Here is a 57671-nt window from a genome sequence, read left to right as displayed (position 1 = left end):
AAGGCTGGGAACCGCAAGTCAGCATCGCCGTCGACAGCCTGTTTCCGGTCGAGTTGTTGGTGCAGGTGCTGCGCGACTTCGAGCCGTGGGCCAGGCACACCCGCGTCAACCTGGAGGAGACCGTGCTGTCCGGTTCCGAGGACGCGCTGCTGGAGCAGCGGGTCGACATCGCCATCGCCAGCCGCATCCCCTCCGGCTTCCTCGGCGACGCGCTGATGGATATCGAGTTCGTCGCCGTGGCCCATCCCTGCCATCCGCTGCACGCGCTGGGCCGCGAGCTGGAGGTGGACGACCTGAGCCGCAATCTGCACATCGTCGTGCGCGATTCCGGCACGCTGAATCCGCGCGATCACGGCTGGCTTAATAGCAACCAGCGCTGGAGCGTGACCAGTCCGCATACGCGGCTGGAAATGATTTGCAACGGTATCGGGTTCGGCTGGCTGGCCGAGCATAAAATCCAAAAGCAATTAGAAGAGGGCTTGTTGAAACCCTTGCCGCTGCGCGTCGGACAACGCCGCAAACTCGGCCTGTCCTTAATCGTCGCTAATCCCGAGGTGGCCGGTCCCGCCACCTGCCGGCTCGCCAACCTGATACGCAAGGTGGTCAAGGAAGGCGTGCAGATACGGCCTTTATGCGAATGAGCCCTGAGCTCATCTTATTCTAATAGTTATTCCGCCGAGCAAACCTCTGATTCGCTTCAAACAGTTGTGGAAAATATTCGCTTTTATCGCTATATTGGAATTTGTTAGCGGATATCTGGAGTATTCCTCCAAAGTTATGGTAAATTGCGGCTATCAATTCTCACACATTGTCACTTGTGGTTTTTAAATCCAACCCAACCATAAAGAAGGAAATACGATGACGACTTACCAGGAATACAAAGCAAAGATCGCCGAACTGGAAAACCTCGCCGAAACCGCCCGCAAAAATGAAATTTCGCAGGCCAAGGAAAAAGTCACGGCCATCATGCGTGAATACGGGCTGACCGTGGCCGATCTGGGCGGCGCTGCCAAGGTAAAAACCGTTAAAACCCGCGCTCCGGTGCCGACCAAGTACCGTGACGAAGCCACCGGCCAGACCTGGACCGGCCGTGGCCGCGCGCCGAAATGGCTCGAAGGCAAGGACAAGAACGATTATCTGATTAAGTAATTTTTCTGCAAAGCCGGTCGACTCGGGTTTATATTCTATAAACCGGGTGCCGGCTTTTATCTTTTCGGGACGCTATCCATGATGCGACGCCGTGCCGCAGTCTTATTCTCCGCCTTAATCTCCATATTCTCATCCGCCGCACAGGCCGCCGCGCCGCTGCATTCCACGCTCTTAAGTCCGGCCCGCGTCTGGACCGGCGAAGGGCAGCCGCACGCCGATTGGTCGGTGCTTATCGCCGACGGCAAGATCGCGGCGGTGGGCCCGGCCGATAAAATGAATATCCCGGCCGGCGCCGAGCGTATCAGTCTGCCGGACGCCACGCTGATCCCGGGATTAATGGATCTGCACTCGCATGTGCTGCTGCATCCTTATAACGAAACCTCGTGGGACGACCAGGTGTTAAAGGAGTCGGTTGAATACCGCACCTTGCTGGCCGGCCGCCACGCGGCGGCGACTTTACAGGCCGGATTCACCACCTTGCGCGATCTGGGCACCGAAGGCGCGCTGTATGCCGATGTCGCGATTAAAAAAGCGATTAACGACGGCGTGATTGCCGGCCCGCGTTTATTCATCGCCACCCGCGCCATCGTCGCCACCGGCACCTACGGACCGTCGCCGCGCGCCTACCGCGCCGACGTCGACCTGCCCAAAGGCGCGCAGGAAGCCAGCGGCATCGACGAAGTGGTGCGGGCGGTGCGCGAGCAGGGCGCGCGCGGCGCCGACTGGATCAAGGTTTACGCCGACTACCGCACCGGCGCCGACGGATCCGCCCACGCCACCTTCAGCCAGCCCGAGCTCGATGCGCTGGTGCAGGCGGCGCACGAATCGGGCCGCAAGGTCGCGGCCCACGCCAGCACCGACGAGGGCATGCGCCGCGCCACGCTGGCCGGCGTCGACAGCATCGAGCACGGCTACGGCGGCAGCGAGGCCACCTTCCGCCTGATGGCGGAACGCAAGGTCGCCTACTTTCCGACCCTCACCGCGCCCGAAGCGACCAGCGAATACTTCCAGAAATACCAGCGCGGCGACGCCGCCACGCCCTCCATGCAGGCCGCCGCGCGCGCCTTCCAGCTGGCGCGCAAGCTGGGTGTCGTCATCGGCAACGGCAGCGATGTCGGCGTGTTCGCGCACGGCAGCAACGAACGCGAACTGGAGTGGATGGTCAAGCTGGGCATGACGCCGCTGGAAGCCTTGCGCGCGGCCACCGTGGTCAACGCCGGCGTGCTCGGCCAGGACGCCGCGCTGGGCCGCATCCGCGAGGGCTACCTGGCCGATCTGGTGGCGGTGCGCGGCGATCCGACCCGCGACATCGCCGCGCTGCGCAACATCGGCCTGGTGATGAAGGGCGGAGTGATCTATCGCCGCCACAATCATGAGCCGGACTGAGCAATTTCATGCCATTATGTTGGAATGGCATCAATTCCTCTTTTTCCGCTGAATACGATACTTTTCCCCGACGGGCATTTGCCGCTGCAAGTGTTCGAAGTGCGTTATCTCGACCTGATCAAGCGCTGCATCGCGCGTGGCGAGGAGTTCGGCGTGGTGTCGCTGCTGGACGGCAGCGAAGTGCGCCTGCCGGAAAAGCACGAGACCTTGTCGGCCGCCGGCACCATGGCGCGCATCATCGACTGGACCGCGCCGCTACCGGGGCTGTTGCAGATCTCGTGCATCGGCACCACCCGCTTCCAGGTGCGCTCGGCCGAGCAGCTGAAGCACGGGCTGTGGATGGCCGAGGTGGAGGAGGTGGCCGAAGACATGGTGGTGCCGATCCCGACCGAGCAGCAGGACGTGGCCAACGCGCTCGGCGCACTGATCCGCTCCTTGCAGAAGAAACAGATCTCGACCGCCAACATGCCGCTGGCGCCGCCGTATCGTCTTGACGAGGCGGGCTGGGTCGCGAACCGCTGGTGCGAGCTGTTGCGGCTGGACCTGGAGGAAAAGCAGCGCCTGCTGCTCCAGGAGAATCCGGTGCTGCGGTTGGAACTGATCCAGGATGTGCTGAGCGACAACGGCCTGCTCGATTGAGCCGCTGGCCCCATCGCCGCGCACGCGGCTGGACCTGTGAGCGCCGCGCCGCCGCTGCTACACTCGGCCTCACCTCAACCCACCGATCCGCGCCATGTACCAGCCGAACAACTTCGCCGAAGACCGTCTCGACCTCCAGCACGGCCTGATGCGCGCCCATCCGCTGGCGACGCTGATCGTCGCCGGCGCCGAAGGCGTCAGCGCCGACCTGATCCCGTTCATGCTGTACCCCGACGAAGGTCCGGACGGCCTCGGCCTGCTGCGCGCCCACGTCGCCCGCGCCAATCCGCTGTGGCGCAAGCTGGAAGCGTCGCCGGCCTGCCTGGTGCTGTTCCAGGGGCCCGAGGCCTACATCAGCCCGGGCTGGTACGAAACCAAGCGCACCACGCACAAGGTGGTGCCGACCTGGAACTATACGATGGTGCAGGCGCGCGGCATGGCGCGCGTGGTCGACGATGCCGCCTGGCTGCGCCGCCAGCTGGACGACCTGACCTTGGCGCAGGAAGGCGGTTTGCCCGCGCCCTGGAAACCGGCCGACGCGCCGGCCGACTTCCTGGCCGCGACCATGAAGGGCATCATCGGCATCGAAATTCCGATCGACAGCTTGGTAGGGAAGTGGAAGGTCAGCCAGAACCGCAGCGTCGAGGACCAGCGCGGCGTGGTGGCGGGCTTGCGCTCGCGGGACGAAGCGGCGATGGCCGGGCTGGTGGCCGGCCGCATCACGGGCGATTAGCCGCCGTGCGCCTCGTGCGCGTCGTCCAGCGCGTGGATGCGCACCGACCACATCACGCCGGCGGCCAGCAGCACCATCGCCGCGATCTCCAGCCCGCGCGGCAGCTGGTGCCGGTAGATGAAGCCGTACAGCAGCGCGAACAGGGTCTCGAATAAAATCAGCTGGCCGGACAAGGTCAGCGGCACCTTGCGGCTGGCGACGTTCCATAGATGGTTGCCGATCACCGACGCGCCCAAGGCCAGCACCGCGTTGACGATCCAGAACACCGTCCAGTCGCGCCCGCTGGCCACGGCGCCGGCGCCGGTGACGTCGGCATGGAACACGGCCAGCGCCGCCAGCGCGATCACCAGCGCGATCAGCCCGCTCGACACGCCGTACAAGGCCGACCACTCGCCGCTGCTGAAGTGCGGATTGCGCTTCAGGTAGCGTGCGTTGTCGACCGAGTACCAGGTCCAGCACAGCAGCGCGCCGGTGGCGCAGGCGACGCCGAGCAGTTTCTGCGCCAGCGGCATGCCGTGGCCGGTGTCATGCGTGAAGACGTCGATATTGATGCAGGCGATGCCGGCCGCGACCAACAAAAGCGGCAGCGTCAGTTGCCTGAGCGGCACCGCGCCGTGATCCTTGTGGCCCATCAGCGTGACCGTGATCGGCAGCACGCCGATGATCAGCGAGGTGGCCGAGACGCCGGCCAACTGCACGCCCAGCGCGAGCAGCATGTAGTAGACGATGTTGCCCGACAGCGCATGCTTGATCATCGCGATCACGTCGTCGCGGTCGAGGCGGCGCAGCAGCGCGGGCAGGCGCGGCAGCATCAGGCCGGCGGCGATCAGGCCGTAGCAGATGTAGCGGCCGCAAGCCATCTCCAGCGGCGTGAACGCAGTCAGGAAGGCCGGCACGATGAACACCATGCCCCACATCGCTCCCGCCAGCAAACCGCATAAGACGCCGTGCCACATGGTTCAGATCCTCAGTAGAGAGTGCAGAGCCACCAGACGGCGGCCAGGTTGGCGGCGACGCTGCACCAGTAGGCGATCTGGAACGGCGTCTTGCTGGTCTTGTGGCGCAGCAGGCGTTGCGCCAGCAAGCCGCCGGGCCAGCCGCACGCCAGTCCGAGCAGCAGCAAGGTGCGCTCGGAAATGCGCTGGCGCCGGTGGATCGCGGCCGACTTGTCGACCGCATAGGTGATGAAGCACGCCACGCTGGCGACGCCGTAGAACGACGCCAGCCACAGCAACGTCAGCTGCTGTGGCGGAATCAGAAGTAGCTCAGGCCGAGCGCGGCCTTGACTTCGTCGGTGGTCCTGGCCGCCACTTCGCGCGCGCGCGAGGTGCCTTCCTTCAGCATCTGCATGATGTAGCCCTTGTCCTGCGCCAGTTCCTCGCGGCGGGCGCGGATCGGCGCCAGCATTTCCTGCAACACCAGTTCCAGCCGCTTCTTGACGATGGAATCGCCCAGGCCGCCGCGCACGTAGTGGGCCTTCATTTCTTCCAGCTTGTCCTTTTCGGGATCGAAGGCGTCCAGGTAGATGAAGGCGACGTTGCCCTCCAGATGGCCCGGGTCTTCGACGCGCAGGTGCAGCGGATCGGTGTAGACTTTTTTGACGGCGGCGGTGATCTCGGCGGCGGTGGCGCCGAGGTTGATGGTGTTGCCCAGCGACTTGCTCATCTTGGCTTTGCCGTCGGTGCCCGGCAGACGGCCGATTTCCGGCACCAGCGCCTTGCACTCGACCAGGATGTCTTTTTGCGCCAGGCGGTTGAAGCGGCGCACGATTTCGTTGGTCTGCTCGATCATCGGGATCTGGTCTTCGCCGACCGGCACGATGGCGGCCTTGAAGGCGGAGATGTCGGCCGCCTGCGAGGCGGGATAGGTCAGGAAGCCGGCCGGGATGTCGCGCTCGAAGCCGCGCAGCGCGATCTCGGTCTTGACGGTCGGGTTGCGTTCCAGGCGGGCCACGGTGACCAGGTTCAGATAGTAGAAGGTCAGCTCGGCCAGTTCCGGGATCTGCGACTGGATCAGGATGGTCGACTTGGTCGGGTCGATGCCGACCGCCAGGTAGTCCAGCGCCACTTCGACCACGTTGCGGTGGACCTTGTTGGTGTCGTCCATATTGTCGGTCAGCGCCTGGGCGTCGGCCAGCATGATGAACTGTTTGTAGTCGTGCTGGTAGGCCACGCGGTTGCGCAGGCTGCCGACGAAGTGGCCGAGGTGCAGCGGACCGGTCGGGCGGTCGCCGGTCAGGATGGTGGAACCTTTGGTCGGGACGGCGATGGTGGCCTTGACTTCGGCGGAGACTTCGGACTGTTCGGGCAAGCTCATCAGGGGTTCCTTTACGTTGCCCCGGTCCGGCGCGACGAATATAAAAAACGCCACCAGACAAGGGCGGCGTTGATAAAAATATCACATCACTATGGGTAGACAGTGGCCGCGCGCTAGGAGCGGCGCCAAATCAGGCAGGCGTGAAGTGTCATGGCAAATTTCATGCGCGTATGGTTGCAGTTCGAGGCCGGTCTGTCAAGGTTTTGAGCGGCCTCAAGGGAGAGGACAATTAAATCGGAACAAAGTTCACGCACGGCGGGTCTAACTGTCAATTCAACAGGAGACGGCCATGTCCGACAATTTCGACTCACTCACATTCTCGAACGATTTGATGCAAGGCGGATTCCCAAGGGAGCAGGCCGAGGCGCTGGCTTCCGCCATGGTCCGTCTGATTGATAGCCACCTCGTCACCAGAGCCTATCTCGACCAACGCTTGGCCGCCCTCAAAGTGGAGATATTTCAGGGAATGTTTGCTGCGATGGTGGTTCAGGCGGGTCTCATCGTGGGATTGATTAAGCTGCTTTAGCGCGGGCGCACGCTGCCGCTCAGGACGTCCGGTCGGAAGTAGCGCAGGTAGCCTTCCATGATCTGGTTCGACTTGCCCACTTTTTCCAGCATCTCGCGCAGCGCGGCCTGGTCTTCCGGCTTGAGCGCATTCGATATGTAGATGCCGCTGGCCACCCACGGCAATTCCGGTATCGGCTCCGTGCGCAGCTTGTCCTGTATGCCATCCACGCGCGGATCGCGCCGGATCGCCCCGGCCATCAAGGTCGGCCCCATGATGGTCACGTCGGCCGACCCCGCATGCAGCAGCCGCGCCACCGCCACCACATCCACCTCGGTGAACAAGCGTCCCTGCTTGCCCAGTTCATTGATCAGCGCCATATACGGCTCGCCGTAGTCGAAGCCGCGCACCACCGCCACCCGCAAGTCGCGCCGTTCCAGCAGGTCCTGTCCGCTGGTGATCGGCGCCCGGCTGCCGGCGATGGAAATCAGCATCGCCCGATGGTTGATCATCGGCACATAGGTGCCGAACTGGTCGCGCTCCGGCGTGCGCGACGCCGGCGCCAGGAGATCGGCCTGGCCGGCCTTGAACATCGCCACCTGGCGCGCGCGCGGCACCGCCGTGAAGACGAAACGGCAGCCGCTTTTGGCCGTCAGGCTGCGCAGCATGTCCGGATAAATGCCCTTGACGCGGTCGCCCTCGACGATGAAGCTGGCGCCGTTGGCCGACACCGGCACCGCGATGGGGCGCGAGCACAGGCCCGCCTGGGCCGTGCCGCCGAGGACCAGCCCGAACACGGCCAGCGCCGCCATGACATGACGCCGCATCACGATTTCTCCGCCGTCAGATGATGGCTGTTGAAGTAGCGCCTGGCCACGAAGATCGCCGCCACCTGCATCGCCGCGCACAGGAAGAAGGTGCTGCCGATGCGCCAGTCGTTGGCGGGCAGGTGGCTGACCTCGCCCAGGATCGCCGAGCCCAGCAGCGGCATGAAGATCACGCCGATGCTGCTGATCGATTGCAGCGATCCCATCAGCTCACCCTGTTCGTTCGGCGGCGACGACTTGGAAATAATCCCCTGCAACGCCGGTCCGATGGCGAACGACAGCACATTGCACATGATCAGCACATACATCATCCATCCGTGCGTGGCCAGACCGTACAGCAGATAGGTGACGCCGCCCGACACCAGTCCCAGCATCGACAGCCGCACCTCGCCGAAGCGCTTGATCAGCCAGCCCAGCAAGCCGGCCTGCACCACCGCCGCCGTCAGGCCGACGCAGAACAGCGCCGCGCCGTTCTGCCCCGGCGTCCAGTTGAAGCGGAAGCTGGTGTACAGCACCCAGGTGGTTTGCAACATCATCTGCGCGCAGGTGACCAGCGCGAAGGTGACGATCAGGCCGCGGATATCGGTGCGGCGGCCAAGCTTGATCAGCGCCGTGAACGGATTGATCTTGGCGATGCTGAACGGCTTGCGCCCCGACGCCGGCAGCGATTCCGGCACGCAGAAGTAACCGTAGGCGAAATTGGCGGCCGACAGCGCGCCGGCCACGTAAAACGGCAGGTGCAGGTCGACGCTGCCCAGCAGCCCGCCCAGCATCGGACCGCAGATGAAGCCCAGGCCGAAGGCGGCGCCGACCTTGCCGAAGCTCTTGGCGCGGTTGTCCGGAGTCGAGATGTCGGACGCATAGGCCGACGCCACCGACATGCTGGCCGACGACATGCCGCCGATCACGCGGCCGATGAACAGGCAGGCCAGGTTCGGCGCCCAGGCCGTGGTCAGGAAATTGACGCACATGCCGGCCATCGAATACAGCAGCACCGGGCGGCGCCCGACGCGGTCGCTGATCGCGCCCAGCATCGGCATGAAGATGAATTGCATCAGCCCGAACACCGCGCTCATGATGCCGTACCAGTAGGCCTGGTTCTCGCGCGAGCCGGTGAACTCGCCGACCAGCACCGGCAGCACCGGCACGATCAGGCCGATGCCCAGCATGTCGATGAAGACGCAGATCAGGACGAAGTTCAGGTTGCCGGTGGATGCGACGGGTAGGGCGGGGGCCGCGGATGCGGCGGAATCGGGTGTACTCATGAGAACTCAAAAAGGTGGATCAGGGCGCGGCCGTGCTGGCGGCCCATTCGGCGATGAAGCTGTCGCGGAACGCGGTCAGCTCATGCAGCCGCGACTCGGCGATGCGGCGCCCGGCGGCGGTCTGCATCTTGCCGGGCAGGGTGGCCAGCTTGGTGTCGATATGGTCGAGCGCGTAGGCCTTGTCGTCGAGGTCGCGGTGCAGCGCCATCGGATCGTCGTCGTGCGCCAGCGCGCTGCCCATGCGGCCGGCGATGTAGAACAGCCGCGCCAGGCCGACCGCGCCGAGCGCGTCGAGGCGGTCGGCGTCCTGCACGATCTTCGCTTCGATGGTTTCGGGCCGGATGGCGGCGGAAAAACTGTGGCTCTCGATGGCGTGCGCGACGGCGGCCAGCTTGTTCGGCGGAAAATCGAGCTCCGCCAGCTGGCGGCTGGCCAGCAGCGCCGCCTTGCGCGAGGCCAGGTGGCGTTCCGGATCGTTCTTGGGCAGGTTGACCAAGTCGTGCAGGTAGCAGCCCGCCAGCACGACCAGCGCGTCGGCCTCGGGATAGTCGTCCAGCAGCAGCGTGGCGTTGCGCCAGACGCGGTGCAGATGGTTGGTATCGTGCGCGCCGTCGTCTCCGAGGGCGGCGCTGGCCAGGGCGATCAATCGCGGGTGCCAGCTGCTCAACAAACTATTCATCATTCTCCCGTGATGTTCCGACTATGCTTGCTAAATCATACAGCGTACGGTCCCGCTTGTGCAGGGGAACTTATGGCCTAGTCCCGCCGCTTATTGTGCAATATGCATGACATTAAAAACAAGCTGATTATTGCATTAAGTTTATTTGTTGCCGCATCGCATTTAGTTGCTGCACTCCATCTTTACTTAAGGTAACATTACGGACAGTCACTTTAGCAATGAAAGAAAACCATGTCTAGTAATGTGAGCGAACTGCACGCAACCTCCCCAGCCGGCGAGTACCTCGCCTTCACCCTGGGCCAGGAAGAATACGGCATCGATATTCAAAAAGTCAGCGAAATCCGCAGCTACGAAACCCCGACCCGGATCGCCAACGCGCCGGAGTTCGTCAAGGGCGTCGTCAACCTGCGCGGCATCATCGTGCCGATCGTCGACATGCGCATCAAGTTCAACCTGGGCACGCCGTCGTACGACCAGTTCACCGTGGTCATCATCCTCAACATCGGCCACCGCGTGGTCGGCATGGTGGTGGACCGCGTCTCGGACGTGACCACGTTGTTGCCGGAACAGATCAAGCCGGCACCGGAAATCGGCTCGGCATTGAATACCGACCACATTGTCGGCCTGGGCACGCTGGATGAGCGTATGCTGATCCTGATCGATATCGACAAGCTGATGTCCAGCGCCGATATGGGCCTGATCGAAAACACCGCGCTGGCGGCGTAAACGTCCGACCGCGCCGGGCGCGACCCGATGCTGCTCCCCGTATTTTTTGTTTTTGCTTCCAAAGGAAAAGAATGAACATGTTGGCGAATATCAGTATCGGCAAGCGCCTGGCCCTGGGTTTCACCATCATCCTGGCGTTCGCCATGCTGATCACCGGGATCAGCGTCTGGCGCCTGCAGGGCGTGGCCACGGCCACGCGCGACATGATGCAGGTGCCGCTGGCCAAGGAGCGCATGATCTCCGACTGGTACGGCAAGGTCGATAGCGGTATCCGCCGCACCACCGCCATCGCGCGCAGCAGCGACGCCACGCTGGGCGCCTTCTTCGCCGAGGAATCCAAGGCTTCCTCCGCCATCTCTTCCGAGCTGCAGAAAAAAGTCGAAGCGCTGATCGCTCCCGACGACGTCGAGGAAAAGGCGCTGTTCACCCGCATCGGCGAGCAGCGCAAGGTGTACCTGTCGTCGCGCGACCAGGTGGCCAAGCTGAAGGCGGCGGGCGAACTGGAACAGGCCGAGAAAATTTTCGAGACCGTTTTCCGTCCCGGCACGGCCAGCTATCAAGCGCTGATGGTCGACCTGCTCAAGCTGCAGCGTACCCGCATCGACGCCACCGCCGCGCATATCGACGAAGTCGCCGCCAGCAGCCGTAATCTGTTGTACGTACTGGCCGGGTTGGTGCTGGCGTTCGGCGCGACATGTGCGTGGATGCTCACCACCGGCATCACCGGTCCGCTGCGCGAAGCGGTCAGTGCCGCCCGCCGCGTCGCCGGCGGCGACCTGACCGGCCATATCGACGACAGCGCCAAGGACGAAACCGGCCAGCTGCTGTCGGCGCTGAAGGACATGAACGCCAGCCTGCTCGGCATCGTCACCGAAGTCCGCAGCGGCACCGACCACATCACCACCTCGTCGAGCGAAATCGCGGCGGGCAACCAGGACCTGTCGCGCCGCACCGAGCAGCAAGCCGGCGCGCTGGAGGAAACCGCATCGTCGATGGAGGAATTGACGTCGGCCGTGCGCCACAACGCCGACAACGCGCGCCAGGCCAACCAGCTGGCGGCATCGGCGGCGCAGGTCGCGGTCAAGGGCGGTGAAGTGGTGGCGCAGGTGGTCGGCACCATGGATTCGATCAACCAGTCTTCGCGCAAGATCGTCGATATTATTTCGGTCATCGACGGTATCGCCTTCCAGACCAATATCCTGGCGTTGAACGCGGCGGTGGAAGCGGCGCGCGCCGGTGAACAGGGTCGCGGCTTCGCGGTCGTGGCGTCGGAAGTGCGCAACCTGGCGCAGCGTTCCGCGTCGGCGGCGAAAGAGATCAAGCAGCTGATCGGCGATTCGGTGGACAAGGTCAACCAGGGCAGCAAGCTGGTGGCCGACGCCGGCACCACGATGGACGAAATCGTCAGCAGCGTGCACCGCGTCAGCGACATCATCACCGAGATCACCGCCGCCAGCAGCGAGCAGAGCGCCGGCATCAACGAAGTCAATCAGGCCATCGGCTCGATGGACGCGGTGACGCAGCAGAATGCGGCCTTGGTGGAGCAGGCGGCCGCCGCCGCCGAGTCGATGCAGCAGCAGGCTGCGGCGCTGGCGCAGGCGGTCAGTGTGTTCAAGGTGGACGATACGTTGCGCTTGACGCAGTCGCGCGCTCCGGCGCGTCCCGCCATCGCGGCGCGGCCCAAGCTGCGCCTGGCCAGCCGGGCCTAAGATTGATCGATCGCCTGTTGCGACAGGCGGTCCGCGTCGCCGTTGCGGTGACGCGGCACCCAGCGCAGGCTGACCTGGCCCAGCGCCGCCATCAACGCCACCGTCCGCGCGCGATGCGCCTCCAGTCCCTTCGCGCCGCGACCGGCGGCGATCGCCTGCACGCTCAGGTTGACATCGTTGACCACCACCTGGCTGTCGCCATACACCACTAGTCCTGTTGCGCCATTCTGCGCCGCCGATTCCAGCAACGCGGCGAGGGCGAGGTATTCCGCCTCGCTGCTGTTGCCGTGACCGGCGCGGCGGCTGATCTCGATGCGTTCGCCGGCCGGTCCGCACAGCAGCGCGCCGATGCCGATCTGTCCCGGGTTCGGCGTCGCGGAACCGTCGAACCAGCCGCGCCACGCGGTGGCGTCGGGTTGCATGCGCGCCTTGCGCAAGGCCAGTTGCTGCGCTTTCTCTTCGGTTTTCGCCACGCGCCTGGCGTGATCGCCCAGGCGCAGTTGCTCGCGTTCCGCCAGCAGCAGCGGCAAGCCTTGGGTGCCCGCCGCTTGCGTCAGCACCTGACGCAGCGCCTCGCCCTCGGTGACGCCGTTGCGCGTCGCCAGACGACGAGCGGCCACGCGCTCGCCTTTGTAGGCGGCCGTGGCCAATACTTCAAACCCGGTTTCGCTCATCGATGCGCGGCTCAGTCGCGGCGGCGGTTGTCGGGATGACGGTCGGCGCGGTTCGGTACGCCGTCGCCATCGCGGTCACGGTCGTAGCGGTTCGGCACGCCGTCATGGTCCTTGTCGCCGTAGCCGCGGTGATCGCCCCGGTTGTCGTGACGGTCGTAGCGGTTCGGGACGCCGTCATGATCGCGGTCGCCGTTCGGCCCACGGTCCCAGCGCGCTTCCTGGCGGTACCAGCGGCCGTCACGCTGCTCCCAGCGCGGCTGCATGTAGACGTAGCCAGGGCGGGCGGTGACCCAGGTGCCGCCGATCCAGTGGTGGCGGTTGCCGCGCCAATCCCAATAGCCCGGCGCCCAGACGTAGCCGTGGCGCGGCGCGGGTACGCGTTCATAGCGTGGCGGCGGCGGGGCGTCGCGGATAACCACGCTGACGCCGACTTGCGCGGATGCGATGGCTGGGGCGAAAGCTGCGGCGCTCAGTGCGAGCATGGCGGCGGCGTAAAGAGTGTGCGTGCGCTTGATCATGATGGTGTCCTCCGTGTTTATCTGCGTCTTGTTGCAACGCTTGGATGAACTATATCAAGCAGGGTAAAGGCTTGCTTTGAATGATGCAACTTTTTACATATGACACAAACATGTTCGGCGCTGTGTACGCAGGCGAACAGACGGTGTGCGGGAGGAGGGGAGGTCGAACGGGGTGAAGCGAGGCTTCGCCTGTTACGCGGCGGTGGTGACGGGCGTACAGGCGAAGGCGTTACGGGTGCTCAAATTTTGCTCACGGATGGAGTGGAGGCCATCGCGCTGCGCTCGGCGTTCAGCGATTGTTGTTTCTCTTCGGCGGTCATGCGTTTGGCGCTGACCACGACGACATGCATGTTCTGCGCGGCGGCCGGTGCGGTCATCGCGGCTGCGGCGGTGATTGGCGCGGCGGTGTCGGCGGCGGAGTGATCCAGCGCGTAGTTGGCGGCGCAGGCCAGGCCCAGGGTGATGACAAACAGGGCTTCGAAGTTTTTCAGGACGTTCATTTTGCTTCCTTTCGGTGGTTGAAGTGTGTTTCGATGTGCTCACTTTATGCAAAGCCCCGTCAAGCCGCCATCGGATTGCGACGAGCCGCGTTTTTGAGCACCCGAAATGCAAATCGGCGCGACGAAGCCGCTGATGAGCGGGGGCTTTTCCTTGCCCCTCTGCTAAGCGGAGTCATACATCGATACCAGCGCGAGGGGCATATGCCGCGATTCATCACTACGATTCTGCAAGCTTGGGCCGACCGCCGGCGCGCCCGCCGCCGCCAGGCCAACCTGCGCGCCGGCGCGCGTGGCAAGCCCGTGATGTCGCTGGTGCCAACCCGCCGAGACGCCGGCGCCGGCCGACGCAGCTCTACCGTCGATGCCGCCGACGGCCGCGGCGCTACCGTCAATGCCGCCGGCGGCCGCAGCGCTACCGTCAATGCCGCCGACGGCCGCAGCTCTACCGTCGATGCCGCCGACGGCAGCGGTCCCGCCATCGCCGCCGCGAGCGCCCGGCCGGGCGGAGCCGGGGCAGGGGCCGATCACGCCGTGCGCGCTGGCGCGGGACGTTTATCCCGCCGTGGCATCTGGATCGCCGTCGCGGGCGTCGCGTTCACGTTGGGCGGCGGCGCGCTGATCGCCGGCCACGCCAGGCATCTGGCCGCCGCCAGCGTCAGCACGCCGCAGGACGCCGCCAACATCCGCGCCGCCAACGCCTACCAATCCGTCCTGCCGGGCATCGCCTTCACGGTGCCGACGCAAGCCGGCATCCACGCCAGCCTGCACTCCGGCGGCGCGTTGCTGATCGCCGCTGGCATGCAAGCCTCGCCACCGGTGCGGGTCGACCTGTGCAGCCAGATGCGCAGCCCAACCGACACCAGGCTGCTGCCGCTGCGGATCGGCTACCGCTTCAACGACGTCAAGCGCTGGGTAGCGCGCAATCAGGAATCGAACGTGCAGACCGCGCTGCGCAATGTGCTGCTGGTGGCAGACCGCAGCGCCGGCGCCGACGCCATGCCGGAGGTGCAGATCGAAGGCACGGCGCGCGCCGACTTCAACGACCCGATGAGCGAACCGCTGCAACTGAGCTGGCGCAGCGCGCAAGCCGACGTACGCTGGCTGAGCGACGCCAGCTTCGGCCAGATCGAGCAGGGCGCGAGCGGCCAGGTCGCGATGCGCCAGCAGGGTTGGCTGTTGTGGGGCGCCGCCTCCGCGCTGCGCATCGAACGCCGCGCCAACGTCATGTGCCCGCAAGGCGGCGAATTGGTGGTGCAAATGTACCGCGCGGCCGCGCCGACGACCATCGCCAACGCGGCCGCTCTCGGCGCCACGCTCCCCGCCGCCACCGTAGCCACCTCCGGCCCTGCGTCCGCGACGCTCGCCCCCAACGCCACTGTCGCCGCCCCCGCTTCCGGAGCCGCGACCGCCGCCACGACTGTCGCCGCCCTCGCTTCCGGAGCCGCGACCGCTACCGCCGCCTACGCCCGGGTCGCGCCCGACGGCTTTGGACCGGCTGCCTCGTCTCCCGCGCTGGTGACGGCATTCCCGGCGCGTGGCCGCGCCGTCGCGACCTATCTGACGCCTGGCCAGTACCAGGTGCCGGCCGCCGCGCCGAGCGCGCTGGAGGACCAATCGCTGTTCCAGGATCTGCAAGCCAAGGGCCTGGTGCGCCTGAACGCCGCCGGCGCCATCGAACTCGCACCGCGCGACCTGCCGCAATGGCAAGCCGCCGGCGCCTCGGAGCGGATCGCGGAGCTGGACGGCTGGAAGCAGGTCAAATCCGGTCCCGCCACGCAGAAGCTGTTCAAGCGCTTGTACTACCAAGCCGACGGCGCCTACGTCCGCCAGCAGATCGACATCTACAACAGCGAACGCCGGCTGCTGGCCTGGCGCGTCAAAGCGCCCGCCGGGCTGGTGCTGGACTGGAGCGCCACGACCGGCGGCACCGCACCGCCGGCGCCGGCCATCGCCGACCGCGCCGCCCCGTCGGCCGCCGCAATCACGCCGCAGCGGCCCGCCTTTTCCAGCCGTGCCGCGTCTTCGGCCGCAGGCGATGCGCCGGTGATGGTAGCGACCACCAGCCAGATGCCGGTCGCCGCCTCGCGGCTGTTCGCATCGCTGCCGCAGGGCTGGCAGCCATGGACGCGCGTAGCGCGCTGGCCGCAAGCGAGCGACGACCAAAGCAGCCGACCCGTCGTGCACCTGAACCTGGCCCTGCCACGCCCCGCCGCCGGCGGTGAAGTGATGCAAATGATGGTGGCCGGCCGCGTAGGCAGCGGCATCGTCGGCGCCAGCGCGCAGTTCGCCCCAGCCTGCACCGGCCGCGCCTGCGCCACCGCCGCCGAGGTCCAACAACTAACGCTCACACTGCAAGCCGGCACGCGCAGCGTGCAACTCGACGTGCAGCCACTGGACTTCAACGCACCCGAAGACCAAAAATACCGCCACCTGCGCCTCGCCGCCGGCCGCCTGGCCTGGCACCCGCTGGCACTGACCGATAGCTCAACCAGCCCGCCGCGCACCGCCGCCAATGCCTCCACATCGACGCCAGTGCAACTGACCGACCGCAACGGCACCATCCTCTGGTCCGACGGCGCCCCCAGCGACTCCGCCATCGAAGCCGGCCTCGCGCCACTGCTCGGCATCAGCCCCGATCACAGCAACAGCATCGCCGGCATGCTGACCCGCCTGCCCGCATCCGGCAAAGCCACCACCGCCAAGCTCACACTGGACCTGCCACTGCAAGCACTAGGCCAACGCGTACTGGAATGCGTCGGCATGCGCCATGGCCGCTGGACCGACGGCAAATGCAGCGGCGGCCAAACCGCACCGGACGGCCGCCACGCCGGCCTGGTGATCCTGGACACCGAAACCGGCGACATCCTGGCCGCAGCCGGCGCCGGCACGGGAGAAGTCAACAGCGCCAACTGGGCCGAAGTACGCGACTTCGACCGCACCAGTCCCGCCCGCAGCCCGCTGCGCCTGCCCGCCCTGCAGCACGACGGAGGCGCCCACCAAAGCCCCGGCTCGACCTTCAAGGTGGTCAGCGCCCTCGGATTGGAGATGGCCGCCCAAAGCGATCCCCAGATCGACGCACTGCTAGGCGGCATGCCGCTGCCCGCCATCAACCGCATGGCGCAGCAACGCGGCTTCGGCTTCCAGACCGACGCCGCCAGCTACCCGATGAACCCGCGCCTGGCCCACATCACCAACTACCGCGAGCAAAGCCTGGACCGCCGCGCGCAGGAAGGCCGGCTCGGGCTGGCGCAAGCGCTGACCTACAGCCTCAATACCTGGTTCGCCTGGTCCAGCGAATTGAGCGACCATAGCCTGTTCGGCCGCGCCGACGGCGGCGCCCCGGACCTGCAAGCGCTGGACGCCGACGCCCTCGATGCCGTGCGGCCCATCGTCGCCGCCGCGCACCGCCTCGGCTTCGAACAGGCGCTGCGCCTGGACGGCGGCCTGCTGCCGGCCGATTACAACTGGCGCAGCTGGGACGCGCTGCAAGCCACGCCGGCCCACATGGACCCGATCCACACCCGCCACGAACTGCGCCAGATGGCGATCGGCCTGCGCATGCAAGTGACGCCGTTGCAAATGGCCCTGGCCTCGGCGGCGGTCGGGCAGGGCAAGGTGGTGGCGCCGCGCATGCTGCTCACGCTGGATCACGACGACAGCGTCGTGCCGGCCATGAAACCGGTCGGCATCCGCCTCGACCGCATCAGGGCCGGCATGAAAGGCGTGGTCGATGTCGGCACCGGCGCCGGCGCGTTCGGCGGCGCGGCGCTGGCGAGCGTGCGTCCCGGCTTGTACGGCAAGACCGGCACCGCGCCCAGCGGCGAGGACACGGCCACCGTCTGGTTCACCGGCTGGCTGGAGGCCGGCAGCCTGCCCGGCCAGACGCACCGGCTGGCGATGGCGGTCTTCGTCAGCCACTCGGCCACCACCGGCGGCGAACATGCGGCGCCGGTGGTGGCGGCGATGCTGTCCACGCTGGCGTCGCAGAACCGCGAACAGAAGGGGAAATAGGCTTGTAAACGGGATAATGGAATCGTTCGATTTATGGCATTATTTTGTAGTATCGCCATGCTGCGGTTTATTTTCGTTTTCATCACTTACAGGACTTTATGCGCTTGCCAGGAACCCGGTATCAGGAGCACGGCTGGGAACAAGTGCGCAAGCTGCTGGGACTCTGCTCGCTGCAGGCGTTCCGGCGGATTGAGATGCACCAGGTGCTCGACCCCGGGCAGCACGCGCCGCTGCTCGACAGTTATACCGATGCGGTAGCGGCGGCGCTGCGCGCGAACGCGCGCTCGGCGCGCGCCGAGGCGGAGGGCAACAGCTACGGCGAGAGTGTCTACGAGCTGTCGCTTGGCCTGCTGTTCGAATTGCAGGCGCAGCCGGCTTTCTGGCAAGCCTTCGCGGCCGCCGTCGCCAGCGAGCACGCGCGCAGCGGCGCCTTCTGGCTGGACGCCGCTGCCGAAGGCGTGATGCGCAAGAAGGTCAACGACATGTTCGCCACGCTGCGCGACAAGGTCGATGCCGACAACTACATCGTCGCCACGGGCCGTGACTGTTCGCCGAATAAAATCTACACCTATCGCATGCTGGACACGGCATATCGCGAGATCTCGGCCATGTTCACGGCATGGGAGCAGCACGCCGCGCAGGTCGGCGCGATATTGGGCCGTCCGCTGGCCGGCAGCCCGATCGAGGTGCGGCAGATGAAGTCCATCTCTGGCTGCCGGGCCGAGTGGATCATCCGCTGGAGCGAAACGCAGGAATTGTTCGGCGGTTCACCGGGGCCGCTGCACACCAGGTCCAAGCGCTTCGCCAGCCTGAAAAACAATCCGGACAAGATTGCGGCGATGTTGACCGAAATCGGCGATTATGAGGAACTGTCGTCGAATATGGACCGTGCCGACGACTGGCAGGGCGATGCCGGCGAGGCGGTGCTGTGGCTGGAAGACTACTGGCGCGTGATCGGCGAATCCGACGTTGCCGAGTCGGGGGAGGACGACCGTATCCTCGCCGCGCCGGTCCCGGACGAATTCGAAGCAGGCGAGGAAGAGGCCGACCCGGTGGCGGAGCAGGGCGACGGCGCCGACGACGCGCAGCTGGCGGCGGAGTGCCAACGCGCGGACACGCTTTCGCTGCCCCTCCGCTATATGGAAATGGCCCGTGCGGCGCAGGAATCCGGCAGTTGGACCTTGCGCATGTTGCGGGAAGAATCGCTGCCGATCCGGCTGGCGGTGTACCACAAGCTGCTGGGCGCGTCCGACGATACTTATCCGGACGCCTGGCTGGACCCGGCCACCGGCGAGCTGCCGACCTTGCAGCAGTTGGCGGCGCTGGATGAGATTTCGATGCCGACGCTGCGCAAGCGCCGCAATGAAGCAATCGCCAAGCTGTATGCGGCCAACACCGCGTCGGCGCAATGAAGGAGAACGAATTGAAATCAGCACAAGATGAGCAAGGCGCGAATGCGCTGGATGCCTTGGATGCGCGCTTGCGCGAACGCGCGTTGCTGGCCCGCGCCGTGCCGGGCGATCGCCTGATGCTGGCCGACGCCACGCTGCTTGCGGCGCTGGATGGCACGCGCGTGCTGACGCCGAACGAGCGCCAGGCGCTGTCGGCGTCGCCGTTGACGCTGCGCCGTTTCCGCCGGCTGTCGCTGGAGCGCCATGCGGCGGCGCGGCCGCACGCGCACGCGGCGGCCAACGATCCGGTGTGGACCGGCAGCCGGGGCATGCTGCGCGCTGCCGCCACGGCGACGGCGCTGGAGTCGCTGCTGACCGATGATGGTTTCTGGACTTTGCATTTCCTGCCGCAGGGCGGGGGCTGGCAGGTGATCCTGAGTTTGTCGGTGGAGGCGCCGTTCGCGGCGCGTCTGTTGAGCGGGCAGCCGCAGTTGCGGGTGATTGACGGCGGTGGCGCGATCGTGTTGCAGGGCCGTCTTGATGCGGACGGCGAGTGTGAACGCGCGTGGCCCTTCGCCAATGCGCCTGCGGAGCACTTCCAGCTGTATGGCGCCGGCTTTGCCGTCGAGCCGGTGGTGTCCTAGATTATGGGATTGTTCACCCGGCGCCGCAAACAGGCCACCGATACCGGCGGCTTGGGAGTCGATCTGATCGCGCTTCGGCTGGATCAGGGGGATGTCGCGCCGGCGCATAGCACGGTGGTGGTCTTCAACGCGGCCGGGCATGCGCGGCGTGCGGCTGCGGGGAAGGTGGTTGGCGAGCAGGGTGAGTCGGTGTTTTGTTTTCATCCGGGGCCGTACTCGGTGGATTTGGTGCCGTTCATCGCCGCGCCGGAGTGGGGGCTGCGGTTGCGCTTCGTGATCGATGCGGCCAATCCGCGCGTGTCGCAGCAGCGCTTCGATTTGTATTTGTACAGCGAGACGGCGGGGCGCCTGGCGCTGGCCGATTTTGGCGCGGCGGTCGAGATGGCGCTCCAGGCGGAATTGGCGCAGGGCGCGCTGGAACTGCCGCCATGCACGTCGCTGGAAGAATGGCACGCTTTCCGCGCTGGTTTGAATCAGCTGATGTACACGCGCTATGGCGTCACGGTCGACGACTGCGTGCCGGTCGATCTGGGCGAGCGGGTGGACTTCGCCGACGTGCTGAAAACACGCGCCCAACGGGCAGCCGAAGCCGAAGCGGCAGCCATCGCGGCCAGCGCCGCCAAAGCGGCCACCACCGCCGCCGCACCGCCCGCCGCCGAGCGAGCCATCGTCTCCTCCGCCGCCGGCGCGCCCGTGCGCGTCGCCACGCCTTCCTCTGCCGCTGGCGAGTTCGCGCTCGCCGCCGCGACTCACACGCTTTCCGGCCCGCTGCCACCTGCCGCAGCAACGCCGGTGTCTGCCGCCGTGCCGACATCCTTTGCCGCTGCACCGCTGGGGACCGTGCCGCCGCTCGATGCCGCACCGTTGGGGACTGTCGTTTCGGCGCTAGCTGCCGCATCGCTGACCGCCACCACGCCGCTGCTCGCCGTCGCCGCCGCAGCTGCGCCGCCGTCCGCCGCCGCGTCGCCACCCGACGTCGCCGCCGCAGCAGCAGCGCCGTCCGCCGCTGCGCCGCTGCCCGCTGTCGCCGCGCTGCACGGCGCTGGTTCGCCGCCGTCGTCCGCGGCGCCACTGTCCACCGCGCAGCAAGACGCCCGCGCGCTGCGCCGCCTGTTCCTCGAACTGCCGGCCCTGAGCAGCGAGCTGCGGCTGCTTATCCTGCCAGCCGGCCTGCCGACCTTCCAACAGCACCAAGCCCTGTTGCTGCGCCTCGGCATGGCCACCCTGAACATCAACACCATGCCCGCGCTGGCCTGGGCCGCCCCCGACCAGCCACTGGCGGCGGAAGACCAAACCCGCCGCGCCGCCCAAACCCTGACCGCCCAAGCCGCGCTGGACGAAGCCTGGTCCCTGCTAGCCCGTCTTCAGCTGGCGGACCCGGAACAATGGCCCCACCTGCTCGACGAAGCCGACCGCATCTGCGCCAACCTCGAAACCGGCCTGTCGCTGCGCCGCCAGCCACACCTCCCCCGCACGGAACCATCGCTATGACCACACTCTCGATCACCGCCGTGCCGACCAACGCCGAATGCCGCTGCATCCTGGCCGACGGCCGCATCCTCACCATCACCGCCAGCCGTCGCCCGCGCGCCAACCGCGCCGACGTCAAATGCACAGTGCCCGGCGCCCCGGCCATCGCCGAACGGATGCAGGAAGTGGTCCGCCTCGCACGCCACACCGAAGTCCGCTTCGACAGCCGCGACCAGGTCGTCCTCAGCATGGACATCACCCCGCCGATCGAAGACCGCGAATGGGAATTCGCCGCCGTCATGGCCGACCGCATGGTGCGCGGCCTGCAAGCCATCCCACGCAAGCCGTTGTACGCGCAAGGCCGCTCCGACGCCTGGCACCTCGGCCGCGTCGACGGCGAATTGAACACCGCCCCCCCGACCTCCGAAGCGCTGCTGATTACCCACCTCGGCGCGCTGAGCGGCCACGCCGACCCTTCGGCCTCCGTGTCCACCGTGCGCACCTGGTTCCCGCTGCACAGCGGCGGCATCAACGACAGCCTGGGCTGGGTCGAAGTCAGCGTGTTCCCGATTGAAGCCGATCCCGTAACGGTCAACGAATCGGCCAACGCCACCCACACCGCCGCCGCCAACAGCGAAGAAGACACCATCGCCGCACCGGGCCTGGACCTCACCGTCCAGCAGGAAGTGCGGCAGACGCTGGCCGGCGCCCGCCACTTCGACGGCAAGGGACTGGGCCGCTGGCGCAGCGTGGTGCGCTTCGGCCAGCCGCGCTTCCAGGGCGGCTCCTACCAACTGGCGCTGGTGATGGCCGACCGCCTCGCGCGCGGCAGGGAGTTCGTACCGCGCGGCCGCATCATCGCCACCGGCTGCTCGACGGCCTGGCACGCCGGCCGGGTCGATACCGTCGACGGCCGCGAACCGAAGCTGGAATTAATACTAAAACAAGTCAACCCCGGCGACCGGGTGCTGCTGCCCAAGGCCTGGCAGGACGAGTTGCCGCCCGGATTCACGGCCGAGATGCGCCGGAAGGGCGCCAGCATGGCCTGCATCGACCGGATCGGCATGATTTGAAGCGGCGCTGAATCGTGCGCAAGAATGAAACCGGCGTGCCCTGCTAAAATCGGCTGATCGCAGGGCGGCCCGGAAGATGAATCGAAGAAGGAGTCTGACATGTTCCAAAAGTTTGGTTTTGGCGGCGTTAAATGCCCGCGGTGCGAGCACAAAAACGACGGCGAGTCGGGCTACTGCAAGCACTGCGGTTTGACCTTGGGCGCACCGCGCAACGAGCCGGTGCTGCGCGACAACCGCTGGATACCCGGCGACGACGAACTGGCGGTCTATTTCGGCGTCAGCACCTTGTCCGGCATCTTCACCAAGACGCTGCGCGTGCCCGCCACCGCGCGCGCCTATATTCTGCAAGCCGACAAGGCCACCGAAGTGCCGCAGGGCGAGTACGAGATCGAAGGCTTTTTCACCCGCCTGAACCACCTGCTGCGCAACCAGAACGCCGAGATCCTGATCACCCGCAGCGCACCGCTGCCGGTGGAGTTCAGCTTCAGCGACCTGCATACGGCGGAGCATCTGAAGATATCGGCCCGCTTCACGGTCGCCCTGCGCATTGAAAACGTGCCGGCCTTCGCGCAGCATTTCATGACCGTGCCCGGCGTGGTCAGCACCCTGCATCTGCACGACCTGCTGGAACCATCGGTGCGCCAGCTGGCCGCCGAATTCGTCGGCAGCCGTTCGATACGCGACATGGCGCACAACGCCGACTTGCGCCTGCAACTGGACGAACGCCTGCAAGCGGCGCTCAAGCTGCGGCTCGCCACCTATGGCCTGGCGGTGGACCGGGTGGAAACCGCCGCCCTGCGTCACGACAAATTCGACCACAACCGCGAACGCATCGGCACCCTGTGGCTGGTCGCCGACGAACGCCATGTGCAACTGGAGCACGTCAAGCAGCTGGACCAGATCTACGACGAGGAAGAATGGCAGGCCATCTCGCGCGAAGAACAGAAGATGCGCACCGACTTCCGCCGCGCCGAACTGCGCCAGGATGCCAGCGTCCAGAAGGCCGAGCTGACGCTGAAGGAATCCGAACGCGTGCAAGCGCTGCGCGCGCGCGAGGTGGACCTGTACAGCCGCATCATGGAATCGAAAACCCGCAAGGTCGCGGTGGACAAAGGCGCCGGCACCTTGCTGGCCGACCTGGAACACGAACTGGCCAGGAACAAGGCGCATCGACTCGGCGAGCAGGCCGACTGGGACCACGTGCGTCATCTGGCGCAGATCAAGATGCGTACCGACCTGGAAGTGCTGCAGCAGACCGCCGCCGAGCAGCGCCAGTTGGCGCAGCAGCGCTTCTCGCATCAGCTGCGCCAGCAATCGATTGAAAGCCAGATCGCGCAAGCCTTGCTGATCGAGGACGAATCGCACCGCCGCAACGAACTCACCGCACTGCGCCAGCAGGAAAAGGACGAGAAGGCGCGCGAGCTGCAGATCGAGCACGAAGCCCACGCGACCCGCATCCAGGGGATGACGCTGGCCAGCGCGGCGCAGCGCCGCGAGGCCGAGCGCGTGCAGGAATGGGAAGATCAGCTGGCCTTGGCCCGCCAGCGCGATCTGCTGCGTGGCGACGCGGTCAAGGATGCGTCCAACGCGGTGCAGGTGGCCGAGATCAATCAAAAGATCGAGGACCTCAAGCGCACCGGCGCGCAGGCCGATTCCATCGCCCAGTACGAGAAGCTGTTGCGCACCATCGAAGCCGACGGCATCCACGCGCGGCAGAACCAGGCCAACAACAAGCAGGCCATGCTGGATCAACTGGCCATCGACGAGCAGCGCCAGATTCTCAAGCAGCAGGAGCAGGAAGCGGCCTGGCAGCGCGAGTTGAAGAAGTTCGAGCAGGAGCGCGCCGCCGCCTTCAACGTCCAGCAATCGCAGCAGGACCACGAGATCCGCCGCATGGAGACCATCGGTCGTCTGAGCGACATGGCCATCGCCGCCGTCGCCGCGCCGTCGAACGTGGCGGCGGTGGAACAGATCATGAAGCTGCAAATCCAGGGCGGCATGACGGCCGAGCAGATCCAGGCGCTGTCGCAGGTGGTCGCGGCGGAACACGGCGTGACGCCGGCCGAAGCGGCGCGCCTGGCGCATGAACGCGTGCTGGACGAGCGCGCGCACCGCGACACGGAGCTGGACAAGGATCGCCGCCATCAGCTCGATCTGCTGAATGTGCAGAACTCGGCCAGCGCCAGCGCGCTGACCACGCAAAGCCAGTTGGGCGTCGGCGTGGCGCAGGCGGGCGCGCCGGTGCATCACCATCACGCGCCGGCGGTTGGCGCCGTGCGGCGCTGCCCGAATGGCCATCCGGCCCGGGCGGGCCATCCGGAAGACAAATTCTGCGCCGAATGCGGCGCGCCCCTGGCCTAACGACTTTCAGCAGGAACGGTTACACTTCGCTTAATGATGCAAACTGCAAGAGACAAGATCCGCGAGCTGCGGGCCTTACATGATGACGGTCTGTTGAGCCTCCAAGAGTTCGATCGTCGCAAGAACGCCATCCTGGATGCGGAGTACGCGCCGCCGGGAGGCAACGCCACGTCGGTATCGGCGCCGCCGGTGCGGCAGGGGACGGAGCTGGGCCTGATGTCCGGCCAGGAGATCGGACCGCAAAACCGCCGCTACCGGCTGGAACGTCTGATCGGCATGGGCGGCATGGGCCAGGTGTGGCAAGCCACCGACCTGGCCACGCACGCGGAGCTGGGCCACAGCGACCTGGTGGCGCTGAAGATCCTGCCGCCGCAGCTGACGCAAAGCGCGATCCACGCCAAGCTGCTGATCGAGGAAGCCACGCAGGCGCGCAAGCTGGCGCATGAAAACATCGTCCGCGTCTACGAATGGGCGCAGGATCCGGCCACGTCCAGCTATTTCATCATCATGGAATACCTGGAAGGCCAGGACCTGGACGCCTACCTCGCGGCGCAAGGCCCGCTGCCGCTGGAGGCCGTGTACCGGCTGCTGTCGCCGGTCGGCGACGCGCTGCAATACGCGTGGGACAAGCACAAGCTGGTACACCGCGACATCAAGCCGGGGAACGTGTTCCTGACGCAGCGCGGCGAAATCAAGTTGCTCGATTTCGGCATCGCCTCGCGCGCGCGCAGCGCCGGCAGCAGCCTGGGTTTGCAGACGCCCAACGCCGGCACCGCCGGCTATCGCGCGCCGGAGGCGGGCACGCATCAACGCCAGCCGGCGCCCAAGCTGGATGTGTACGCGGTCGCCGTGATGATCTACCAGTTGCTGGAAGGGCGCATGCCGTTCGACGATATGCGCCCGGCCGATTTCCATCCATCGCCGCCGCAAGGCTTGAACGAGCGTCAGTGGAAAGTGCTGAGCAACGGCTTCGCCTATCAACAGGAGCGGCGTCCGGACTCGGTGAATCAGCTGCTGACGGACTTGCGCCGCGCCGCCGGACCAAGCGAGGAGGAACTGGCGGCGCAAGCCGCGCAGGCGGCACAGGAAAAGCAGGCGCGCGAGCAGCAACGGCAAAAGGAGCAGGCCGCGCAGGCGGAACAGGCGCGCGTCGCCGAGCTGAATCGCCAGTCGCAGGCGGCCGAACTGGCCAAGCGCCGTCAGGCCGAGGCGCACGCCGCCGCTGCCGAGAAAGTCCGGCTCGATCAGCAGCGCCGCGCGCTGGAAGCCAGGCAGCGCGCCGAAGCCGAAGCGGCCGCGCTGGCGCGTAAACAAGTGCTGCGCGAACAGCTGCAAGCGCGCCGCGAGGCCGACGCCAAAAAGGCGCGCGAGGAGCAGGAAGAACAGCAGCGCAAGGCCGCGCAGCTGAAGGCGGAGGCGGCGTATCGCCTGGAGCAGGAACGCCACCGCAAGCAGCAGGCCGCGCGCAACGCGGCCGAACTGGCGGCGCTGATGCCAACCGCCGCCAGCCCGGTCGCGGATCCCAGCGGCATCCTGCGCGACCGCTTTGTCGATGGCACTGGAACCGGTCCCGATCTGGTGCTGATTCCGACCGGCCGCTTTCAAATGGGATCGCCGGAGCATGAGCAGGCGGTGGCGATCAAGGCCGGCGCGCAAAAGAACTGGCTGGAGCGCGAGATGCCGCAGCGCTGGGTCGGCATCGAGCAACCGTTTGCGATGGGCCGCTTCCCGGTCACGGTCGGTCAATGGCGGCAGTTCGTGCGCGACACCGGTTGGGAGTCGCAGTCCGACACCGACTGGCGCGCGCCCGGCTTCGCGCAGAACGACGAGCATCCGGTGATCGGCGTCAGCTGGGTGGACGTGCAGCTGTACCTGCGCTGGCTGTCCGGGAAAACCGGCCAGGTCTACCGCCTGCCGAGCGAAGCGGAATGGGAGTACGCCTGCCGCGCAGGCACCAAGACCGCGTTCAGCTTCGGCGACAGCATCACCACCGAACAGGCCAACTACGACGGCCACTACACCTACAACGGCAGCCCGCGCGGCGCCTACCTGCAAGGCACCAACAAGGTCACCGCATTCCAGCCCAATCCATGGGGGCTGTTCGACATGCACGGCAACGTGTGGGAGTGGACACAGGACGTGGTGCACGATAACTACGTCGGCGCGCCGGTCGACGGCAGCGCGTGGGAAGAGGGCGGCGATCCGGTGCGGCGCATCCTGCGCGGCGGCTCGTGGCTGTACAACCCGCGTTATCTTCGCTCGTCGGTGCGCAACGGCTTTTCCGCCGTGCTGGCCAACGACATCGTCGGCTTCCGGGTCGCGCGCAAGTTGGTATAGGCTATACTGCCGCCTTCTTTTCTATCCCTGGATCCAAACGATGAGCGCTTTGCCACCATGCCCTAAATGCCAATCCGAATTCACCTATGAAGATGGCGCCCAGCTGGTGTGCCCGGAATGCGCGCACGAGTGGACCGCCGGCGCGGGCGATGCCGCCGAAGAAGGCGCGCGCGTCTACAAGGATTCGGTCGGGAACATCCTGCAGGACGGCGACACCGTCACCGTCATCAAGGACTTGAAGCTGAAGGGGGGCGGCGGCACCGTCAAAGTCGGCACCAAGGTCAAGAACATCCGTCTGGTCGACAGCGACCACGATATCGACTGCAAGATCGACGGCTTCGGCGCCATGAGCCTGAAGACGGAATTCGTCAAGAAAGTGGTTTGATCGTCACGGTGGAGTAGGGCGACCGCACGCTCCAGCCCAGCGTTGAATACAGCGCCCGTCCCGCCTCGGTGGCGACCAGCACGCGCCGCGCCGCCTTCGATTGCTGCGCCGTTCCCAATGCGGCCATCACCGCCGCGCCCAAGCCCTGGTGCTGGTGCGCCGGTTCGGTGGCGATGCGGTCGAACACAAACACCCCCTCATATTCCACCGCATGGCCGCTGGCGGCCACCGAGTCGTCATCGGCGAAAATGCGCGCGATCGTCACCGCCGATTCGGTGACGAGCTGCAGCCGATAGCCCATCGGCACGGACGGCACGGGACTGCGCCACCCCTCGTAAGTCATCAGGTAGGCGCCCGGCTGGAGTTCCCATCTGGTCGGAACGCGCGCGAGCAGCTGGTGGCTGGGCCCGCACATCTTGATGAAAATATGCGGCGCGTTGATCGACCGCGCCAGGTCCTGTATCTCGTCCGCCGGGCCGGCAAAGACGTAACGGCAGCGTTCTTCCAGGGTCCCCGTATCGACGCGCAGGCCGCCGCGATCCGCGACCGGCTGCGGCAATCCGCGCGCGATCGAGCGCGCGCGCAGCCATCCCTCAAGCAGCTCCGCATCGACGTAATTTTTCATCATCCCATTCCAAGATTTCGCAGCGCCCATTGTGCCATCAAACCCGAGACGGGGCGTCCGGCATGGATTCATGAGATCATGAGTATCGCCTCCAATCCGCACAACAGCGCGAACTTGCTGTAAATTGACGACTTTGATTTTTATCCCGCCATTTCATGCGCTCACGGCCACGGTTTATGTTCTCCTTGCGGTACCTGCTGATCATGCTGACCGCGATCGGGCTGTTGCCGCTGGCATTGCTGGGCGCCTGGAGCATCCACACCGCCGGCGAGTACCAGGAGCGCGAGCAGGAGCGGCTGATGCTGGACCTGGCCCGCGCCTTGTCCAGCGCCGCCGACGCTGAACTGGACGGCGCCGTGGCGATGCTCACCACCCTCGGCCGCTCGGACGCGCTGCAAGACGGCGACCTGCGTATCTTTTACGACGCCGCCCGCACGCTGGCAAAGGCGCAAAGCGACTGGCTGGGCGTGATCCTGACCGACGGCACCGGCAAGGTTCTGTTCCGCACCATGGACCCCTACGGTGCGCCGGCCGGCCCGCTGGCCGATCCCGATAGCCTGCGCCAGGTGCTGGCCATGCGCCAACCCGTGGTCGGCCGCATCGCGCGCGGCGCGCGCGGACGCTCGGCCTTTCCGGTGCGTGTGCCGGCCACCGGCGCCAAAGGTGAGCTGTACACGCTGACGGCGGTGATCAGCCCCGACCGCATGGTGCGTCTGATCGAGCGCCAACGTGTGCCCGACGGCGCGGTGACGACGATCCGCGACAGCGCCCGCGCGGCGGTGGCCCGCTCACTCGATCAGGCGAACCGCGTCGGCGCCATGCCCAGTCCTTCGCTCGCGGCATTGATGCAAAGAGAAGGTCCGGAAGGCTTCGGCGAAACCACCACCACCGAAGGCCAGAAGCTGCTCACCGCCTACACCACCTTGTCGCGCTACGGTTGGGCGGTGGGAGTCGGGCGCCCGGCCGAGGAGGTGCACGCCGCCGCTCTCGATCGCATGGGCGTGTATGGCGCCGGCATCATCGTCTCGCTGCTGGGCTGTATCGCGCTGGCGTCGCTGTTGGCCAACCGGCTGGTGACCACCATCGAGGCGCTGCGGCAGAACGCCGCCGCGCTGGGCTCCGGCGCGCCGTTGACACACACGCCGTCGTCGATCATCGAAATCGAAAAGATCGGCAAAGCGCTGGAGCAGGCTGAAAGCCAGCGCAGCGCGCAGGAGCGCGAGCGCAAGCTGCTGCTCGATTCCCTGAACCAGGCATTGGCCAGCCACCAGACCGCGCTGGCCGATGCGCGCGAGGCCGGCCGCGCCAAGGACGAATTCCTGGCGGTGCTGGGCCATGAGCTGCGCAACCCGCTCAGCCCCATCGTCACCTCGCTCGACCTGCTGGACCTGCGCGACGACGGCGCCAGCCGCAAGGAACGCGGCGTCATGCGCCGCCAGGTCAACCACCTGCGCCGGCTGGTGGACGATCTGCTGGATGTCTCGCGCATCATCTCGGGCAAACTGGAACTGGACGCGCGCCCGGTCAACCTGGCCGACGTGGTGCGTCATGCCGTCGCGGCGGCGCCGGGCCAGCAAATCAGCGTGTCGGTGCCGGATGCGGTGTGGGTGCAGGGCGACGATAGCCGCCTGACTCAAGTGCTCAACAACTTGCTGTCGAACGCGGCGCGTTTCGGCAGTAGCGCCACCCAGGTGACGCTATCCCGCGACGACGGCCAGGCGCGGCTGCTGGTCAGCGACAACGGCATCGGCATGAGCGGTGAACTGATGGCGCGCGTGTTCGAACCATTCCACCAGGCGCCGCAGTCGCTGGCGCGGCGCACCGGCGGGCTGGGTCTGGGGCTGGCGATCGTGCGCAAGATCGTCGATCTGCATGGCGGCCAGGTCGCGGTCCGCAGCGCCGGCGCCGGCGCGGGCAGCCAGCTGGAAGTGGTGCTGCCGCTGTCCACGCCACCCGACGTCGAGCATCAAGCGGCGGCGCAGCCGGGTCTCACGGGCCTGCGGCTGCTGCTGGTCGACGACAACGTCGATGCCGCCGCCGCCGGCGCCGCGCTGCTTGAACTGATGGGTCATGAAGTCAGGGTGGCGAATACCGCCGCCGCCGCGCTGGACGCGGTGCGGCGCGAACTGCCGGAGGTGGCCATCCTCGATATCGGCCTGCCGGACATGGACGGCTATGCGCTGGCCGGCGAGATCCGCCGGTTGGCCGGCGGCGCGCCGCTGCGGCTGGTGGCCTTGACCGGCTACGGACAAAAGGAGGACGTCGAACGCGCCTTCACGGCCAACTTCGACCTGCACCTGACCAAGCCCGCGACGCTGGCCGATTTGCAGCGCGCCACGGTGCCCATGCCCCGGGGCGTAGACGTTTAGTAGAGGCGCAAATCGGCCATTCGGTGTAAATTGTGGGTTCTGAACTTTCAGCCAACAAGGAACACCGAATGACTATCAAAGTATCGCGCGATCAATCCCTGCCGATGCGCCATATCGTCCATGTGCGCAACCACATCATCTCGACCGATGGCTCGGTCGAGGAGGGTGGCAACGATGCCGGCCCGTCGCCGCACGACCTGTACGACGCGGCGCTGAGTGCCTGCAAGGCCCTGACCGTGGTGTGGTACGCCAAGCGCAAAAACATCCCGCTCGAGCATGTCGAAGTGAGCCTGGAGCGCGACGCCAGCGAAGAGCGCCAGGGCACCTACCGCCTGGCCGCGACGCTGCACCTGAGCGGCGACCTGACCGAGACCCAGCGCGCCGAGCTGCTGTCCGCCGCGCAGAAATGCCCGGTCCATAAACTGATGACGTCCGTGACCACCGAGGTCACGACCGTGCTGGGATAACGACCATGACGATTTCGAATCTGTTGAAGGGCCACGAAAAAGACCTGGGCGGCGGTTTCGTCGTGCGCCGCTACCTGCCGTCCGCGATCAAGCAGGCGGTCGGCCCGTTCATCTTCTTCGACCATTTCGGCCCGGTCGACGTGCCGGTCGACGCCGACCACGACGTGCGTCCGCACCCGCATATCGGCCTCTCCACCGTGACCTATCTGTTCGAAGGCGCGATGGATCACCGCGACAGCATCGGCACCTTCCAGCGCATCGAACCCGGCGCGATCAACTGGATGACGGCCGGCCGGGGCATCGTCCATTCCGAGCGTACTCCGAAGGACCTGGTCGGCGTGCCGCACCGCACGCACGGCCTGCAACTGTGGGCCGCGTTGCCGCTGGCGCATGAAGAGGACGAGCCGGGCTTTTGCCACACGCCCGCCGCCGATATCCCGGAGCTGGTGGTGGACGGCGCGACCGTGCGCGTGCTGGTCGGATCGGCCTTCGGCAAGGCATCGCCGGTGGCGACCTACAGCCAGACCCTGTACCTCGACGTCAAGCTGAAGGCCGGCCACGAACTGTCGCTGAGCGATCTGCCGAAAGAAGCGGCGATCTATCCGATCAGCGGCGAGCTGGAAATCGACGGCGTGGCGCTGGCCTTGAACAACATGGCGCTGTTGGACACCGGCAGCACGCAGCTGGTCAAGGCGGGAGCGGAATCGCACTTCGTGCTGATCGGCGGCGAGCCGCTGGACGGCCATCGCTTCATGTCGTGGAACTTCGTCTCGTCGAGCAAGGAGCGCATCGTCAAGGCGGGAGAAGATTGGGAGGCGCAGCGTTTCGAGAAGGTGCCCGGCGAAACCGAGTGGATTCCGCTGCCGGCCAGGAAGCCCCTGTAGACCGACAACCGCCGCGGGTCAGGCGGTTTGCATGGCGTTGGCCGCCATCGTGCTGTGCAGGTCGGCGGCGCCGGTGCGGATGATCCAGTGTTCCGGATACGGATCGCTGGCGAAGCGGTTGTGGCGCGGGATGCGGCTCAGTTTATCCAGCGACACCGTCGGCGCCAGCGCGGTCTCCTTGCCGGTCAGCTGATCCAGATGCCAGAAGCCGCCGTCGCGATGCAGCAGCAGCGGCAGCGCGGCCGCGTGCGGCGCGGCGGCGAAGGCCTTGACCGGATAGCCGGGATGCGTCTCCGGCGCCAGCAGATACAGGCATTCCGCGTTGGCGCCCTGGTCGACGCGATGCAGGATCACGCCGTGCGGCATGATGGCCGATACCGACAACACCACGATACCCTTGATGCTGGCGCTGAATTCGATGCGCATGCCGAGGCGCAGCGCGGTCGGCTTGTGCTTGCCCGGCCAGACGCCGTCGAGCAGGATGCCGTAGCGCGACACGTCTTCGATTTCAAAACCCTGGCCGCTGCGGCGGATCACCGCGTGGCGCCCGGACAGGCGGCGCGTCAGGCCGTTGGTTTCCTGGCCGTCGACGCTGTAATGGGTCAGCAGCACGTCCGATTCCGGATCGACCAGTTCAAAACGACCGAGCACGCATTCTTCCATCGCGAACAGGCGAATCTGGCGCTGCGCGCCGGCTTCCGGCGCGGCGTTGACCAGCGACGCGGCCCGGCTTGGATGCGGGTGCATGGCGGCGGCCAGCGGCATGTCGATTTCGATCAGGTCTTCGTCCCAGGCGATGGTGGTGAAGCCCATGTCCACTTTGCCGGCCGGCGCGTTCAGGTCCAGGTGCGCGATGCCGGCGTTGCGGGCGGTGACGTCGATGTCCATGCTCTCGCCGCCTTGCGCGCTGACGCGGGCGATCGAGGCGTCGTCCGCCATCACGCGCACGTTCTTGTGCGTGCTGAGGAAGATGCGGTGGATCTCGGTCAGCGTCGCGTCCAGGCGTGGCACCAGGATCACGAAGGTGCAGACCCATTTGCGCGAGGCCATGCCGGCGTGCGTGCTGAGTAGCTCGATGCTGATCTGGTACTGGCCGTGCTCCTTGCCGCGCGAGGAGAACTCGACGAACACCGGCCGCCATTCGCCGCTGGTGGCGCGCACGAATTGCTGGCGCGAGGCGCCGTTGGGAATCAGGTCCGATTGCAGTTGCAGCGCCAGTTGCGGCGCGCAGGCTTCCGGCATGCCGCGCAGTTCCATCTTCAGCGTCTGGCGGCCGCCGGCGGCGCGCGGGTCGAAGCCGCTGATGTGCAGCTGCGGACGTTCCGATTGCGCGCGTTGCAGGGGGCGGGCGTAGGTCGATGGGGCCATCGAAGCCGCAGTCACGGGGGCGGCATCCAGCGCCGTGCCGGTCGAGCCGGGACGGGATGTGCGTACAGCACTCAGTAGGTCATAGCTGGAGGGCGTTGCTTGGGCGTGACCGCCTTCGCAAGCTTGCTCTCCAGGCATGACCCAGTAAGTGCAGTGCGGGTGCTGGGCATTACTGCATTTGTTCATGGCATACCGACCGATGGAATACCTGTCAGTTTATGCGGTTTACACTTGGTTTGGCAATCAAAGGCGCATCCGAAGTATGTATTTTTGAGACTCCACGTGCGGGTGTCAAAAATGCGACGGTATTGATGCCGTGGGTAGTGCCGTTTCGTCAATATTCCCGCTGGTTTGAGGCTGCGCGGCGGGAGCGAAACGCAGCACGATCGCGCTGACGTTGTCGATGTGGAGCTCGGGCGGCGGGTGATCGGCGTAATCATTGAACAACGCGTCGAGCGCGGCGCCGGCCGAGTGGCCCGGCTGGACCAGCAACGCCGGCCAGCGCCGGGTCCACAATTGCGGTCGGGCGCAGGACCAGAAGCCGTCGGTGGCCAGCAGATAAGTGGCGTCGGCGCGCACCGTCAGCGCGCGGCGGTCGGCCAGATGGCCCAGGAAAGGCGGCAGGTTGGAGGCGTCCAGCGGCAGCAGGCCGTTTTCCAGCACCTGCGGGTTGGCGAAGGCGTTGCCGAGGATGTAGGCTTGCGAGATCTGCGCGCGGTGCTCGCCGTGCACCTGCTGCCACCATTCCTGTTCGCCCAGCAGGCCGTGCATGGCGAACGCGGTGGCGGGCACGTGGTCCACCGTCAGCGGCTGCGCGGCTTGCGCGGTGATTTCGTACAGGCGCGAGTCGCCGGCGTGGTACAGCATCGGCGCCTGGCCGGGCGGGATCTCCAGCAGCGTGAGCGTGGTGCCGGGACGGCGGAAGCTGTCGTTGTCGCCGGGGCGGCTGAAGTGCGCCTGCAGGTCGGCGTGCAGCTGGTCGAGGCGCGCGCTGAGGTCTTCCAGCGTGGCGCAGGCGGGGATGCGCAGCAGGCCGGCGGCCACCGCTTCGGCGGCTTCGCGTCCGTGGCCGTGGCCGCCCATGCCGTCCAGGATCGCGAGCCGCACGTGGCCATGCGGCCAGTTCGGCAGCAGCGTCGTTTGCGCGGTCTGCTCGCGCAGCAGCACGGCGCGGCCGTCGGCGTCGATCAGCAGCAGGTTGTCCTGGTTTTCCGGCACTTGCAGTTTGCTGATGCTGGCACTGCTGCGGGCCGCGACGTCGAGGCCGGGACCGAAGTTGAGCATGTCGGTAATGCGGGTCATCGTGGCGGGCGCCGGGGCGCGTGATGCGAAAGGCCACAGCTTAGCTGAAATCGACGGCAAGATGGACGACATTTCAGTCATTCGCCGCTCCGTCGCAGCCATAAACTGCTGACCCAGCCGGTGCTTTCGCGGCCGGCCACGCTGGCCTTGATCTGCCACCAGTCGCCGCTGCGCATGCCGGTTGGCGTGACGGTGGCGCCGGCCGGCACGGTGATCAGGCGCGGCGCGTCGACGCCGGCGGTGGCGCGCAGGTTCAGCGCGCGGTGGACCTGGAACGGGCGGCCGGCGATCGGGGGATCACGCCGCGCCAGTGCCGCCGCCGCAGCGGTAGAACCGTCCGCAACCTCGGCGCCGCCGCCGTCGGTCGCGCCGCTCGTGCCCGCGGCCATCGCCGGCTTGCCTGGCGCCGCGTACAGAATCACGCTGCCGATCGCCCATGCGCCGCCGACCATGATCAGCAGCGCGCGCGCATTCGGGCGGCGCCACCAGCCGCGTGGCGTCAGGTAGGCGGCCAGGAACAGCGTGATCACCAGTCCCGCCGCGAACGCGCAGGCCGAGTAAAGTTTGGCGGTCTCCATGGTGCTCAGGCGTCGAAGCGCAGCACGTAGTGGCCGGCGACCAGGTGATGGCCGTTGGGCAGCAGGTAGGCGGCGTCCGCGATGGCGGCGACGAAGTCGAGCTTTTCGTCCAGGTGATACAGCGCCTGCGTCGTGCTGAGGCGGCCGATCTGGTAGCCTTTCGCCGTCGCTTCGAAGCTGAAAGCGCTGCGCGACAGGCCGATGCGGTCGGCGCTGGCGGCGCCGCTGCCGTTGCCGCGTTTGAGGAAGCGCGGCGAATCGAGCAGGCGCAAGGCGGACAGCATCGGCGAGTTGCGGCCGAAAGTGAAGCGTGCGCCCATCGCCACGCCGGCGCCGACCGGCTGCGCGAGGCAGACCACGGCGCGGTAGCGGTCCGCCATCTCCGGCGCTGCCGGCAACAGCCGGATCGCGCGCGAATCGACCGGCGTGAAGGTGGCCGGCGCGGTGATGCGCTGGCGGCCTTCGGCGGTGCAGGCGTACAGTTCATCGGCGGCGTCGACGACGAAGCTGATGGCCGGTTGCGCGTCCGCCGACAGCGTCAGCGAGCGGTCGAACGGCAGCTCCAGCGTCTGCGCGCCAGTGTCCCGATAGCGGCTCAGGCGCGGCAAGGCCAGCGCCACCAGGCTGACGCGCTGTTGCGACACCGGCGCGTAGGTGGCGTCGCTTTCGCCGAACTGGTTGGCTGGCTTGTGGCTGGCCGCCACCGGCACGGCGGTCAGGTCTATCGGCGCGGCGCCCGAGCGGCTCTGCCACACGGCGGGTTTGGCCGCCGCCACCGGCGCCATCGGCGCGCCTGCGGCCACGCCCCTCGACGAGGCTATGGCTTCTGCCGTCGCAGGCTGCGGCGCGGTGTATGGCGCCGAAGTGGTGGCCATTTGGCTGCCGGCCATGTGGCGCGCGGCCGGCATGGCCGAGGTGCGGCCGATCTTCAGCAGCAGGCGCGGGCTGCCGCCCGGCGCGTCGCGCAGCGATTTGATGGTGTAGTAGCCGCTGCGCGGATCGTAGCGGCAATCGAAGGCATCCTTGGGGCGCATCTGCACCACCGGCTGCGAATCCGGGCCGTCGTTGATGATCAGGATCGCGCCGTCCGGACCGAACGGCCAGCCGGCGGCGGTGAAACTGGCTTCGCTGCCTTCGCCGCCGATCAGCGCCAGGCGCTGGTTCGGGTAGATCGGGCACACCGGATGCCAGATCGCGCTGTCGCGCGAGACGCTGACGTTGTAGAGAATTTTTTCATCCGGCGCCGGCAGGTAGACCGCATGCCCGAACTTGACCTCGATCTCGCCGGGCGCCAGCGACGACGTGCCGATCACGTCGTAGCGCACCTGGTCGGCGCCCAGCAGGTCGCCGAAATCCTTTTGATGCAGGGCGGTCAGCGTTTGCGCCAGGTCGCGGGCGCGGGCGCCGCGCGTCAAATGGTAGTCGTCGTCGACTTCTTCCTGCGGCAGCATCAGCGTCACATGGGAGAAGCAGCGGGTGGCGGCGCGGCCCTTGTGTTCGCGCGGGCTGCGCTCCAGCAGATCGCGCAGCAGCGGGCGGCGCGAGAACAGCGCCAGGCCGGGTGCCTGCCAGATCGCTTCGGCATTGAACACGTCCTGGATACGGCCCAGGACCTCGTGTTGAACATAGATCGGCATGATTCATTCTCCTTCTAAAGATGGCGCGCTGATCGCACTAAACGCTAGCAGGGGGCAGAGGAAAAACAGCAGATGGCTGCCGCCGGCCGACAGAAAACTCATCGGCTGGCCCATGATGGGGAAGATCGCCAGGTTGGTGCCCCACGACAGCAGGAAGTGGCCCAGCACGAAGGCGCCGCCGCCGCACAGGGCGAAATAGCGGAAGCGGCCGGCCCAGGCGTGGCGGAAGTCGCGCGCGGCGGCGCCGCTCTTGTGGGCGCGCAGCGCGGCCAGCAGGATGCCGGTCAGGAAGGCCGCTTGCGCGAGCCACAGCAGCAGGCCGCCGGCCAGGCCGTGTCGGTTGAGGAAGAAGGACGCTGCGAAGTCGTCCTGCACGGCGGGGATGTGCACCACGGCGCCGGCGGCCTGGCCCAGCGACCGCAGGCCGAGCCAGTGGTCGGCGCCCAGCCATCCGCCGTCGCTGATGGCGCGCGCGCCCAGCAGCAGTTGCTGGCCGGTGTGCGGGTGCTCGGCGGGGTTGAGCCAGACCAGGAAGCGGTCGGCGTAGAAACCCCAGCGTATAAGATCGTCGGTGCCGACCATGCGCAGGTAGACCACGGCGCCGGCGGCAAGCAGCACGCAGGCGATCAGCGCGGCGGCCAGCAGGCGGTTGCCGGCGGCGGTGGCGTAGGCGAAGGCCATGCCGGTGCTCCAGATCAGCAGCAGGATCAGCGGCGAGAAGTCGTCGACCTGCACCAGCGCCAAGCCTAGCAGGGCGAGGAACAGCAGCGCGGGGGCGATCAGTTGTAGCCAGCGTGCGCCTTGGTCTTTGAGGCCTTGCGGGCCGCGCTGGGGTCCACTGAGCCAGCCGAAGCGCAGCGCCAGGCAGTGGGCGGTGAGGGCGGTCAGGGCCAGCTTGGCCAGTTCCACCGGTTGCAGGTCGAAAACGCCGGTTTCGTCGCCCCACAGCACCTGGGCGGCCAGCGCGGCCAGGGCGATGGCGGTGAACAGGGCGAGCAGCCATTCGATGCTGCGTTGGCGCAGCGGGGCGTGTTGTGCGGCTTGCTGTCGCGCCCACAGGCGCAGCAGGCCACCCAGGCCTGTGCCGATCGCCAGCATCGCGGTGCTTTTCTGGTAATAGCGCAGCCAGGAGGATTCCTGGGCGCCGAGGCCGAGTTCCAATTGACTCAGCAGGCCGGCCGCCAGCAGCACGATGGCGGCCGCTGACAGCAACGTCAAGCGGCCGGGCAGGGCGAGCCACAGCAGCAGCGCGCAGGCGCCGAGCAGCAGCGAGCAGGCTGCGCCTGGCGGAAAGCCGGCGCGTTGCGAGATCAGGGCGATGACGCCGGTCGCCAGCATCGCAGCAGCAGCGATCCACGCGCCGGCGGTGGCGACGTGGCCGGCCCAGGGCGACGAGCGGCGCATGGCCTGCATGGACGCATCAATGCGGTTGGCGGCGAACGTCGGCGCGCGCGTGGCTGGCGTAGCAGCAGTGCCGCTGCCTGAGGGGGGCGCGGCGCGCTGGGCGCGGCCCTTCGACGGCGGCGAGCGGGTGGCGCCGCTGTGGGCTGGATAGGCAAGCGCGCCGGCGGCCGCCATGGCGATGGCGGCAAGGCATATCGCGATGCCGAGCCAGAGGACATTGGCATGCCCGGCCTGCCACAGGTCGCGCTGTTGCCATTGCCAGCTGATTTGCTGCGGCAGCTTCAGTTCCGGTTCGCTGAACAGCTTGACGTTGCGGCCAGGGTTGAGCGTTAGTTGATCGCCATTGGCGACGACCTGGAAGCGCGTGCGGCCGACCTGAATCGCGGTCACACCGGCCAGTGGGGCCTCTTGTTTGCGCAAATCCGTCTGGCCTGCGGCGCCGCTCAGCAGCACGGCGGCGCGGTCGCCATCCGGATTGCCGGCCGTAAGCTGCAAGCGGCCGTCGACGCGACCCAGTTGCGCCGCGCCAGGCGTCACCTGCGGCAGGCCGAGTCGATTGTCGCAATAGAGATTGCCGCCGAAGGCCAGCGGACGCGCAATCGTCAGCGCCAGCGGCATGGCGCGGTTCCACAACGCCAGCGCCTTGGTCGACAGCCGGGATTCCGGGCAGTTGGCCTGGGCCCGGCCGTCGCGGTACAAGGTGGCGCCGTCGTAACGCCACTCGTGGCCATCACGGGTAAAGGCCGCGCCGCGTGCATCGGCGGAGCGCACCTCGAACACCGCGCCATCGATCTGAAAGCGCTGTTGGTCCTGCAACGGCAGGCTGCCCAAGCGCTGCTCCGCCGAACCGCGCAGCAGCAGCACCTGCTTGGCCGCGCTGAGATTGCGCAGCATCCAGGCGCCTTGCGGATCGCGGCGTAGCGACAGATGATTGCGGTCGGCCTGTGGCGCGCCAAGTTCGCGCTGGCCAAGCGTAATGTTCTCGCCTGCTGAGAGCTGCACGGTGACGGCGGAAGGCAACCAGGCCGCCGGCGCGCGTAGCAAGGCCAGCGCCTGCAAACCGCACAACGCGGCGAGCAGCCCGAGAGTGGCGGCCATGCCCACGTTGCGCATGGCGGCGCGGCCCAGGGACAGCGCCGCGCCAACCACCGCGCCGCCCAGCCACTCCAGCGCGCGATGAAACGGCCGGCTGGTCGCAACGTGGCGAAACGGCGTAATGCTGCGGGTTGAATGATACTGCGCGCCGCGCCGGGCCGCGCCCGATGCGCGCGTAAAAGAGATCGCCATCAAGCCCCCTGGATGTTGCGCCAGCCATTGGCGGCGGTTGGACGGCGCATGCCGTGGATAGGATCGGCGGCGTTCAGCACACCGCGCTCCTGTTTGACGCCCTGGATAGCATTGAGCATGCGACTGATCTGGATCGCATGGCGTGGACGCATGGCCGGATCGATGTTGAGCAGCGCGCGCAGCAGCTCGAGCGCCGCGTCGCGCATCGTGGCCGGCATCGCCGCCGCGAAGCGGGCTTCCTCCTCATGATGCAGCACGGGGGGGATGGCGCCGCCGTGACTGCGGCGCAGCAGGTCGGCGCCGGCCACGTGTTGATCGCGATAAGCCTGGCCGCAGTCGCTGCAAAAGCGCAGCGGCAGGCCACCTGTGACGAGGAAGTAGAACATCGCGCCCAGCGAGAAGTAATCGCTGCGCGCGCCGGTGGCATAGCCGCCGCCGTCGGCGGGAAAGAACTGTTCCGGCGCCTGCCAGTTGGCGGTGCCGGCATACGAATGCGCCTGAAGACTGCCCAGATGACGGTTGGTGCCGAAATCGGCCAGTTTGACGGTGTCGAGCCGCTGGTCCAGCAGCACATTGGCCGGTTTCAGGTCGAGATAACGCCATCCGTATTGGTGCACCTTGGCCAGCGCCTGGTTGATCTGCGCGATCCAGCCCAGCGCCTGCGGCAACGGCACTTCCTCGCCGCGCCCCTTGAGCGCGACCATGTGCTTGCCCAGGTCCGCGCCCATCAGCTCCAACGCCAGCACCGGCAGGCCATCGTGCCAGCCGCTGTCGAGCAGGCGCACGATGTGACGCTCGTCCCATGGCTCCAGCGACTGCAGGAAGGCGATTTCGTTGTCGGCGCTCTCGGTCCAGCGCGCGCGCTGGGCCGGCAGCGCGCGCGCCATCTGCTCCTGGTTTATGAGCTTGATGGCCACGTCGCGCGTGCCGTGCGGCCCGCTGGCGCGCCAGATGATGCCGTAGGCCGATCCGCCGATCTGCTCGCGCAGCCGGTAGTGGCCCAGTTCCAAAGCGATGATTGCGTCTGCTGTCATGGTTTCCCCCGTCAGGCAAGGCTAGCGGAGGGCAGACGAAAAAAAAGCCCCGAAGGGCTTTTTTTACTTAACGGCCGTGGTGGCCGCGATGGTCGTCGCGATCCCAGTGGCCGCCGCGACCTCCGCGATAGTCGCCGCGATAATAGTCGCGGTAGTACGGACGCGGTTCAACGTAGACCACACGCGGGCCCGGGTTGTAGTAGCGCGGCTGCTCGTAGTACACCGGGGCCGGCTCGTAATAAACCGGGGCAGGCTGCGAGTACACGCGGGTCTCTACGTAACCGCGACCACCGCCGCGATGATAGCGGTCGCCGGTGTTGATGTTGTTGCCGACCGCCGCGCCGACCAGGCCGCCGACGATGGCGCCGTCACGGCCGCCGGCGCTGTTGCCGATGGCTGCGCCGACCACAGCGCCGGCCACCGTGTTGAAATCACGGTCGCTGGCGAAGACCGGCGACGATACTGCTGCTACGGCCAGTAACGCTACACCCATAAATTTTTTGCTCAACATGGTAGTTCCCCTTGCTGCGGCTCGGATCGAAATGATTCGTTAGCCAGTGACTCCACTATATGCCGCCAGAAAATTAACGCCACGTCTTATACACATGCTTACAAAGTGAACGCGACGGTAATGCCTTGTAACAATTAGCGCCGCAGCGCTTCCCACTCGGGCCGCAGCAGGCTGAAGATCTCCACGTCCTGATAGCGGCCGTTGATGAAGAAGGCCTGGCGCATCGTGCCCTCGGCGCGGAATCCGCATTTCTGCGCCACCCGCACCGAGGCCACGTTCTCCGGCGCCGACAGCAGTTCCAGCCGCTGGTACTGGTGCACATTGAACAAATAATCGACCAGCAGACGGCAGGCTTCCGTCACGTACCCGTGCCCGGATAATTTGGGTTCGAACAGGCGGTAGCCGACTTCGCGCGTGGTCGGAGTGCGGCTCTTGAAGTGCGTGATGACGCCGACGATGTGGTGCGCGCCGTCCTCGATCACGAACAATTCGCTGTCGTCCGTGACGAAGCTGTTCTGCATGAACTCCTTGCGCATCGTTTCCGGCGATTTGAAGTGGGTCGAAAAATAATCGCCGCGCGAGGGCAGATCGTTGACCAGCGCGATGAAGGTGTTCAGATCGGCGGTCAGCAGATGGCGCACGGTGCAGAGTTGACCCTTGAGCATTTGGCGCTTTCTTCAGGCAGTTGAAGATTCAGACTATAGCAAATTAACATGGATGACAAGTTCATCACGATAGGTTATCGTCTGAGTCGCTCTGCATCGCCATCCATTATTTTATTTAATAGGAACCGCATGAAATCCGTCTTCAAACTCCCACTGTCCCTGACCTTGATGGCCACCAGCCTGCTGGCCGCCGGCGCCATCGCCGCGCCGGCCAACGATTCCGCAACGCTGGCCCAGATCCGCGACAGCGCGATGAAAGACGACTGGGCCTACGAGCGCCTGTCCGACCTGACCGATCTGGTTGGCCCGCGCCTGTCCGGTTCCGCCGGCGCGGCGGCGGCGGTGGAGCAGGTGGCGGCCGCCATGCGCAAGCTGGGCGCCAAGGTCACGCTGCAACCGGTCAAGGTGCCGCACTGGGTGCGCGGCGCTGAGACGGCGGAACTGGTCGACTACACCGGACGTCCGGCCGGCATCTCGCAGAAAGTGGTGCTGACGGCGCTGGGCGGCTCGGGCGCCACGCCCGCCGCCGGCCTGACCGCGCCGGTGTTGGTGGTGCGTTCGTTCGATGAATTGAAGGCGCTGGGCGACAAGGTCAAAGGCAGCATCGTGCTGTTCGACGTCGCCTTCGACCAGGAGATGGCCGATCGCGGCCACGCCGGCCCGGCCTACGGTCGCGGTTCGGCCTACCGTTTCGCCGGTCCTAAAATGGCGGCGGACATGGGCGCGGCGGCGGCGCTGGTGCGTTCGGTCGGCGGCGCCAACTTCCGCATCCCGCACACCGGCGCCACCGGCGTGGTGGACGGCGCGCGCATTCCCTCCGCGGCCGTCACCGCCGAAGACGCGATGCTGATGACCCGCCTGTCGGCGCGCGGTCCGCTCAAGATGCACCTGACGCTGACGCCGCAGATCCTGCCGGAAGCCGACAGCTTCAACGTCATCGCCGACTGGCCGGGCAGCGACAAGGCCGATGAAGTGGTGATCGTCTCCGGCCATCTCGATTCCTGGGACCTGGCCACCGGCGCGCACGACGACGGCACCGGCGTCGCCGGCGCGATGGCGGTGGTCGAGACGCTGAAGAAGCTGAACCTGAAGCCGCGCCGCACCATCCGCGTCATCGCCTGGATGAACGAGGAGAACGGCACCCGTGGCGGCCGCGCCTACTTCGACGTCAACAAGGACAAGCTGGATAAGCACTTCGCCGCGATCGAATCGGACAGCGGCGCCGGCCGCACCTTCGGCTTCATCGGCAGCGTCACGCCGCCGATGGTCAAGTACTTCGCGCCGTTGAAGGCGGCGCTGGACCCGATCGGCGCCGGCATCTTCGAGCGCCGCGACATCGCCGGCGCGGCCGATACCGGCCCAATGGAGCGCGCCGGCGTGCCGGTGTTCGAGCCGCTGGTCGATTCGAGCAGCTATTTCAGCTATCACCACACCCCGGCCGACACGCTGGACAAGGTCGATCCGCTGGAACTGAAGCGCCATGTCGCCGTCATGACGTCGCTGACCTGGTACCTGGCCAATATGGACGAGAACATCGGCCGCGTCGGCAAGTTCGACTAATCTTTCGGCGCGGCAGTCGTGCGCGGGCGCTCATCCCTTCGTGATAGTCTGTTTGCTTATTAAGGAGGCAATCATGGACAAAATTCACTACAAGGGCTGGGAAATCGTGCCGACGGCCCTGCCGACCACGGACCGCAAGTGGACCGCCAGCTGCGACATCGAACGCGCCGGCGCCAACGGCGTCGAAGTGTTCGAGGGCGCGACCATGCAGTTCGTGCGCGACACCGAGGACGAAGCCATCGCCGCCGCCTGCGACGAGGCGATTCGGCAGATCGACAACATCATCGCCAATCCGCTGGTAAGGCTGGCCTGACGGCGTCGGCGGCTTGTGCTACCATAAGCGCATGACTGTCGTGCTCAGATCCCTCATCGTTTGGCTGATGCTGCTGGCGCTCCCTTATCAGGGATACGCCTCGGCCACGATGCTGCTGTGCGTCGCTCCGGCGCCGGCGGTTGGGGCATCGATGGCGTCGTCCGGGCCTCACGACCACGCCGCGATGATGGCGGCGCAAGCGCTGGCCGACAAAGGCGATCACACCGCCAAATCCGCCCACGGCACCGTCAAATGCGGCGGCACCGCCTGCTGCGCGGCGGCCGCGCCATTGCTGGCGCCGACTGTCGGTGTGTCCGTCGCGCCGCTGGTGTCCATCTCCATTCCGTTTTACGCCGATTTCCTCCCTGCGGTCGACCTGGCCCACCCTGAACGTCCCCCTCAAGCTCTCCACGCCTGATCCCGCGACAGCTCCGTCCACGGGCTGCGCATCCTTTTCCGAATCAACGTAACTTGAGGTGTGAGACATGAATTGTCTGCATAAACTCGCGGCGGGCGCCGGTGTGGCGCTGCTGCTTGGCGGCTGCGCGTCGCTGTCCGGCGATGGCGGCTTCGGCGCCGCCGCCGGTGTCAGCGAACAGCGTACCGGCATGAGCGCCAGCGTCTCCGGACGCCTGCCGCGCAACGACGACGACGCGCGCGCGCTGGCCGCCGTCATCAATAAAAAACTGGAACAGCCGCTGGCCGCCGACGAGGCGGTGCATATCGCGCTGCTGAATAATCGCGGACTGCAGGCCAGCTATTGGTCGCTCGGCATCGTCGAGGCGGACCTGGTGCAGGCCGGCCGTCTGCAAAACCCGGTGTTCGATTTCAAGCGCAGCCACGGCGGCGGCGAAGTGGATATCGAACGCACGCTGACCTTCAACCTGCTATCCCTGATCACCGCGCCGATGGCGAGCCGCATCGAGGGACGCCGTTTCGAACAAACCAAGCTTCTGGTGTCGAACGAAGCGCTGAAAGTCGCCGCCGACACGCGCCGCACCTGGGTGGAGGTGGTGGCCGCGACCCAGATCGCGGACTATGCGAAGCAGGTCGAGGCGTCGGCGCAGGCCAGCGCCGAGCTGGCCGAGCGCATGCGCAAGGCCGGCAACTGGAGCACGATGGACCTGGCGCGTGAACAGGCCTACCACGCGCAGACGCTGGCAGATGTCGTGCATGCGCAGAAAGCCGCCGTCTCGGCGCGCGAAAAGCTCACGCGCCTGATGGGTTTGAGCGGCGCACAGACCGGGTTCAAGCTGCCCGACCATCTGCCCGACCTGCCTGATACGCTGCGCGAACTGGCCGATGTGGAGCAGATCGCCGTCAGCGAACGGCTCGACATCCAGGCCGCCAGGCTCGATACCGAGCATACCGCCTCCACGCTGGGCCTGAGCAAGGCCACGCGCTTCATCAATGTGCTGGACCTGGGCGCGGTGCGCAACACACAGGGCGGCACCAGCACGCGCGGTTACGAGCTGTCGCTGGAGATACCGTTGTTCGACTGGGGCTCGACCCGTGTCGCGCGCGCCGAGGCGACCTATATGCAATCGGTGAACCTGCTGGCGCAAGCCGCCATCGACGCCCGCAGCGAGGCGCGCGAAAGCTACGCCGACTATCGCGCGTCCTACGAGCTGGCGCGCCACTATCGCGACCAGGTGGTCCCGCTGCGCAAACAACTGTCGGATCAGACCCTGCTGCGCTACAACGGCATGCTGATGAGCGTCTTCGAGCTGCTGGCCGATGCGCGCGAGCAGGCCACCGCCGTCAGCGGCTACATCGCCGCGCTGAAAGACTACTGGACCGCGCAAGCCAACCTGGAGGCCGCGCTGGGCGGCCGCCTGCCAACCAACAAGGGAGTAACGCCATGACCAACCGCAGATCGTTTTTAACCGGCGCGGCCCTGATCGGCGCCGGCATGGTCACCAAGGCCGGCGCGGCCTCGCTGCCGGAGGCGCCGGTGCAATCGTCGGCCGCCACTCAGCCGCCGCTGATGCCGCCGAACGGCCGTCCTTACAATCCCGTCGTCACGCTCAACGGCTGGACGCTGCCGTGGCGGATGAAGGACGGCGTCAAGGAGTTCCACCTGGTGGCGGAGCCGGTGGTGCGCGAAATCGCGCCCGGCATGACGGCCAACCTGTGGGGCTACAACGGCCAGAGTCCGGGGCCGACCATCGAAGTGGTGGAGGGCGACCGGGTGCGCATCTTCGTCACCAACAAGCTGCCCGAGCACACCAGCGTGCACTGGCACGGCCAGCGCCTGCCGAACGGCATGGACGGCATCACCGGCCTGACGCAGCCCGGCATCGAGCCGGGCAAGACCTTCGTCTACGAATTCGTCGCCAGGAACGCCGGCACCTTCATGTACCACCCGCACGCCGACGAGATGGCGCAGATGGCGATGGGGATGATGGGCTTCTGGATCACGCATCCCAAGGATCCATCTCTGCACGCGGTGGACCGCGACTTCGTATTCCTGCTGAACGCCTACGACATCGAGCCGGGAAGCTACACGCCGAAGATCAACACCATGACCGACTTCAACCTGTGGACCATCAACAGCCGTGCCTTCCCCGGCATCGACCCGATGGTGGTGCGGCGTAACGACAAGGTGCGCATCCGCGCCGGCAACCTGACGATGACCAATCACCCGATCCACCTGCACGGCCACACCTTCGAGGTGACCGGCACCGACGGCGGCTGGGTGCGGCCATCCGCGCGCTGGCCCGAGGTGACCACCGATATCGCCGTCGGCCAGATGCGCGCCATCGAATTCGTCGCCGACGAGCCGGGCGACTGGGCCTTCCACTGCCACAAATCGCACCACACGATGAACGCGATGGGACACCAGGTGCCCACCATGATCGGGGTCGACCACGCCGGTGTGGCGGAGAAGATCAACAACCTGGTGCCCGGCTATATGGTCATGGGCGACAAGGGCGGATCGATGGGCGGGATGCAGATGCCGCTGCCGGAGAACACGCTGCCGATGATGATGGGCGATGGGCCGTTCGGCAGTCTGGACATGGGCGGCATGTTCACCATGGTGAAGGTGCGCGAGGGACTAGCGCGCAACGACTACAAGGATCCGGGCTGGTACAAGCACCCGAAAGGGACGGTGGCGCGCGAGTGGACCGGCGAACTGCCACCGGCGCCGCGCGCCCCGGGCGCTCCGCCGGCCAAGCCGGATGACGCCATGAACGTCAAGCGCGACGGCGATATGCATCACCATCACTAAGCGGCGGCGCCGGGCGGCAAGCGATCATCTTCGGGGATCGATTGCCGCTGCGGTGCTTCTTTGTTAGCATGCAAGGCTCTATGAAGCCAGCCCGCTACCCCGAACCCATCGCCATGCTGCCGTACATCGGCAAATGGACCTTCATCGCCTGCCTGATCGCCGCGCTGGCAGGCACCGCGTCCGCCTTGTTCCTGTTCGCTCTGGACTACGCCACCAACTGGCGCGAGGCGCACCGCTGGATCATCTGGCTGCTGCCGCTGGCCGGCTTCGCGGTCGGCTGGGTGTATCTCAAAATCGGCCGCTCGGTCGAAGCGGGCAACAACCTGCTGATCGACGAAATCCACGACCCCAGGAACGTCATCCCGCTGCGCATGGCGCCGCTGGTGTTGATCGGCACCGTCGTCTCGCACTTGTTCGGCGCCTCGGTCGGCCGCGAAGGCACGGCGGTGCAGATGGGCGGCACGCTGGCCGACCAGCTCACCCACATCTTCCACCTGCGCCACGCCGAGCGCCGCATCCTGCTGATGGCCGGCATCAGCGCCGGCTTCGCATCGGTGTTCGGCACGCCGCTGGCCGGCGCCATCTTCGGCCTGGAGGTGCTGGCCATCGGCCGTTTGCGCTACGACGCCATCTTCCCCTGCATGCTCGCCGCCATCGCCGCCGACCAGGTGGGCATGGCCTGGGGCGTGCATCACACGCACTACGCGATCGGCGCCATCGCCCCGATCGCCATCTGGAGCGTGGCCGCCGTGATGGCGGCGGGGGTGCTGTTCGGACTGGTCGGCATGGCCCTCGCCACCGCCACGCACGCCGCGTCGGGATGCATGAAACGATATATACCGTATGCGCCGTTACGCCCGATGCTCGGCGGCGTGGCGGTCGCGCTGGCGGTGTGGTGGCTGGGCACGCGCTACATCGGCCTCGGGATACCGGTGATCGTCGAATCGTTCGCGCAGCCGGTCGCGCCATGGGACTTTCTCGGCAAATTCGCCTTCACCGTGGCCTCGCTGGGCAGCGGCTTCAAGGGCGGCGAGGTCACGCCGCTGTTCTACATCGGCGCCACCCTGGGCAACGCGCTGGCGCCGCTGCTGCATCTGCCGTTCGCCATGCTGGCGGGGATAGGCTTCGTCGCCGTGTTCGCGGGCGCGGCCAACACGCCGCTGGCGTCGACCATCATGGCGATCGAATTATTCGGACCGCAGATCGGACCATATGCCGCGCTGGCCTGCGTGGCGGCGTATTTGTGCTCCGGCCATTGCGGCATTTACCGTTCGCAGCGGGTGGGACTGCTCAAGCATCGCCTACCGCCCGTCGCGCGCGACCGGGGCAACGATTAAGTCCATGTTTTGGCGTTTGGTGAGAATTGAATAGTTTCTCGCGGTTACATATTGGTAATATGTCAAAGTTCCCATTTACTATATTGCACCCGCCATGGCCGATGATTACAGCAACAACGTCAATACCACCGGACAGATCGCCATTGGCGGCAGCAAGACCGGCAACTTCGAAGCCAGCTACGACAGCGACTGGTTCAAGGTATCGCTGACCGCCGGGACGACCTACCAGTTCACGCTGACCGGCGCGGCCGATGGCGGCGGCACGCTGGGCAGCTATTCCAATATATCGCTGTCGGTGATGGGGCAGCAGGGCTATGCGTTGGCCTCCAACTGGAACATCAGCGGTTCGACGCTGGCGCCGGTGGTGCAATTTACGCCGCAATCGTCGGGCATTTACTATGTGGCCACCGGCGCCAGTGGCCAGCTGGGCACTTACAAGATCAAATCGAGCTTCCCGGCCGCCGACGACTATGCGGCCGACACCACCACCATCGGCACCATCGCGGCCGAAGCTGCCGTTTCCGCCGCGTTCCAGCGTACTGACGACATGGACTGGTTCCGTTTTCACGCCGACGCCGGCCAGATCACGACGTTCACTGCCGCCACCGGCGACGGTCTGGTGACGCCGAACTATTTTTACATCTACGATAGCGCCGGCAAGTCGATCAGTTCTCTGCAGGCGCAATCGGGCTTCGTCGCCGGCCTGGGCGGCGACTATTTCGTCGGTGTCTCCGCCAACGGCCAGATCGGCGCGTACACCACCACTATGCACGTGGTGTCGGACGACTATTCGGCCGACAACACCCGCACCGGCAACCTGAACGCGGGCGGCCAGACGTCGGGCGTGCTGGAGTATCGCGACGACGTCGACCGCTTCCGCATGGACGTGCAGCAAGGCCAGTTCTATACCATTAGCTTGTCGACCAAGCCCGGCGATAGCCAGCAATTGACGCTGTCGCTCACCGACGGCGTGGGTAACTACGTTTCCAGCAGCAGCAGCTTCGCCGACGGCACGCTGACGCTGCGCGTGCTGGCCTCGGGCACCGGCACCTATTCGCTCAATGTCGGCGGCATTTATTACGTCAGCACCGTTGGCACCGCCTACACGCTGAAGGCCTCGGCGCCCGAGGCCGACGATTTCGGCGGCAGCATGGGCACCGCCACCGCGCTGGAATTGGGCGTGGCTGTGGCGGGCAAGGTGCAGTCGCCGGATGACGTCGACATGTTCAAGGTCAGCCTGTCTGCCGGTGTGACCTATCGCATCGGGATGGCGCTGGACAATGGCGCCTCCAACTACAACTTCCGCATGACCGACAGCAGCGGCTACACTGTCGGCCAGGACTTTTATAGCGGGCAGAAATTCTTCACCTACACCCCGACCAAGACCGGCGATTTCTATCTGTCGCAGGCGGGAGGCTATGGTGGCGTGAGCGCGCAGGGCTACACGGTGATGGTCGACACGGTCGTCGACGACTACAGCGCCAACATCGCCACCAAGGGCCGGCTGAGCGTCGGTTCCTCGACCAAGGGCGAGCTGGAAGCGGGCGGCGGCGACGCCGACTGGTACGCGGTCTCGCTCAACGCCGGCGGCTACTACTGGTTCTCGGTGGACGGCGCCAAGGAAGGCGGCGGCACCTTGGCCACTTATCCGTATGGCGCCGTCATGCGCTTGCTTGACGCCAAGGGCGCGGTGCTGGCCACCAGCACGCCAGGTTTCAACGGCACATCGAACATCCTGCCGTATGCGGTCACCACCAAGGGCACTTATTACGTGGAAGTGGCGTCGCCCGGCGGCGCCGGCACCTACACGGTCAAAGCCCGGCTGGGCGAGGTCGACGACTACGGCAACGATATCGCCCACGCGGCGGCGATCAGCACCGCCGCCGCCGTCAAGGGCAAGCTGGAGCTGACCAGCGATTTGGACGTGTTCAAGTTCACGGCGGAGGCCGGCGTCACCTACAAGCTGTTGCTGGCTTCCGGCGCGGACGGCGGCGTCAGCGTCAATTCCTATACCACGCTGGAAGTATCGGGCGCGAGCAACGAATATGTGCCGCTGCGCAGCGTCTACGACGGCTTGCCGCAGGCGACCCGCTTCTTCGAGGCGAGCAAATCGGGAGACTACTACATCAAGATCGGCGCTTCGGCGTACGGCACCACCGGCACCTATGTGCTGTCGGTGGCCTCGCTGGGCAAGGATGACTTCCCCGCCAGCAAGCTGACCACCGCCGTGGTGGAACCCGGCAAGCCGCTGTCGGGCACCATCGCCGTGGCCGATGACCACGACTGGGTCAAGGTGCAGCTGGAAGCCGGCCGCACCTATGTCTTCGACCTGCAGGGCTCGGTGAGCGGCGGCGGTTCGCTCGATACGTCCACCTCGTCCGCCGGCATGTCGCTGATCGGCGCCAGCGGCTATGCCGTCGCCTACACCAGCAGCGCCGTCGGCGGCGAGCCGCGCCTGTCCTATATCGCCCAGACCAGCGGCGACTACTATCTCGACGTGCACGGCAACGGCAGCAAGACCGGCACCTACACGGTGGTGGCGACGCTGACCAGCGGCGATGCCACCGCGCCGCATCTGCTGTCGTCGAGCATGCAGGATGGCGCCGTCAACGTCTCGCCGGTGATGCCGAAGATCGTGCTGAGCTTCGACGAGATCGTCATGGTAGGCAATGGCCTGACGCTGAGCGACGGCAACGGTGTCGCGCTGACGCTGCCAAGCTACGGCCAGTCGCTGGCGATCGGCGTCGGCAAGACGCTGGTGATCGACCCGCATCAGAATCTCAAGCCGGGCGTGACCTACACGCTGTCGCTGCCGGAGGGCAGTGTGCTGGACCTGGCCGGCAACAAGCTGGCCGGCGCGCTGAGCTACAAGTTCACGGTGGCGGATCCGGTAACGGTGGGCACTTCGGGCAACGACTTCATGATCGGCAACATGAAAATGAAGCTGGACGGCGGAGCGGGCGTCGATACCGTCTACTACGGGAACTCCAACCCTTATAATTTCCAGCTGGTGCACAACGCCGACGGCAGTTACACCATGCGCGAGTACACCGAGACGGTCGGCGACACCTTGACCGGCGTCGAGCGCTTGCTGTTTTCGAGCAGCGGCATCGCGCTCGACATCGACGGTGCCGGTGGTCAGGTCTATCGGCTGTATCAGGCGGCGTTCAACCGAACGCCGGACAGTGCCGGGCTGGGGTTCTGGATGTCGAAGATGGATCGCGGCATGACGCTCAACGCTGTCGCGGAAGCATTCACGGCAAGCGATGAATTCATCGGACGATACGGCCCATCCCCTAGCGATGCGGAGTTCGTGAACTTACTGTATCAAAATGTGCTGCACCGCGCGCCTGAGCCGGCCGGCAACGCGCATTGGCTGAATTTATTGGCCCACGACCTCACGCATGCTCAGGCATTGATCAGCTTTAGCGAAAGCGCAGAGAACAGTGCGGCATTGGCCAGCATCATCGGCAATGGATTCAGTTACACGCCATACGGCTAGGGATGAGGAGTTTGGTGACGTGCCTGGACGTCTTGGGATGAGGTGGTGCTCCGAGCCGGAATCGAAAATCGGCCTGGAGCGATGATGATATGCGGCTCCCAGAGATGCGGATGGACTCATGCCCCCACGTTGGCCCTTACGAATTTATTAATATGGCTCGTATATTTTCCTTATTGATTTCAGCATAATTAAAGGTCACAAAATTTGTTTTTATATCCATCTTTTTATAAAATTCAGATGGGCTTATTTCTTAGGAGGTATTTATATGTTGAATATCTACGATTAAATAAAAAGGTCTGTTATCGCCCCAAAACCGACATTCAATATAGGGCGAATACGATTCCGAAATAGAGATGTGAGCAGAAGCGCGTGTTCGTGGAAAATATTAGCGGCTGGAGTAGATATCCCGTCTGCTCGGATTGATGAAAAACAAAATTACTTAATCCTATTTAATTCACCTATATTTTTCACTTATATAAAAATTATCAACGAGATGGCGGTCAATTGATAACGCTAAATCCCTTAAAATTGAATTATATTCAGCAACATCTTTTATGATCAACTCAACTTTTTGACCGTGCGCAATCTTATTTCTGATGTCACGAATAGCGTGAAATTTTTCCACTAAATCATCGGAAAGAGGCATCCCAAAAGCGTCGATTAAAAATGTCGGTATTTCGCTAGCCTTAAGATTTCCTATTTTTTGAGATAAATATTTTAGACCAAGAGGATAAAACAATTCAGAAGGAAATTTAAAATTACTTCCCTCAAGAATTTTAGTTGCATTTACTGCTTTTAAAGCATCTTTCGAAAGATTTTTTTGCAAAACCCTTTTTGATCCAAGGGGAGTTTTTCTTTGATCTATGATCGTTTTTTGAACGCGGCCAATTGCTGATTTGTGCAACTGATTTTCTCCACCGTGAAATTCAATAAATTTTTTAATTGCATCTACAACATATGCCTCAAAATAACTAAACGAGGATAAGATAGCATGTCGAGATAGTTCAGCTTTGTATTCTTTAATTTGTTCGCTTATCAAAGCCAGATCATTTGGCTTACTAAAATAATCTGGACTGGGTAAATTTTGGAGGACTCCTTTTTTAATTAAGCTCATTTGCTGCTTGAGACATGGAACTGCTTGGCAAACAATATAAGCAAAATCAAATGTTTGTTGGATTTGCTCTCGTAGTCGAAGATAAGCCTCGGATGGCAGAATATGTTTAGGGGACATTAAATTTATTTTCAGTGAGCTTTGAACGTGTTTCGAAAGGCGGGTACTGGCCGAATTAAGTCTGCTTGCTAATTGTAGAACTATGCTTTAACAGTGTCCCAAGTAACATCCGAATGCAATAGTTTATGGACACGCTTCATTTCATCGACTGAAGCCTCTCCATATCTCGTCATTGGCTGTTTTCCAACACCTACGGCCCATAGTGCATGCACTCCTGTAGGCAAGGTCTCCACCCAAGCCACTTCTCTTCCATCAACCCGACCAATCTCTATTACTTTCCCTAGACTTACATTCCAATAACTAGAGCGCACAGGTAATGGGTGGTGCTTTTTGAAATCCTCAGTACAGAAACTATGCAGCCTGTAAACGTCTAATGCTTCCTGCGAATCTGCAGCATTTCGAAGCAGAGGAGATGTTGACTGCGGCCCAAACCAGAGATTCACATACATACCGTCGTTGACTACTGCTTCAATCAGCGGACGAAAATCCAAGTCACCAGCAATGAAGATCAATTGATCCATATTTCGGCGAAACGTATGCGACAACATGTCAACGGCGATAAGGATATCAACTTCCTTTTGCCCCGCGCCTTTCCCGCGCCGCCATCGACTGCTCCCTTCAGCAACATGCCAACCATTAAGGCTACGAAGGTGATCAAAAAAAGCCTCCTTATGAGCGTATCTTGCGTTGAAGTGCTCTAAGCTTTCGTTTCCTGCTTGGGCTGGTAGGCAATCGTAATAAAAAGCTTTTTGACAGTTCCCCATTAAACTCATGTATTCAAGCTCAAAAGGAACTCCGAACATAAGCTCGCCTGCTTTTATTAAAAGCCTATCGAGATAGGCACCATCAATAAAAAGGTACGAAACAGGACTGGCGGACACTCGCCCCATAGCTCGCAACATGAATCTCCTTTTTCGATAAGGTACTCTTTTAAAAAAGACTGTCTGGCTTTGGCCGCTATGCGTCTCTAGCTTCGCTGATCAATAATTCCTCATCGAACCAGACGTCTTCGTAGTTCGGTGCGAGCAAGACCCGCCATCCGGGCGGAAGCCCTAGATACGGAACGATCTTATCGCAGTATTCCGACAGGTGCGCAGCGCATAGTGGCTGATAAAAATCAGTATCCGTAGAATACTCGCCACCGTAAATGTACCAGCCACAATCACCGTTCTCCGGCTGGACTCGAGCCGCATGCAGGGGCACATTTGCTAAAGTTGCCAGCGCAATTCCAACCTTTTCATGTCCGGCAGGCGGCATGCATTGGACATTGTATCGCTGGCAAACTTGTTGTTGATCGGTGGACATATTAGGTAATTAGTCTTATGTGTGATCCCGAGGGCGGCTTCTGGTCGTTACGCGAAGTCAGCATCGACAAGACCGCCAAAGTCTTCCGAGTAGACATATTTGCCAGCTATGACGGCATCGACGTACTTCGCAAACCAAAGTTTGAAGCTGTTAGCTTCCACTGCTCTGGTACCCATGTCGTGCCACATTGTGATGACTTGTCCTTCTTGCCCATCGATGCCTGGAGCGAGGTCGAGACAGTGGTGGTCACCACTTCCGTTATGTATAAACGGAATCCATTTCGGATTCCACCAATCGTCTCGTACACCTGCCTCAGGTTCAGACTTGTACCCTTCGAAATCACCAGAGTCAAGGAGGTCCTTCCAAACCTTCCATTGTTCGATGATCTCTGTGGTAGACAGGAATTCAGAATTATCAAACAGCCCTCCAGCACAGCCTTGTTGTCCGTTGTGTACCTTCAGAAACTCCACATAATCATGCGGCAGTTTTGCCCCTAGCATTGTCTCTAAACTCCTAATTTCATCATCTGTAGCAGGCGGACACAGGTCTTTCAAGCCGTCGGGCCAATGCACTCTAAGCCATAATTCAAAAGCTAACCAAGTATCACTTATAGATGATGCGGTAGTGGTTGAGCTTTTGAGAAATTTAGAGAAGAAATTTGCCATAAAAAGGGAAGAGAGTTAATTGCGGGGTTTCAGAAGTTCAACGGCAGCTTGTGGCCGATTACGGCAATGCTAATCAAGCTTCTTAATCGCTATTTTCTCGGCGGAAGGATAGCATTCCAAGGGAAAGAAATTGGCCTTCCAAATATCAAGTTCAAACAATTGCCCTTCTGGTCTACATTTACCGCTATACTCACTGGCACCCCGTCCGTGTCGATGTAGTCCGCATCGGCCACAGCCGCACCAAGACTGCGCGTTTCATCCGAACTGAACCGCAGGCTTCCCATGCCACCATCGAGCATATCCTCAACCATTGCAATATCGAGTTGCCGCATAAGGGCTGCGCTATCCTTACATGTCTGGAGCATTGACTGAATCAATGTCTTCTCTTCGGCACGAAGTGAGCGCGGTCTAGCCTGAGAACCTAAAGGCATAAAGATTTCTTTCATTTGGACCGTCTGCTAATGGCCGAACGCGGACGGTGGCTTTAAGTAAAACAGCTGGAAAACCTATCAGTTGAAGTTCTCTTGATAAACATTCTATTTTCAGTACGATTCTTGCTGGTAGCATATCACTTTGCTGGTGTGAAAAAGTCACAGATTCCCACGAAGCAAGAAATCATTTTTCTATCGCAAGCGGACAGAACATATCGCGATGACTGGCAAAGCAGATGTCGTAAAGAAAATATTGCCTCCGGCATATCCAAGAGAGTCTGGAACGAATCGCGTTTGAATCGCGGTTGAGTCGAAATCGCAGTCGTGATGTGTTGTGTACGAATCGATGATTAGAGGCGGGCAGGATAGGTGAAGTAGGCCCACCGCTTCGCGGTTGCCCTACATCACTCCTGCCTTATTCGCACTTCGTGCTCAACGGTGACGCTCTGCGTTGCCCAGCGGCTACCTCCGCCAAACTCATAGGGGCAATGATGAAAAACACTACAAGAAAGAACAGCACGCCAGTGAAAGTCTATTGCCTGCCGGAAGAACATGAAAAATTGAAAGAATTGTCCGCTGCGGCAAACCTGAGCATGTCGAACTATCTGCGAAAAGTCGGCTTAGGTTACGGGGTGGGATCTCAGCCGGCTGAGCGGGCTACTCAAGCTTTGGCTCACCGACGACCCGCGCACTGCGTCTATTCGGGGAGCCACCATCCGCGCGGTGCTAAGCAAGATCGAACACGCGCAAGACGAGATGCTCGACGTGATGCGTTTTATCGTGATGCCACGCAGTGCCCGGAACAAGTGGGACCATTGAACGCCCACGAGCGCTGTCATGGCAGGTAGGGGCGGCTCGCGTCTACAAGTGCGACGCACGCGGCGCGGCGATCACCATGCATCATGATCCTGGCGTTTAAACCGTGATAGAGGGCCCTGGGGCGCGCGCAGCACTCGGGTCCATGACCTGACATCAAAGCGTCTGCAAACGCAGCCTATCGAGGTAATTGGCCCAGCGCTGCATCATCTCGCGGCGCGCCGGCAAATGCGCGGTGCGATTGTAGGCGCGTCCATTCGGATCTTTGACACGGTGCGCCAGCTGGTGCTCGATCAGGTCCACACGCTCGCCAAGCACTTCGTCCATGATCGTTCGCGCCATCGCGCGGAAGCCGTGACCCGTCATCACCTCTTTGCTGTAGCCCATACTGCGTAAGGCGGCGTTGATGGTGTTCTCGCTCATGCAGCGATCATGGCTGCGCATACCGACGAAGACATACGCACCTCGCCCGGTTAATCGCTGCATCGCTCGCAGTATCTCGATGGCCTGCGTGGGAAGCGGAACGATATGGTCGTTCTCCATCTTCATCTTCGTGCCTGGCACGCGCCACTCGCCTTTATCGAGATCGAGCTCCGACCATTCCATCGCGCGGATCATGCCGGGTCGTTGAAAGAGCATCGGTGAGATCTTCAACGCAGCGATGGTGTAAGGATGTCCTTCGTATCCGTAGATCGCCCGCAGCAGCGCGCCAGCTTTCTCGGGATCGGTAATGGCGGCGTAGTGGCCGACAGGGACTGACGCCAAGGCGTCACCGAGATCCCTGGTCACGTCGCGATCCGCGAGCTCGCTCGCGACGGCGAAGCGGAACACCTGTCCCACTGCGCGCTTGACGTTATGCGTCGTCTCGAACGCGCCGCGATCCTCGATGCGCCTAAGCGCGGTAAGTACCTGGCGTGGCCGGATATCGGCGATCGGCATCGCGCCGATGACCGGGAAGATGTCCTTGCGCAGCCAGTTGAAAATTTTTCGACGCGTGGTCTCTGCCCGTTCGGCTTTGGTCTTCTCAAGCCACAGCATGGCCACCACTTCGAATGTGTTCAGCGCCGACGCCTGGCGGGAGGCCTTGGCGTTGCGGCGCGCCTGCGCGGGGTCGTTGCCGGCTCGCTGTAACGCCCGTACTTCGTTGCGGCGCTCACGTGCCTCACTCAGCGACACTTCGGGATAAGGGCCGAAGGACAATCGACTTTCCTTGCCCGACGCTTGGCGAAACTTCATGCGCCACAACTTGGCGCCGGAGGGGAAGACTTCAAGGTAGAGGCCGCCACCATCAAACAGCCTGTACGACTTCTCCCGGGGCTTGGTCTTCCGCAGCTGCGTTTCGTTGAGCGGGATGACGGAAATAGGCATTTTGGGGGCATCCGATTTTGGGGGCATCGCCGATTCTGCCCCCAAAATGCCCCCAAAACCGCTGGATGTCAACAGACCTCAGCAGCTCTCGGCGGACTTCAATTTGAGATTTCTCCTAGGAGAAGGAGAAAATTTGAGACGTTCGTGGACGTCTACGGATGAGTGGGTGGTGCTCCGAGCCGGAATCGAACCGGCACGCCTTGCGGCGGGAGATTTTAAGTCTCCAGTGTCTACCAATTTCACCATCGGAGCCCACACAGCCAAACATTATGCCATGACATACCCACAACCCGCAACGCCGGGATCATGGATTTATGGCCGTCATCCCGCTCCGGCGGCCGATACTTAAAGAAGTAGTGTGAGGTAGCCTGAGACTTACGGACACTTCCATTTGATAAACTTGTCAAAGGGAGTGAAAACATGAAATCAACAACATACACGCCGGAGTTCCGGGCCGAGGCGGTCAAACTGGTGCTGGCGCA

General features: G+C 64.5%; 51 protein-coding genes and 1 tRNA gene (1 of these 52 running past the window's edge). 27 read left to right on the top strand and 25 right to left on the bottom strand.

The genetic code is table 11. The features are described 5' to 3' along the window. The 5 genes from GW587_RS04770 to GW587_RS04750 form a co-directional block, all read left to right on the top strand. A protein-coding gene (locus GW587_RS04770; protein ID WP_166099286.1) for a LysR family transcriptional regulator crosses the window boundary here: on the top strand, positions 1 to 641 show its 3' portion. It extends 274 nt beyond the left edge of the window; 641 of the gene's 915 nt are visible here — the last part of the coding sequence; its start codon lies off the left edge, out of view; its stop codon occupies positions 639 to 641. 217 nt (positions 642 to 858) lie between these two features. Beyond that, positions 859 to 1149 (top strand): H-NS histone family protein, encoded by a 291-nt coding sequence (locus GW587_RS04765; RefSeq protein WP_166099284.1) that lies wholly within the window; start codon positions 859 to 861, stop codon positions 1147 to 1149. Between the two features lie 78 nt (positions 1150 to 1227). Beyond that, complete coding sequence (locus GW587_RS04760; protein WP_229259298.1) at positions 1228 to 2535, top strand: metal-dependent hydrolase family protein; 1308 nt, start codon at positions 1228 to 1230, stop codon at positions 2533 to 2535. Positions 2536 to 2559: 24 nt separating this feature from the next. Then, complete coding sequence (locus GW587_RS04755) at positions 2560 to 3174, top strand: LON peptidase substrate-binding domain-containing protein (protein ID WP_166099281.1); 615 nt, start codon at positions 2560 to 2562, stop codon at positions 3172 to 3174. Between the two features lie 94 nt (positions 3175 to 3268). Continuing rightward, positions 3269 to 3907 (top strand): FMN-binding negative transcriptional regulator, encoded by a 639-nt coding sequence (locus tag GW587_RS04750; protein WP_166099278.1) that lies wholly within the window; start codon positions 3269 to 3271, stop codon positions 3905 to 3907. Here GW587_RS04750 and GW587_RS04745 read toward each other — a convergent pair. The 3 genes from GW587_RS04745 to trpS are packed head-to-tail and all read right to left on the bottom strand — an operon-like array spanning position 3904 to position 6223. Then, entirely contained in the window at positions 3904 to 4863 is a 960-nt protein-coding gene (locus GW587_RS04745) for a DMT family transporter (protein ID WP_166099276.1), read from the bottom strand. The two genes, GW587_RS04750 and GW587_RS04745, sit on opposite strands and share 4 nt — an antisense overlap. A gap of 11 nt (positions 4864 to 4874) precedes the next feature. Further along, a complete protein-coding gene (locus GW587_RS04740) occupies positions 4875 to 5141 on the bottom strand; it encodes a DUF1294 domain-containing protein (RefSeq protein WP_166099273.1) in 267 nt (88 codons plus the stop codon). A 20-nt stretch (positions 5142 to 5161) separates the two neighbouring features. Beyond that, positions 5162 to 6223, bottom strand: coding sequence for a tryptophan--tRNA ligase (trpS, locus tag GW587_RS04735; protein ID WP_166099269.1), 1062 nt, complete (start codon positions 6221 to 6223; stop codon positions 5162 to 5164). A gap of 289 nt (positions 6224 to 6512) precedes the next feature. Here trpS and GW587_RS04730 point away from each other — a divergent pair, with 289 nt between their 5' ends. After that, positions 6513 to 6749, top strand: a complete 237-nt coding sequence (locus GW587_RS04730) for a CCDC90 family protein (protein ID WP_166099267.1) — start codon at positions 6513 to 6515, stop codon at positions 6747 to 6749. On the opposite strand, the gene GW587_RS04725 is transcribed toward GW587_RS04730, so the two are convergent. Genes GW587_RS04725 through GW587_RS04715 form a run of 3 tightly spaced genes read right to left on the bottom strand, consistent with a single transcriptional unit; the run spans position 6746 to position 9499 of the window. Next, positions 6746 to 7555: a substrate-binding periplasmic protein gene (locus tag GW587_RS04725; RefSeq protein ID WP_229259323.1), complete on the bottom strand. Its 810-nt coding sequence runs from the start codon at positions 7553 to 7555 to the stop codon at positions 6746 to 6748. The two genes, GW587_RS04730 and GW587_RS04725, sit on opposite strands and share 4 nt — an antisense overlap. Beyond that, complete coding sequence (locus GW587_RS04720; protein WP_166099264.1) at positions 7555 to 8820, bottom strand: TCR/Tet family MFS transporter; 1266 nt, start codon at positions 8818 to 8820, stop codon at positions 7555 to 7557. The genes GW587_RS04725 and GW587_RS04720 overlap by 1 nt, the downstream gene beginning before the upstream one ends. Positions 8821 to 8839: 19 nt before the next feature. Beyond that, complete coding sequence (locus GW587_RS04715) at positions 8840 to 9499, bottom strand: HD domain-containing protein (RefSeq protein WP_166099261.1); 660 nt, start codon at positions 9497 to 9499, stop codon at positions 8840 to 8842. 231 nt (positions 9500 to 9730) lie between these two features. Between GW587_RS04715 and GW587_RS04710 the strand changes: the two genes are divergently transcribed. Both GW587_RS04710 and GW587_RS04705 read left to right on the top strand, forming a co-directional pair. Further along, positions 9731 to 10225, top strand: a complete 495-nt coding sequence (locus tag GW587_RS04710) for a chemotaxis protein CheW (protein ID WP_166099259.1) — start codon at positions 9731 to 9733, stop codon at positions 10223 to 10225. A 71-nt stretch (positions 10226 to 10296) separates the two neighbouring features. Further along, on the top strand, positions 10297 to 11934 hold the full coding sequence (locus tag GW587_RS04705) for a methyl-accepting chemotaxis protein (protein WP_166099256.1): 1638 nt from the start codon (positions 10297 to 10299) through the stop codon (positions 11932 to 11934). Here GW587_RS04705 and GW587_RS04700 read toward each other — a convergent pair. From GW587_RS04700 to GW587_RS04690, 3 genes are all read right to left on the bottom strand, one after another. Further along, the gene (locus GW587_RS04700; RefSeq protein ID WP_166099253.1) at positions 11931 to 12608 is read right to left on the bottom strand and encodes a reverse transcriptase-like protein; all 678 of its coding nucleotides are present in this window, start codon (positions 12606 to 12608) and stop codon (positions 11931 to 11933) included. The two genes, GW587_RS04705 and GW587_RS04700, sit on opposite strands and share 4 nt — an antisense overlap. Positions 12609 to 12619: 11 nt before the next feature. After that, on the bottom strand, positions 12620 to 13126 hold the full coding sequence (locus tag GW587_RS04695) for a YXWGXW repeat-containing protein (RefSeq protein WP_166099251.1): 507 nt from the start codon (positions 13124 to 13126) through the stop codon (positions 12620 to 12622). A 239-nt stretch (positions 13127 to 13365) separates the two neighbouring features. After that, positions 13366 to 13626 (bottom strand): hypothetical protein, encoded by a 261-nt coding sequence (locus GW587_RS04690; protein ID WP_166099248.1) that lies wholly within the window; start codon positions 13624 to 13626, stop codon positions 13366 to 13368. A gap of 201 nt (positions 13627 to 13827) precedes the next feature. On the opposite strand from GW587_RS04690, the gene GW587_RS04685 reads away from it, so the two are divergent. The 8 genes from GW587_RS04685 to GW587_RS04645 all read left to right on the top strand — a co-directional run bounded on the left by GW587_RS04685 (position 13828) and on the right by GW587_RS04645 (position 27298). Then, entirely contained in the window at positions 13828 to 17637 is a 3810-nt protein-coding gene (locus GW587_RS04685; protein ID WP_229259297.1) for a penicillin-binding transpeptidase domain-containing protein, read from the top strand. 98 nt (positions 17638 to 17735) lie between these two features. Further along, on the top strand, positions 17736 to 19049 hold the full coding sequence (locus GW587_RS04680) for a hypothetical protein (protein ID WP_166099245.1): 1314 nt from the start codon (positions 17736 to 17738) through the stop codon (positions 19047 to 19049). Positions 19050 to 19060: 11 nt separating this feature from the next. Further along, entirely contained in the window at positions 19061 to 19672 is a 612-nt protein-coding gene (locus tag GW587_RS04675) for a hypothetical protein (protein WP_308495373.1), read from the top strand. A gap of 189 nt (positions 19673 to 19861) precedes the next feature. Then, positions 19862 to 21163 (top strand): hypothetical protein, encoded by a 1302-nt coding sequence (locus GW587_RS31165; protein ID WP_371875543.1) that lies wholly within the window; start codon positions 19862 to 19864, stop codon positions 21161 to 21163. Continuing rightward, positions 21160 to 22215, top strand: a complete 1056-nt coding sequence (locus tag GW587_RS04660; RefSeq protein ID WP_166099241.1) for a hypothetical protein — start codon at positions 21160 to 21162, stop codon at positions 22213 to 22215. The genes GW587_RS31165 and GW587_RS04660 overlap by 4 nt, the downstream gene beginning before the upstream one ends. A gap of 99 nt (positions 22216 to 22314) precedes the next feature. Next, entirely contained in the window at positions 22315 to 24576 is a 2262-nt protein-coding gene (locus tag GW587_RS04655; protein ID WP_166099239.1) for an SPFH domain-containing protein, read from the top strand. Positions 24577 to 24609: 33 nt separating this feature from the next. Next, a complete protein-coding gene (locus GW587_RS04650) occupies positions 24610 to 26913 on the top strand; it encodes an SUMF1/EgtB/PvdO family nonheme iron enzyme (RefSeq protein WP_166099237.1) in 2304 nt (767 codons plus the stop codon). A 40-nt stretch (positions 26914 to 26953) separates the two neighbouring features. Continuing rightward, positions 26954 to 27298 carry a zinc ribbon domain-containing protein YjdM gene (locus GW587_RS04645; protein WP_166099234.1) on the top strand — a complete coding sequence of 115 codons (345 nt, stop codon included), beginning with the start codon at positions 26954 to 26956 and terminating at the stop codon, positions 27296 to 27298. Here the strand turns inward: GW587_RS04645 and GW587_RS04640 are convergent. Further along, on the bottom strand, positions 27282 to 27926 hold the full coding sequence (locus GW587_RS04640) for a GNAT family N-acetyltransferase (protein WP_166099232.1): 645 nt from the start codon (positions 27924 to 27926) through the stop codon (positions 27282 to 27284). The genes GW587_RS04645 and GW587_RS04640 overlap by 17 nt on opposite strands. A 173-nt stretch (positions 27927 to 28099) precedes the next feature. Here GW587_RS04640 and GW587_RS04635 point away from each other — a divergent pair, with 173 nt between their 5' ends. From GW587_RS04635 to GW587_RS04625, 3 genes are all read left to right on the top strand, one after another. After that, positions 28100 to 30292 (top strand): hybrid sensor histidine kinase/response regulator, encoded by a 2193-nt coding sequence (locus tag GW587_RS04635; RefSeq protein ID WP_229259296.1) that lies wholly within the window; start codon positions 28100 to 28102, stop codon positions 30290 to 30292. 68 nt (positions 30293 to 30360) lie between these two features. After that, positions 30361 to 30759 (top strand): OsmC family protein, encoded by a 399-nt coding sequence (locus tag GW587_RS04630; RefSeq protein WP_166099228.1) that lies wholly within the window; start codon positions 30361 to 30363, stop codon positions 30757 to 30759. 5 nt (positions 30760 to 30764) lie between these two features. Then, a complete protein-coding gene (locus GW587_RS04625; protein ID WP_166099226.1) occupies positions 30765 to 31643 on the top strand; it encodes a pirin family protein in 879 nt (292 codons plus the stop codon). 18 nt (positions 31644 to 31661) lie between these two features. Here the strand turns inward: GW587_RS04625 and GW587_RS04620 are convergent, their stop codons facing one another. The 8 genes from GW587_RS04620 to GW587_RS04585 all read right to left on the bottom strand — a co-directional run bounded on the left by GW587_RS04620 (position 31662) and on the right by GW587_RS04585 (position 41429). Then, positions 31662 to 33149 (bottom strand): FHA domain-containing protein, encoded by a 1488-nt coding sequence (locus GW587_RS04620; RefSeq protein ID WP_166099223.1) that lies wholly within the window; start codon positions 33147 to 33149, stop codon positions 31662 to 31664. Between the two features lie 153 nt (positions 33150 to 33302). After that, on the bottom strand, positions 33303 to 34313 hold the full coding sequence (locus GW587_RS04615; protein WP_166099221.1) for a PP2C family protein-serine/threonine phosphatase: 1011 nt from the start codon (positions 34311 to 34313) through the stop codon (positions 33303 to 33305). Between the two features lie 77 nt (positions 34314 to 34390). Further along, positions 34391 to 34891, bottom strand: a complete 501-nt coding sequence (locus tag GW587_RS04610) for an SH3 domain-containing protein (RefSeq protein WP_166099218.1) — start codon at positions 34889 to 34891, stop codon at positions 34391 to 34393. A gap of 5 nt (positions 34892 to 34896) precedes the next feature. Beyond that, positions 34897 to 36528, bottom strand: a complete 1632-nt coding sequence (locus GW587_RS04605) for a hypothetical protein (RefSeq protein ID WP_166099215.1) — start codon at positions 36526 to 36528, stop codon at positions 34897 to 34899. 3 nt (positions 36529 to 36531) lie between these two features. Then, positions 36532 to 39219, bottom strand: coding sequence for an FtsW/RodA/SpoVE family cell cycle protein (locus tag GW587_RS04600; protein WP_166099212.1), 2688 nt, complete (start codon positions 39217 to 39219; stop codon positions 36532 to 36534). Beyond that, positions 39219 to 40253, bottom strand: coding sequence for a serine/threonine-protein kinase (locus GW587_RS04595; protein WP_166099209.1), 1035 nt, complete (start codon positions 40251 to 40253; stop codon positions 39219 to 39221). Before GW587_RS04595 ends, GW587_RS04600 begins: the two co-directional genes overlap by 1 nt. 67 nt (positions 40254 to 40320) lie before the next feature. Then, positions 40321 to 40746 carry a glycine zipper 2TM domain-containing protein gene (locus GW587_RS04590; RefSeq protein ID WP_229259295.1) on the bottom strand — a complete coding sequence of 142 codons (426 nt, stop codon included), beginning with the start codon at positions 40744 to 40746 and terminating at the stop codon, positions 40321 to 40323. Positions 40747 to 40898: 152 nt separating this feature from the next. After that, the gene (locus GW587_RS04585; RefSeq protein ID WP_166099206.1) at positions 40899 to 41429 is read right to left on the bottom strand and encodes a GNAT family N-acetyltransferase; all 531 of its coding nucleotides are present in this window, start codon (positions 41427 to 41429) and stop codon (positions 40899 to 40901) included. Positions 41430 to 41558: 129 nt separating this feature from the next. Between GW587_RS04585 and GW587_RS04580 the strand changes: the two genes are divergently transcribed. From GW587_RS04580 to GW587_RS04550, 7 genes are all read left to right on the top strand, one after another. After that, the gene (locus tag GW587_RS04580; RefSeq protein ID WP_166099204.1) at positions 41559 to 42989 is read left to right on the top strand and encodes a M20/M25/M40 family metallo-hydrolase; all 1431 of its coding nucleotides are present in this window, start codon (positions 41559 to 41561) and stop codon (positions 42987 to 42989) included. Positions 42990 to 43062: 73 nt separating this feature from the next. Beyond that, on the top strand, positions 43063 to 43302 hold the full coding sequence (locus GW587_RS04575; protein ID WP_166099202.1) for a DUF6566 family protein: 240 nt from the start codon (positions 43063 to 43065) through the stop codon (positions 43300 to 43302). A 40-nt stretch (positions 43303 to 43342) separates the two neighbouring features. Beyond that, positions 43343 to 43720, top strand: coding sequence for a hypothetical protein (locus GW587_RS04570; protein ID WP_166099200.1), 378 nt, complete (start codon positions 43343 to 43345; stop codon positions 43718 to 43720). Positions 43721 to 43787: 67 nt separating this feature from the next. Further along, entirely contained in the window at positions 43788 to 45167 is a 1380-nt protein-coding gene (locus GW587_RS04565; protein WP_166099197.1) for a TolC family protein, read from the top strand. Beyond that, the gene (locus GW587_RS04560) at positions 45164 to 46534 is read left to right on the top strand and encodes a multicopper oxidase family protein (RefSeq protein ID WP_166099195.1); all 1371 of its coding nucleotides are present in this window, start codon (positions 45164 to 45166) and stop codon (positions 46532 to 46534) included. Before GW587_RS04565 ends, GW587_RS04560 begins: the two co-directional genes overlap by 4 nt. Before the next feature lie 80 nt (positions 46535 to 46614). Beyond that, positions 46615 to 47871: a voltage-gated chloride channel family protein gene (locus GW587_RS04555; protein WP_166099193.1), complete on the top strand. Its 1257-nt coding sequence runs from the start codon at positions 46615 to 46617 to the stop codon at positions 47869 to 47871. 94 nt (positions 47872 to 47965) lie between these two features. Continuing rightward, a complete protein-coding gene (locus GW587_RS04550; RefSeq protein WP_166099191.1) occupies positions 47966 to 51373 on the top strand; it encodes a DUF4214 domain-containing protein in 3408 nt (1135 codons plus the stop codon). 454 nt (positions 51374 to 51827) lie between these two features. Here the strand turns inward: GW587_RS04550 and GW587_RS04545 are convergent, their stop codons facing one another. The 5 genes from GW587_RS04545 to GW587_RS04525 form a co-directional block, all read right to left on the bottom strand. Then, positions 51828 to 52604: a HEPN domain-containing protein gene (locus tag GW587_RS04545; protein ID WP_166099188.1), complete on the bottom strand. Its 777-nt coding sequence runs from the start codon at positions 52602 to 52604 to the stop codon at positions 51828 to 51830. 80 nt (positions 52605 to 52684) lie between these two features. Continuing rightward, positions 52685 to 53506, bottom strand: coding sequence for an NYN domain-containing protein (locus GW587_RS04540; protein WP_166099187.1), 822 nt, complete (start codon positions 53504 to 53506; stop codon positions 52685 to 52687). Between the two features lie 55 nt (positions 53507 to 53561). After that, positions 53562 to 53909, bottom strand: coding sequence for an immunity protein Imm33 domain-containing protein (locus GW587_RS04535; RefSeq protein WP_207393350.1), 348 nt, complete (start codon positions 53907 to 53909; stop codon positions 53562 to 53564). Positions 53910 to 53956: 47 nt separating this feature from the next. Next, positions 53957 to 54574, bottom strand: coding sequence for an SMI1/KNR4 family protein (locus tag GW587_RS04530; RefSeq protein WP_207393349.1), 618 nt, complete (start codon positions 54572 to 54574; stop codon positions 53957 to 53959). A gap of 89 nt (positions 54575 to 54663) precedes the next feature. Then, entirely contained in the window at positions 54664 to 55020 is a 357-nt protein-coding gene (locus tag GW587_RS04525) for a DUF6984 family protein (protein ID WP_166099184.1), read from the bottom strand. A gap of 473 nt (positions 55021 to 55493) precedes the next feature. On the opposite strand from GW587_RS04525, the gene GW587_RS31160 reads away from it, so the two are divergent. Continuing rightward, positions 55494 to 55853: a plasmid mobilization protein gene (locus GW587_RS31160; protein ID WP_443090564.1), complete on the top strand. Its 360-nt coding sequence runs from the start codon at positions 55494 to 55496 to the stop codon at positions 55851 to 55853. 124 nt (positions 55854 to 55977) lie between these two features. Here the strand turns inward: GW587_RS31160 and GW587_RS04520 are convergent, their stop codons facing one another. Together GW587_RS04520 and GW587_RS04515 are read right to left on the bottom strand one after the other, a co-directional pair. Then, positions 55978 to 57189 carry a tyrosine-type recombinase/integrase gene (locus tag GW587_RS04520; RefSeq protein ID WP_207393348.1) on the bottom strand — a complete coding sequence of 404 codons (1212 nt, stop codon included), beginning with the start codon at positions 57187 to 57189 and terminating at the stop codon, positions 55978 to 55980. Between the two features lie 167 nt (positions 57190 to 57356). Then, positions 57357 to 57441, bottom strand: a tRNA-Leu gene (locus tag GW587_RS04515). Positions 57442 to 57671 lie beyond the last annotated feature (230 nt).

This window comes from Duganella aceris, assembly GCF_011090165.1.
Classification (GTDB): Bacteria; Pseudomonadota; Gammaproteobacteria; order Burkholderiales; family Burkholderiaceae_D; genus Rugamonas; species Rugamonas aceris.
This window is presented reverse-complemented; position numbering and strand designations above follow the sequence as displayed.

Bases quoted from the DNA above. Each gene is read 5' to 3' on its own strand.
- GW587_RS04765 (WP_166099284.1), top strand. From the start codon at position 859: ATGACGACTTACCAGGAATACAAAGCAAAGATCGCCGAACTGGAAAAC.
- GW587_RS04760 (WP_229259298.1), top strand. From the start codon at position 1,228: ATGATGCGACGCCGTGCCGCAGTCTTATTCTCCGCCTTAATCTCCATA.
- GW587_RS04755 (WP_166099281.1), top strand. From the start codon at position 2,560: ATGGCATCAATTCCTCTTTTTCCGCTGAATACGATACTTTTCCCCGAC.
- GW587_RS04750 (WP_166099278.1), top strand. From the start codon at position 3,269: ATGTACCAGCCGAACAACTTCGCCGAAGACCGTCTCGACCTCCAGCAC.
- GW587_RS04745 (WP_166099276.1), bottom strand. From the start codon at position 4,863: ATGTGGCACGGCGTCTTATGCGGTTTGCTGGCGGGAGCGATGTGGGGC.
- trpS (WP_166099269.1), bottom strand. From the start codon at position 6,223: ATGAGCTTGCCCGAACAGTCCGAAGTCTCCGCCGAAGTCAAGGCCACC.
- GW587_RS04730 (WP_166099267.1), top strand. From the start codon at position 6,513: ATGTCCGACAATTTCGACTCACTCACATTCTCGAACGATTTGATGCAA.
- GW587_RS04725 (WP_229259323.1), bottom strand. From the start codon at position 7,555: ATGCGGCGTCATGTCATGGCGGCGCTGGCCGTGTTCGGGCTGGTCCTC.
- GW587_RS04720 (WP_166099264.1), bottom strand. From the start codon at position 8,820: ATGAGTACACCCGATTCCGCCGCATCCGCGGCCCCCGCCCTACCCGTC.
- GW587_RS04715 (WP_166099261.1), bottom strand. From the start codon at position 9,499: ATGAATAGTTTGTTGAGCAGCTGGCACCCGCGATTGATCGCCCTGGCC.
- GW587_RS04710 (WP_166099259.1), top strand. From the start codon at position 9,731: ATGTCTAGTAATGTGAGCGAACTGCACGCAACCTCCCCAGCCGGCGAG.
- GW587_RS04705 (WP_166099256.1), top strand. From the start codon at position 10,297: ATGAACATGTTGGCGAATATCAGTATCGGCAAGCGCCTGGCCCTGGGT.
- GW587_RS04700 (WP_166099253.1), bottom strand. From the start codon at position 12,608: ATGAGCGAAACCGGGTTTGAAGTATTGGCCACGGCCGCCTACAAAGGC.
- GW587_RS04695 (WP_166099251.1), bottom strand. From the start codon at position 13,126: ATGATCAAGCGCACGCACACTCTTTACGCCGCCGCCATGCTCGCACTG.
- GW587_RS04690 (WP_166099248.1), bottom strand. From the start codon at position 13,626: ATGAACGTCCTGAAAAACTTCGAAGCCCTGTTTGTCATCACCCTGGGC.
- GW587_RS04685 (WP_229259297.1), top strand. From the start codon at position 13,828: ATGCCGCGATTCATCACTACGATTCTGCAAGCTTGGGCCGACCGCCGG.
- GW587_RS04680 (WP_166099245.1), top strand. From the start codon at position 17,736: ATGCGCTTGCCAGGAACCCGGTATCAGGAGCACGGCTGGGAACAAGTG.
- GW587_RS04660 (WP_166099241.1), top strand. From the start codon at position 21,160: ATGACCACACTCTCGATCACCGCCGTGCCGACCAACGCCGAATGCCGC.
- GW587_RS04655 (WP_166099239.1), top strand. From the start codon at position 22,315: ATGTTCCAAAAGTTTGGTTTTGGCGGCGTTAAATGCCCGCGGTGCGAG.
- GW587_RS04650 (WP_166099237.1), top strand. From the start codon at position 24,610: ATGATGCAAACTGCAAGAGACAAGATCCGCGAGCTGCGGGCCTTACAT.
- GW587_RS04645 (WP_166099234.1), top strand. From the start codon at position 26,954: ATGAGCGCTTTGCCACCATGCCCTAAATGCCAATCCGAATTCACCTAT.
- GW587_RS04640 (WP_166099232.1), bottom strand. From the start codon at position 27,926: ATGATGAAAAATTACGTCGATGCGGAGCTGCTTGAGGGATGGCTGCGC.
- GW587_RS04635 (WP_229259296.1), top strand. From the start codon at position 28,100: ATGTTCTCCTTGCGGTACCTGCTGATCATGCTGACCGCGATCGGGCTG.
- GW587_RS04630 (WP_166099228.1), top strand. From the start codon at position 30,361: ATGACTATCAAAGTATCGCGCGATCAATCCCTGCCGATGCGCCATATC.
- GW587_RS04625 (WP_166099226.1), top strand. From the start codon at position 30,765: ATGACGATTTCGAATCTGTTGAAGGGCCACGAAAAAGACCTGGGCGGC.
- GW587_RS04620 (WP_166099223.1), bottom strand. From the start codon at position 33,149: ATGCCTGGAGAGCAAGCTTGCGAAGGCGGTCACGCCCAAGCAACGCCC.
- GW587_RS04615 (WP_166099221.1), bottom strand. From the start codon at position 34,313: ATGACCCGCATTACCGACATGCTCAACTTCGGTCCCGGCCTCGACGTC.
- GW587_RS04610 (WP_166099218.1), bottom strand. From the start codon at position 34,891: ATGGAGACCGCCAAACTTTACTCGGCCTGCGCGTTCGCGGCGGGACTG.
- GW587_RS04605 (WP_166099215.1), bottom strand. From the start codon at position 36,528: ATGCCGATCTATGTTCAACACGAGGTCCTGGGCCGTATCCAGGACGTG.
- GW587_RS04600 (WP_166099212.1), bottom strand. From the start codon at position 39,219: ATGGCGATCTCTTTTACGCGCGCATCGGGCGCGGCCCGGCGCGGCGCG.
- GW587_RS04595 (WP_166099209.1), bottom strand. From the start codon at position 40,253: ATGACAGCAGACGCAATCATCGCTTTGGAACTGGGCCACTACCGGCTG.
- GW587_RS04590 (WP_229259295.1), bottom strand. From the start codon at position 40,746: ATGGGTGTAGCGTTACTGGCCGTAGCAGCAGTATCGTCGCCGGTCTTC.
- GW587_RS04585 (WP_166099206.1), bottom strand. From the start codon at position 41,429: ATGCTCAAGGGTCAACTCTGCACCGTGCGCCATCTGCTGACCGCCGAT.
- GW587_RS04580 (WP_166099204.1), top strand. From the start codon at position 41,559: ATGAAATCCGTCTTCAAACTCCCACTGTCCCTGACCTTGATGGCCACC.
- GW587_RS04575 (WP_166099202.1), top strand. From the start codon at position 43,063: ATGGACAAAATTCACTACAAGGGCTGGGAAATCGTGCCGACGGCCCTG.
- GW587_RS04565 (WP_166099197.1), top strand. From the start codon at position 43,788: ATGAATTGTCTGCATAAACTCGCGGCGGGCGCCGGTGTGGCGCTGCTG.
- GW587_RS04560 (WP_166099195.1), top strand. From the start codon at position 45,164: ATGACCAACCGCAGATCGTTTTTAACCGGCGCGGCCCTGATCGGCGCC.
- GW587_RS04555 (WP_166099193.1), top strand. From the start codon at position 46,615: ATGAAGCCAGCCCGCTACCCCGAACCCATCGCCATGCTGCCGTACATC.
- GW587_RS04550 (WP_166099191.1), top strand. From the start codon at position 47,966: ATGGCCGATGATTACAGCAACAACGTCAATACCACCGGACAGATCGCC.
- GW587_RS04545 (WP_166099188.1), bottom strand. From the start codon at position 52,604: ATGTCCCCTAAACATATTCTGCCATCCGAGGCTTATCTTCGACTACGA.
- GW587_RS04540 (WP_166099187.1), bottom strand. From the start codon at position 53,506: ATGTTGCGAGCTATGGGGCGAGTGTCCGCCAGTCCTGTTTCGTACCTT.
- GW587_RS04535 (WP_207393350.1), bottom strand. From the start codon at position 53,909: ATGTCCACCGATCAACAACAAGTTTGCCAGCGATACAATGTCCAATGC.
- GW587_RS04530 (WP_207393349.1), bottom strand. From the start codon at position 54,574: ATGGCAAATTTCTTCTCTAAATTTCTCAAAAGCTCAACCACTACCGCA.
- GW587_RS04525 (WP_166099184.1), bottom strand. From the start codon at position 55,020: ATGAAAGAAATCTTTATGCCTTTAGGTTCTCAGGCTAGACCGCGCTCA.
- GW587_RS31160 (WP_443090564.1), top strand. From the start codon at position 55,494: ATGATGAAAAACACTACAAGAAAGAACAGCACGCCAGTGAAAGTCTAT.
- GW587_RS04520 (WP_207393348.1), bottom strand. From the start codon at position 57,189: ATGCCTATTTCCGTCATCCCGCTCAACGAAACGCAGCTGCGGAAGACC.